The following is a 57110-nucleotide window of genomic DNA, read 5'->3' as shown; positions in this document are numbered from 1 at the left end:
CCAATGACTGGCTCACCCAGGGCCGGAAATTCAATGCGGTTTTGGCCAACAACGATGAAATGGCTATTGGTGCCTCGCTCGCGCTCAAGCAGGCCGGTGTCGCGAAAGGCACGGTATTTGTTGCCGGTGTCGACGGTACGCCAGACGGGCTCAACGCCGTTACCAAGGGCGACCTCGCTGTCTCCGTTTTTCAGGACGCCAAGGGCCAGGCCGACGGGGCGATTGATGCTGCCGTGAAAATGGCGAAAAAGGAAAAGGTCGAGCCCCAGGCGATCATCATCCCTTATCGCCTGATCACGCCTGAAAACGTCGCCACCTTCAAATAACAACGATCGCCAGGCCCGGGAGGGCACGCAAATGCCCTCCCGCAGCCTGCCGCTTGAGGAGTTGTGATCATGTTCGGTTCAGCTACTGCCAACCCGCCCGCACAACGCGATCTGCCGTCCAGTGACAGCGGTAGTCCAACGCCGGATGCCCAGCCGCCTTATCTGCTGGAAATCAGCCATATCAGCAAGGGCTTCCCCGGTGTCATCGCGCTCAACGACGTCCAACTGCGTGTGCGCCCTGGCTGCGTGCTGGCGTTGATGGGCGAGAACGGTGCCGGAAAGTCGACGCTGATGAAAATCATCGCTGGCATCTACCAGCCGGACTCGGGCGAAATCCGCTTGCGTGGCAAGCCGATTCGCTTCGAGACGCCACTTTCGGCCTTGCAGGCCGGCATTGCGATGATCCATCAGGAGCTGAACCTGATGCCGTTCATGAGCATCGCCGAGAACATCTGGATCGGTCGCGAACAGCTCAACGGTCTGCACATGGTCGATCACCGGGAAATGCACCGCTGCACTGCCGAACTGCTGGAGCGTCTGCGCATCAGGCTCGATCCCGAGGAACTGGTCGGCAGCCTGAGTATCGCCGAGCGGCAGATGGTGGAGATCGCCAAAGCTGTGTCATACAACTCGGACGTGCTGATCATGGACGAGCCGACTTCAGCCATCACCGAAACCGAAGTCGCTCATCTGTTTTCGATCATCAACGACCTGCGCGCCCAGGGTAAAGGCATCATCTACATCACCCACAAGATGAACGAAGTCTTCGAAATTGCCGACGAAGTAGCGGTTTTTCGCGACGGCGCCTATATCGGCCTGCAGCGCGCTGAAAGTATGGACGGCGACAGCCTGATCACCATGATGGTGGGGCGTGAGTTGACTCAACTGTTTCCCGAGCGGGAAAAGCCGCCAGGCGAAGTGCTGCTTTCAGTCAGCAACCTGTGCCTGAACGGCATTTTCAAGGACGTGAGTTTCGATTTGCGTGCCGGAGAGATTCTCGGTATCGCCGGGCTGATGGGGTCGGGTCGCACCAATGTGGCCGAGACCCTGTTCGGCATAACCCCCAGCGACAGCGGCGAGGTGCGCTTTGATGGCGCTACGGTACACATTGGCGATCCGCATCAGGCCATTGAGCTGGGTTTTGCACTATTGACGGAAGACCGCAAGTTGACTGGGCTGTTTCCATGCCTGTCGGTGATGGAAAACATGGAAATGGCCGTGCTCGCCAACTACGCCGGTAATGGTTTCGTGCAACAGAAGGCACTGCGTGCGCTGTGCGAGGATATGTGCAAAAAACTTCGGGTCAAGACCCCGTCACTGGAGCAGTGCATCGACACCTTGTCGGGCGGTAACCAGCAGAAAGCGTTGCTGGCACGCTGGCTGATGACCAACCCCAGGGTACTGATTCTGGATGAGCCCACCCGCGGCATCGACGTGGGGGCCAAGGCGGAAATCTATCGCCTGATCTCCCTGCTGGCCAGTGAAGGTATGGCCGTCATCATGATCTCTTCAGAGCTGCCGGAAGTTCTCGGTATGAGCGACCGGGTCATGGTCATGCACGAAGGCGAAATGATGGGCATCCTCGATCGGGGCGAAGCGACCCAGGAAAAAGTTATGCATCTGGCCTCCGGCCACAAGGTTCATTGAGTTCGCACTAAAGGGCTCGGTAGAAGAAGAACAAAAGGGGAACGAACATGAGCAACGCGATTTCGCAAAACAAACCGGCCCTGGCGCCGACCAGGAACAAACGGCGGCTGCCAACCGAGCTGAGTATTTTTCTGGTGCTGATCGGCATCGGTCTGACCTTTGAGCTGTTTGGCTGGATCGTCCGTGATCAGAGCTTTCTGCTCAACTCCCAGCGTCTGGTACTGATGATCCTTCAGGTATCGATCATCGGCTTGCTGGCCATCGGCGTGACTCAGGTGATCATTACCACAGGCATCGACCTGTCATCCGGTTCGGTGCTGGCACTGTCGGCGATGATTGCCGCGAGTCTGGCGCAAACCTCGGACTTTTCCCGGGCGGTATTCCCTTCCCTGACCGACCTGCCCGTGTGGATTCCGATCGTGGTCGGGCTCGGAGTCGGGCTGCTGGCGGGTGCCATCAACGGCAGCATCATTGCCATAACCGGTATTCCGCCGTTCATTGCCACGCTTGGCATGATGGTCTCCGCGCGTGGCCTGGCGCGTTTCTACACCGAAGGTCAGCCGGTGAGCATGCTCTCGGACTCCTACACGGCTATCGGGCAGGGCGCGATGCCGGTGATCATCTTTCTGGTGGTGGCGGTGATCTTCCACATCGCTTTGCGTTACACCAAGTACGGCAAATACACCTACGCCATCGGCGGCAACATGCAGGCTGCGCGTACTTCCGGGATCAACGTCAAGCGCCACCTGGTTATCGTCTACAGCATCGCCGGGCTGCTGGCCGGGCTGGCAGGAGTGGTTGCCTCGGCACGTGCCGCAACCGGGCAGGCCGGGATGGGCATGTCTTATGAACTGGACGCTATCGCTGCCGCAGTCATCGGCGGCACCAGCCTGTCCGGTGGGGTAGGACGAATTACCGGCACTGTGATCGGTGCGCTGATTCTCGGCGTAATGGCCAGTGGTTTTACCTTTGTTGGCGTAGATGCTTATGTTCAGGACATTATCAAAGGCCTGATCATTGTAGTGGCGGTGGTAATCGATCAATATCGCAACAAGCGCAAGACCAAGCGCTGATTTCAATCATCTGCATCAAAGGGCCTTTTCAGGCCCTTTTGTGCGTTGGATGTTGCAGGAACCGATTGGCTGTCAGCAGGTCAGAGCCTCATCAAGTAGCATGCTGGCCGGGTCTTTCGCCCGCATTTCAAGGGTTTTACGGCAATTGTTGTACAAAAACCCTTCAATTGTGTTGCCGAGCCCGCTAGCCGGCCTTAGACTGCCGCCCCTCGTAAATTGAGTGCCAGGTGGCGCTTGGAGATTATTGGTTTGCACGGCAACGTCAAGCCGCTCCTCAATGCACGTTTTTTTATAGAGAAATAAATGACAAAGGAAAAGTTGCTGGCCATGCCGGCCGATGACTACATGAACGCCGAGCAGCACGCTTTCTTCGTCGAGCTGTTGCAGGGCATGAAGGTCGAGATCCACGAGCGAATCGAGCAGAGCCGTATTGCGATCGAGAGCCTGGACACGCCTGCCGACCCTGCAGACGCCGCTTCGGTTGAAGAGGAGCGTCACTGGCTGGTCAATGTGATCGACCGCGACCAGCGCATGCTGCCCCAGTTGGAAATGGCCCTCTCGCGTATTGCCGATGATACCTTCGGCTGGTGCGATGACAGCGGTGAGCCAATCGGCCTGAAGCGTCTGCTGATTAGCCCGACCACCAAATATTGCATCGAGGCGCAAGAGCGCCACGAGCAGATCGACAAGCACCAGCGCCAAGCCTGATACGCAGGCAGCAGCTGAGTGACCGAACCGGGAGGCAAGCGATCGCCTCCCGGTTTTGTTGTGCCCGGAATTTGTCGAAAACGTATTGCTCGCTACGACCAACGGTGCATGGCATAAGGCCGTTATCTAGCGTTTAATAAACGTAATAATGATAAATACCGATGGGGTGACGCAGCATGGCCGAGAACCTATCCATGGCAGCCGGATTACCACTGGCCGATGCTCGCGGCGCTGCGTCGAAGTGGTGGTTGCCGGCGGTGCAAAGTGTCGTGTTGTGCCTGTTGTTCGCCGCTATGAGCGTTATCGGTTTGTCTCTCTATATCGTCATTCCCGCAGCGCTGCTGGTGGCCTGGCTGCCGCTTTTGTTGCGCAGAAGGCAGCCGGGCTCGCAAGTCGAGGCAAGTGACAGTGATATCACGCTGCTGACTCGCGACCTGTCGCGCACCACCAGCCACAACGCACTGTCGGCCGCTCAGGTGGCATTTTCCGTCGGGCAACTGGCAGGCAAGGTGCAGTCGCAGCTGGGTGCTGCCGGACAGATAGTCAACAGCGCCGAGCAGATGATTGCGACCGAGCAGCAGACTGCCCAGTTGAGTCAACAGGCGTTGGTTGCAGCCAGCGAGGCGCGCCAGCGCAGCGAATCGGGAAGCAGCGTTCTGAATGAGTCCATCGAGCGCATGCACCTCTTGAGCAAGCGTGCTGTAGGCAGTCGTGAGCTGATCGAGGCGCTGAGCCAGCGCAGTGAAGAAATCCAGCGTGTGACGCTGGTCATTCAATCTATCGCCAGCCAGACCAACCTGCTGGCGCTCAATGCGGCCATCGAAGCCGCCCGGGCAGGTGAGCACGGGCGCGGTTTCGCGGTGGTCGCTGACGAAGTACGCGGGCTCGCGGGCCGTACCGCCAGCGCCACCGGGGAAGTCGGGCAGATGGTGGCCGATATCCAGCAGCGCACCGCTCAGGTGGTGGAGCAGATTCGCGAGCTGTCTTCTGACCTCGATGTGGGGGTCGAGCAGGTCGAGCTGACCGGCCAGCACCTGGGCAACATCGCCCGGCTTGCAATTGAGGTGGAAAGCCAGGTCAGCGAAATTGCTCAAGGCGCGAGGAGCAATCAGGACCAGTTGGCCAGCCTGTTCGATGCTGTCGAGCACATGCGCAGTGATCTTGCCGTCAGCGATGAACAAACCCGGCAACTGGCCAAAGCCGCCGTGCAGATGGAGGGGCAGGCCGAGACCATCAGTCAGCGGCTGGCTCAGGTCGGCCTGGATGAATATCACCAGCGTATCTACGACCTGGCTCGCGAAGGGGCGCGGCTGATCGCGGAAAAATTCGAGGCTGATATTGTGCGAGGGCACGTCAGCCTGGATGACTTGTTTGATCGCAACTACAAACCCGTTCCCAATACCTCACCCACCCGCTTTACCACGCGTTTTGATCGCTACACCGATCAGGTCTTGCCAGCATTGCAAGAACCGCTGCTCTCGCGCCATGAAGGTCTGGTATTCGCCATTGCCTGCACGCAGCAAGGTTATGTGCCGACGCACAACAACGCTTTCAGTCAGCCTTTGACAGGTGATGCGACGGTGGACAACGCGCGTAATCGAAGCAAGCGCAAGTTCGATGACCGTACCGGCATTCGCTGCGGCAGCCATCAACAGCCTGTCCTGCTGCAAACCTACACTCGCGACACCGGCGAGCTGATGCACGACCTGTCCGTGCCCATTATGGTCAACGGGCGACATTGGGGTGGTCTGCGCCTTGGGTATAAACCGCAAAGCCGCTGATTCTGCAATCAGGCGGCTCAGGTTAGATAAAGTATTAAATAACCTGCCCGGTTGGTTTTTCTGTTAAGTGAAACTGCGGGTTCTTGAACCCATCTGCACAAATGTGTAGGTGTTTGTTTATAAATAATAAATACCTGATGACAGAAGTTGTAGGAATACTCTGAATACGCGCTACATGACTTGACTGATCACCATCTTTAAGCAAGCTGTTTAAATCAACGTTATTTACGTTTTGATTTAAGTGCGGCCTTTTCTTGGCCTGCCTCTAAGGATGGAAAAGATATGAACGATAAATGGAATGTCGAACAAACAGCAGCAATCTCGGACGTGGTAACGCGGCGTGTTACCGCACGGGTCGGAATTTTCTTCGACGGTACGGGAAATAATCGTGTCAACAGTCAGATCGGGGCGGACTGTCAGGCATTGATTGAAATGAATGGTGGTCAGCACATTAAAGAGTGTGCGGGTCGTCATGTTCATTCTGGCAGTAGTTACAGTAATGATCCGAGCAATATAGCCAGGCTGGTCGATCTTTACCGTCTGCAACGTGTTGCCGAAAATGACAGTACAGGCTTGAGGGTGTACTACTCGATCTATGTAAGCGGGGCGGGTACTACCTCCGGTGGGCGTGATTCGGTATGGCCGGGGCAGAGTTTCGGCCGGGGTACCACTGGTGTGATATGCAAGGTGGAAAATGCATTCAGAAAGCTTGAATCGGTATTGAAGGCATTTCCACGAGACAACCCGGATTGTGTACTGGAAGCGCTTGAGCTGGACGTGTTCGGCTTCAGTCGAGGTGCTGCGTCGGCCAGGCACCTCGCCAATGAAGTACTGAAACAGCAGGCAGGAATGCTTGAGCCGATACTTCAAAGCCGCAAGGTCAGGCTGAGTGAGCATTTCAGCTGGCGTAACGGCAGTGTACGGCTCAAGGTTATCGGCCTGTTCGACACTGTCGCCGCTATCGGCAGTTTCAGGGATATGGGCAATACCCGGGACGCGAACAACAGGAGGGTCAATCTTTACCTGCCGCCGGGGTGTGCCCAACAGGTGCTGCATCTGGTGGCTCGTGATGAATCACGGCGCAACTTCGCGCTTAACAGCGTCCTGCCGGCATGGACGAAGGAAATCGCTTTACCCGGCGCCCATTCCGATATCGGCGGTGGTTATCCTCCACAGATGGAAGAAAGCGTGCTGCTCACGCGTCCGCAAAGCAGCCTGGTCAATCGTGACAGCCCTCGTGAGGCGGCGCCTTGCTGGAAAGACGCCCAGGCCCTGTTAAGCGCCATGAGCCGGAATGACTGGATCGACCCGCTGGACAGCCAGGCATTTATGAGGGTTCAGACCTGCGAAAGCAAATGTTACCCGTGCAGAAAAACCCTGAATGGCATGAAAACGATCGTTGCTGCAGTGGGTATGAACCGCCAGGTCTTTGGTCACTTGTCGAGGGTGTCGTTACAGGTCATGCATGCACTGGCCTGTGATGAGGGGGTGCCTTTCGACCCTGTGCCAAACAGCCTTGAATTTCAACTTCCTCCCGAACTCGAACGCATTTCAACCCGTTTGATCGATTATGCGCGAGGCGGGACTTACTTACTGGACAGTCATGAAGAGCAGCTACTGCGTTGGCGCTATATCCATCAGTCCGCGCACTGGAATGCAGTGGTCGGCAGAATGGGCACCTTTGGCGACGCCGTCTTTGTGCATGCTCCGCAACCGGGTGGCAGGACGTTGCATCCCAATGTCGGCCAGCCCGGTTATCCGCAGTAGGAATCAACGCCCGAGTGGTTCACTCGGGCTTTTTGTGAAGGCGCACATTCAGTTCGTCGACCACCATCGCCCATTCGGCATCCTCATGCAGCTGCTCCTTGAGAAAGTCAGCCTGCCGCGGCGTCCAGAAGTCGGCATCAATCAGCTTCACGTCGTCGGGCAGAGAGTGGCTAGCGACAAATTTGTCGATACTCTCATCATCCGATTCAAGTCCCAATTGGGTGAACAGGTCGTTGATGGTCGTTGTAGTCTGTTCCATGTCATCTCCTCGCCGGGGGATATCCCCGTCTTCATCAGTTCTTATGGGAGTGGCCGACGCACGCAAGAGTTCGATGCATTTGGCCGTGTGAGAAGATGGCCTTTTGTGCTCTGCCTACAAGTGATATGTTTCCAGTATCGCCGAATGCACACTGATCGCCTGGCTGGAACCCGTCCAGCCTTTGAGCCGTGATCAGGCTGGCCGCCGGTTTCAGGGCACCAGCGCTTTTGCGACATTGCAGTGTACAAAAGGTATATATCCCGTAGCTGCCATGAGCCGGTAGAATCCGCCATCCGCCTGCACAAGGTTTGCGGTGGCGCTTTCAGCGCTTCTGCGTGCAGCGTGCCGGAAAATTTCCGGTCGCTTGACGCGGTCTATGGATTAACCACTTTCTTGACTGCCCTGACATCAGGCAGCCTCATTTTCATGTTTGAGGGTTTGTACTTTGGCTGTAAGTAATCTGGATACCCATGCCTTGTTCGTGCTCGGCGATCTCCGCGCACAGTTGGTCAAGCAGTTTCAGTCCCGTTTTGTCTACATCACCGAGCAGTCAGCCGAAGGTATTTATATCGCTGAAATCGACACCGAAACCGCTCTGGTCGTCGACGACAAGCCGCGCCTTGAGCTCAAGGTCGGCGATCATTTTCGCGCGTCGGTACTGCCAAGCCGTGAAGGCGGCAAGCTCGAATTGAAATTCCGTGAAATCAAGATGACTGTGTATGGGCTGGGCGAATATGCATTCGTCGATATCCCTGAAGGCCACGGCATTGTGTTCAAGGAAGGTCAGGCCGTAGTCATGGTGTTTGCCGCAAAAGAGCAGCTGCAGACCGGCATGAGCAAGGTTCTCAAAGGCGCAGTCGGCAAGGCTGCCAAATGGCGCAAGGGCGAGCTGACGTTCAAGGCCAGCGAGTAACGCTGGCCAGGCTGGAGGATCAGCCGCCTGCCGACTCTCCATTGCCAGTGCCGCTACTGATTTCTGCTGGCACATCGTCACCGGCCATGCGCTTGCGGAACAGCGCTGTACGCGCCAGCAGCAGCGTGGTCACAGGCACGGTGATTGCCAGCAGCACCGGAATCAGCCAGGCGTGAATCACCGGCTCTGCCTTCAGAGCAGAGAAATAGATGATCGACGCCAGCGCGACGCACCAGGCACCCAGCGTCGATGCCAGGGCTGGCGGGTGCATGCGCTGGAAGAAGTCCTTGAGGCGCAGCAGCCCGAGAGCACCGGTCAAGGCGAACAGACTGCTGGCGATCAGCAGCCCGGCGGTCAGTATCTCGGCCCAGAAGGGTACGGTGTTCGGCAGTCCGGTCATTCGATCACTTCTCCGCGCAGCAGGAATTTAGCCAGAGCGAAGGAGCCGACAAAGCCGAACAGGGCAATCAGCATGGCTGCTTCGAAGTATGTGTCACTGGCGTAGCGGATGCCGAGCACCAGCATCATCAACATGGCAATGATGTACAGGTAGTCCAGCGCCAGCACCCGGTCCTGGGCAGAGGGGCCCTTGAGCAGGCGGAGCAGGGTGATCACCATCGCCAGGGCGAAGATCAGCAGGCTGATCAGGATCGCGTTGTCGAGCAATGCACTCATTGAAAGATCTCCATCAGCGGTCGCTCATAGGTGGTCTTGAAGTGTTCGATGAATTGCGCTTCATCCTCCAGATCAAAAACATGCATCAGCAGCACACTACGATCCAGCGCCAGTTCCGACCATACCGTTCCGGGTACGACCGTAGTGACCATCGCCAGCGCGGCGAGGCCGTGGGCATCGTGCAGGTCCAGCGGGATACGTACAAAAGCCGAGCGTGGCGGACGACCTTCCAGCCGCCAAACGCTCAAACCGACCTGAAGGTTGGAAACCACCACATCCCACCCGACCATGCACAGAAACTTCAGGATTGTGCCGGGTTTGCGGATGCGCACCGGCAGCGGGCGCAGCGGTGCCATCAGCAAGGGCGCGAGAAAGCCCAGCACGGCACCCAGCAGCAGGTGGCCAGGGCTGATCGACAGGTTCAGAACCAGCCATAACAGCCACAGTGCCAGAGAAAGCAGAGGAGCCGGAAACAGGCGCTTCATGGCTGCCCCTCCGAACTGATTTCCTGGCTGGTAGGGCCGGGCATCGGGCGTGTGGCAAGCACCGACTGCACATACTGTTTGGGCTCGTGCAGCGCGGCGGCGGTGTCCTGGGTATAGCGCAGCAAAGGCTCGGCCTTGAACGTCAGCGCAACGCACAGGCCCAGCAGGATGATGATCGGCAGGCATTCGTTGCGACGCAGCAACGGCGAAGGGCGCTCGTGTGGTGTCCAGAAGCGCTGGGTGCCGAGCCTGGAAAAAGCGATCAGCGACGCCAGCCCGGAAAAGATCAGCAGGCCAATCAGCAGCCATGCCTGGGTCGAGAGCGCTTCGTCCTGCGCGACGTCCAGCCCCAGCGGATTCATCAAGGCGCTGAGCAGCGTGAGTTTGCCGATGAACCCTGACAGCGGTGGCATGCCGGTAATCAGCAACGCGCAGGCGATAAAGCTCAGGCCCAGGAATGCCATGGTCATGGGTATGACCTGACCGACCACGACCTTCTGCTCGTCGTCCAGGTTGGTGCCGGGTGGCGGATGCAGCGACTCAAGGGTGCGGGGCAGTTGATCCACGTCGTACTCCAGAGGGATCTCGTTGGCCGAGCGGGAACGCTCGACCAATTCGCCCAGGAGGAACATGGCGCTCAGCGCCAGCGTCGAGCTGACCATGTAGAACAGCGCGCCCGAGGTCAGGCTCGGCTGGGCGAAACCGACCGCAGACAGCAGAATGCCCGCTGACACCAGTATGCTCAGGCTGGCGAGGCGCTCCAGGCGCTGGGCAGCGATGATCGCAATCGCAGCGGTGAAAATCGTCGCCATGCCGCCGTAGATCAACCAGTCGCCGCCGAAGAATGCCGAGGCCCCGGCCTGCCCGGAAAACAGCAGTGTCCACAGGCGTAGCAGGGTGTAAACGCCCACTTTGGTCATGATTGCAAACATTGCTGCTACCGGCGCGCTGGCTGCCGAATAGGCCGGGACCAGCCAGAAGTTCAGTGGCCACATGCCTGCCTTGGCCAGAAATGCCGTGGCCAGAATGGCTGCGCCAGCATGCAGCAGGCCCAGATCTGACTCTGCCACTTGCGGGATCTTGATCGCCAGATCGGCGAAGTTCAACGTGCCGGTTACGCCGTAGATCAGCGCAGCGCCGATCAGGAACAGCGACGAAGCCAGCAGGTTGATGGAAATGTAATGCAGGCCAGTCGACACCCGCGCCCGGCCGGAGCCATGCAGCATCAAACCGTATGACGCTGCCAGCAGGACTTCAAAGAATACGAACAGGTTGAACAGGTCGGCGGTCAGGAATGCGCCATACAGCCCCATGAGCTGGATCTGGAACAGTGCGTGGAAACTGGCGCCGGCCCGGTCCCAGCGCGCCAGCGCGAACAACAGGGCGCAAACACCGATGATGCCGGTCAGCACCAGCATCAGTGCCGACAGGTGATCCACCACCAGCACGATACCGAACGGCACACCCCAGTTGCCTGGCAGGTAGACACCGATCGAGCCACTGTTGCCGCTGTGCTGCACCCAGAGAAACAGCACCACGGAAATGCCCAGCCCGAGGATGCTGGAAAACAGATTGAGACGTCCCTTGAGCGGCCGATGTTTCTCGCCCAGCCAGAGCATCAGCCCTGCGGTCAGTAATGGCAGCAGGATCGGCGCAATGATCAGTTGATTCATCCAGCTCATGCCTTGGGCTCCCGGCCATCTACATGGTCGGTGCCGGTCAGGCCTCTGGAGGCGAGCAGTACCACCAGAAACAGCGCGGTCATGGCGAAGCTGATGACGATGGCGGTCAGTACCAGCGCCTGCGGCAGTGGGTCAGTGTAATTGAGCAGGTCCTGGGGAATGCCGTCCTTGATGATCGGTTCTCTGCCGATGAACAGGCTGCCCATGCTGAAAATGAACAGGTTGACCCCGTAAGACAGCAGGCACAGCCCCATGACCACCTGAAAGGTGCGTGGCCGCAGGATCAGCCAGACGCCCGAGGCGGCCAGCACGCCGATGGCGATTGCAATGACTTCTTCCATCAGAGGATTCCTTGCGGGTTGGCAACGGGTTTGGGCAGTTGCGTCGGACGGTGGCTGCGCACCGACTGGTGAGCCAGTGCGGTGAGGATCAGCAGCGTCGAGCCGACGACCACGGCGTACACGCCGACATCGAAGAACAGCGCACTGGCGATGTGAATATCGCCCAGAATCGGCAAATCGACGTGCGCGGTGTGCGTGGTCATGAACGGATAACCCAGCACCATGGAACCGGCTCCGGTCAGAACCGCGCACAACAGACCTGTGCCCATCCAGCGTAACGGGCGCAGGCTCATTTGCGCCTCGACCCATTGGGTGCCTGCCACCATGTATTGCAGAAGGAACGCCACCGACATCACCAGCCCGGCCACAAACCCGCCGCCTGGCTGGTTATGACCTCGAACGAACAAGTACATCGAGATGATGAAGGCAATCGGCAGCAGTAATCGCACCAGCGCTGCCGGAACCATCATGAAACCGAGTGCGGTATCGCTGGCACTGCGCGGGTTGACCAGGTCAGTCACCACGTCACGGGCCAGCAGGCGTTGCTGTGTGGGCAGCAGAATGCTTTCCTTCGGTGGGCGGAAGCGACGTAGCAGGGCAAAGACTGTCAGGGCTACCGCTGCCAGCACGGTAATTTCGCCAAACGTATCGAAGCCGCGGAAATCCACCAGCATCACGTTGACCACGTTGGTGCCACCGCCCTGAGGCAGCGCGCGGCTCAGGTAAAAGGACGAGATGGCGTTGGGTGTCTGGCGGGTCAGCATGGCGTAGGACAATATCGCCATGCCCAGACCGACAAGAACCGCCAGACCGAAGTCGCGTATCCGCCGGGTGCGAGCGCGCAGGCGTGCACTCAATGGCGCGACGTCTTCGTTGCGTCGTGGCAGCCAGCGCAGACCGAGCAGAATCAGTACGGTCGTCACCACCTCCACGACCAGTTGAGTCAACGCCAGATCAGGTGCCGAGAACCAGACGAAGGTGATGCAGGTCATCAGGCCGCAGACGCTGACCATGACCAGTGCCGCCAGACGGTGATATTTACCTTGCCAGGCTGCGCCTATAGCGCAGGCAATCGCGATCAGCCAGAGCGTGACGAATACCCCGGAACCCGGAATCTTCGGCCGGTCGCCCCAGGTCAGGCCACTGAAATACATCGGTATGAAGCCGCCCAGTACGGCTGCCAGTACCAGCAGAAACAGTTGCGGCTGCAAGCGACGAGTGCTGACCTTGCGCTCGAAACGCCGCGCCCAGTGCATCATCACCACCTGACTGCGTTCGAAAAAACGCTTGCCGTTGAGCCTGCCCACCAGCGGCGGTGCAGTAATGCGCTCGTGCTTGAGAGGTTTTCGCAGCAATAGATACAGGATGATACCGCCAGCCATCGCCACCAGGCTCATGACCATCGGCAGGTTCCAGCCGTGCCAGATCGCCAGGCTGTACTCGGGCAGCGTTCCGCCGACTACGGGGCGCGCGGCCGCCGCGAGCAGGGGAGCGACCGATTGCGCCGGGAAAATCCCCACCACCAGGCACGTCAGCACCAGCAATTCGACCGGTGCACGCATCCAGCGCGGTGGCTCATGCGGTAAGTGCGGCAGATCCTTGGCTGCCGGACCGAAAAACACATCGACCGTGAAGCGCAGCGAGTAGGCAACGCTGAATATCCCGGCGATGGTCGCGATCACCGGCAGGGCAATCTCGACCCAGGCAGTGGCGGAAATGAACACGGTTTCGGCAAAGAACATTTCCTTGGACAGAAACCCGTTGAGCAGCGGCACGCCTGCCATCGATGCACTGGCGACCATCGCCAGTGTTGCAGTGTAGGGGAGCAGCTTCACCAGCCCACTGAGACGTCGGATATCTCGCGTTCCGCTCTCGTGGTCGATAATCCCGGCGGCCATGAACAGCGAGGCCTTGAAGGTGGCGTGGTTGAGAATGTGAAAGACCGCAGCTACCGCAGCCAGCGGGCTGTTGAGGCCCAGCAACAGCGTGATCAGGCCCAGGTGACTGATGGTCGAGTAGGCCAGCAGGCCCTTCAGATCATTCTGAAAGATAGCCGCGTAGGCACCCAGAATCAGGGTACAGGCACCTGCGCCACTGACGATCCAGAACCATTGCTCAGTGCCGGACAGCGCAGGCCACATTCGCGCCATGAGAAACACCCCGGCCTTGACCATGGTCGCCGAGTGCAGATATGCCGACACGGGTGTGGGGGCTGCCATCGCGTGCGGCAGCCAGAAATGGAAGGGGAACTGGGCGCTTTTGGTCAATGCACCGATCAGAATCAGGGTCAGCAATACCGGGTAAAGGGCATGGGCGCGAATCGCATCTCCGGATGCCAGCACCCGGTCCAGGTCATAACTGCCTGCCACGTGCCCGAGGATCATCATGCCGGCCAGCAGCGCCAGCCCCCCCGCACCGGTGACCATCAGCGCCATGTAAGCGCCGCGCCGTGCATCGGCGCGGTGGTGCCAGTAGCCGATCAGCAGAAACGAGAACAGGCTGGTCAGCTCCCAGAAAAACACGATCTGAATCAGATTGCCGGACATCACCAGGCCAAGCATGGCACCCATGAAGGCCAGGAAAAAAGCGAAGAAGCGCGGCACCGGGTCATCCGGCGACATGTAGTAACGGGCGTAGAGCGAGACCAGCGCACCAATGCCCAGCACCAGCATCGAAAACAGCCAGGCGAAGCCGTCGATACGCAGAACAAAGTTCATCCCCAGGCTCGGCAGCCAGAAGTACTCTTCGCGAATAACGCCGCCGTCGGCGATCTGCGGGAACCACAATGCCATCTGGATAGCGCCGATGAGGGCGACCAGACCGGCCAGAAACGATTCTGCGTTACGCGCGTTGTGCGGCAAAAAGGCCGCCAGACAGCTGCCGATGAAAGGCAGAAGCAGTAGAACTATCAGGGACATAGGCTTCTAATCTGCAGGGGAATGTCAAGCATCATACGTGCCAGACACCCCGATACCAAAGGGACTGTTTCCAAAATTTCCTACAAAAAGTGTCTGCTGTTTTTAAGTCAGCAAAAAGTTGTCACGGGAAATATGTTTCACCGCGGAAAATAACCACCTCTCACTCGGCTTTGCGCATGCCATCTTCCTCAGCAAGGCTCTGTTCACTGAGTGCAGAACGCCGCTTCATTTCGCTGACGATCACCCCGGCCACAATCAATGCTGCGCCTAGCAGAGCGATGCCCGGCAAGCGTTCCCCAGCCACTCTTCCGACAATCCCGGCCCAGACCGGTTCACCGGCATAAATAACCGTGGCGCGCGTAGGCGAAACACTTTTCTGTGCCCAGTTCATGGCGATCTGGATAATTGCACTCATCGCGCCAAGCCCAACTGCGCTGAGCACCAGCAACCAGGAAAAGTCCGGCAAGCGTTCCTGAGTAGGCACGATCATCAGAAAGGCCAGAGCGGAGGCAGTTGCCAGTTGCACCACGGTGACCCGCCGCACATCGACCTTGCCGGCATAGGCACTGATCATGATGATCTCTGCTGCGATGGCCACCGTGCTGATCAGCGTCACGATCTCGCCGGAACTGAGTTGCAGGGACGCTCCCTGCGGCCCTGCCACCAGCATCAGCCCGGTGAAGGCGAGGATGATGCCCAGTGTCGGCATCAATCCCGGTCGACGGCCAAGCACCAGCCATTGCAACAACGGCACGCAGGGCACGTAAAGTGCCGTGATGAACGCCGACTGACTACTGGGGATGGTCTGCAGTCCGACGGTCTGCAGGCCGTAGCCGAGCATGATCGCGGTGCCGATGAAGACACCGGCCTTGAGTTCGAGAAAGGTAAGACCGCGCAGCACCTGCATTGAAAACAGCGCTACGATAAGCGCCGCTGCAGCGAAACGCAGACCGACGAAGAACATCGGGCCGCTGACGGTCAGTGCATGCTGGACCAGCAGGAAAGTACCGCCCCAGAGCATGGTGATCAGAATCAGTACGGCTTCTGCCTTGCTGATGCGGGGTAATCGGCTGATAGACTTCATGTCAGCTCCAGATTCCTGTGAATGGCTATGAATGACGATGCGCCTGATGAGAGGCGGAACACTCTGAAAGCGTCCTCGGATTGGGCAGTATAATGCGCAACGGTTTTATGTGAGCACCACCATGCACAAAGAAAATTCTCAGCGCCCACCGGTGTTGCAGCACGTCAGTCAGAACGTGCGGCGTTTGCGCAACTGCGCTGACCTCAGCCAGACCGCTCTGGCGGAAAAGTCCGGGGTCAGCCGCCGCATGCTGGTCGCTATCGAGGCGGGCGAGAAGAACGTCAGTCTGGCGACGCTGGACCGGGTAGCCGAAGCATTGGAGGTGGCGTTCAGCGACTTGATCCAGGCCCCCGAAAATCCCGATTACAGCCGTATCAACGAACTGGCCTGGGCCGGTACGATTTCTGGCAGCAAGGCCGTGCTGCTGGCCCGAGCGGTTGCCCGCCGGGAAGTCGAGCTGTGGGAGTTCTGCCTGGAGCCCGGCGATGCCTATGTCTCGGAAGCTGATCCGGATGGCTGGAGTGAGCAGGTGTATATCGTAGAAGGGCACCTTACTCTGCGCCTCTCCGATCCAGCAGCCGTGCAACAGGTCGGCCCGGGCGAGTTTTTCATGTTTCCCAGCAATCAGCCGCACCGCTATTGCAATGAGGCTGACGTGCCCTTGCGCTTTGTGCGTAACGTCGTGCTCTGACCTCCCGACTCTTTTATCGCAACTGACCGAGGTGCTGCTCGATGACCGAAGACCCTAACCAGACGGCTGACATTCTGATCATCGGCGGAGGTCTGAGCGGCACCATGCTGGCGGCGCAGTTGCTACGCAGGCCTGGCCAGCGCCGTATCCTGATCATCGAAACCCGTAGCGAGCTTGGCCGGGGCGAGGCCTACAGCGCAACAGAGCCGGGCCATACGCTCAATGGCAATGCGGCGCGCATGAGCGTCGACCCCGATGACCCGGACGACCTCACGCGCTGGCTGACGGCCTATCTGGCCGAGGGCGGCTGGCCTGAAGCGGCCGGGCAGAACGTCCCGGTCGCCGAGCTGTTCCCGCCGCGCGGCGTGTTCGGGCTTTATGTTCAGCAGCGATTGCGTGAAGCCCGTGGCGCTGGTGAGGCGTTTGGCTCTACGGCAACGCATGTGCCCGGCGAAGCGGTCGATGTACAGATCGATGAACATGGCGTGAGCGTCACGCTGGCCGACGGTCGTATATTGCGTGGCAGCCAGGCCGTGCTGGCGACCGGTATGTACGCCGCTTCACGCACACCGCAGCGTGAGTCGAACGCACTGAACGCGGCAGCGCTGGACCCCTGGAACGTACAGGCAATGCAACAGCTCGATGCGCAGTCCAGGGTATTGATCATCGGCTCGGGTCTGACCATGGTCGATGCGCTGGTCTCACTGGAAAAGGCCGGGCACCGCGGGCCGATTCAGATATATTCCCGACATGGCCTGCTGCCTCATGTGCGACGCCAGCCACCGGAATGGTCTGATTTCCTGGCGCAGGACCCGAGTATCCGCAGCACTCGCCAACTGGTACGCAAGGTGCGCGAGCAGTGTGAGCTGGCCATCGAAAGTGGCATTGACTGGCAGGCCCCGCTGGACACCGTGCGCGCCAATGTCGGCAGGCTGTGGAATCAGGCCAGCGACAGGCAGCGCCGTCAGTTTGTCCGTCATGTACGGCCATGGTGGGAGAGTCATCACCATCGCTCGCCGCCACCCAGCGCCGCACTGCTGGCGCAACTGATCAGGCAAGGTCGGCTAAGCATTGACGCGGCTTCGTTGCAGGCTGTTGCGAGCTTGCCGTCAGGCCAGGTACAGATCAGCGTACGTCGGCGCGGTGATAGCGAACCGACGCAGATCGTTGGCGATGCCTTGATCAACTCCACCGGCATCGAGTACGACTGGCGACGGGTGGATCGCCCGTTGCCTCGTCAATTGCTGCTGCGAGGTTTGATTCAGCCCGGACCGCTGGCGCTGGGCATTGCTGCCGACGCCGGTGGCGCGGTGCTAGACGCGCAAGGTCACTGCTCGTCACGCCTGTTCGCCATGGGCCCGCCACTGCGCGGCATGTGGTGGGAAAGCACCGCTGTGACCGACGTGGCGATTCAGGCCAAGGCTCTGGCAATGCGTTTGTCGTGAAGCGCCGCGTGCTCGGGAGAGGACGCAGAGCGTCCAGAAAGGCATACCCACGCGGAGCATGGGCACGATAGCGTTCTTGCGGACAGCGATCGTTCCTCACGCTCCAGCGTGGGAATGCCGTTCATGACGCTCCGCGTCATCGGTCTGGGCCTTCACACCGACAAATGCAGCATCCGGTCGCCCTGTACATTTTCACCCGGTCTGCGTTTGTTGACTGCCAGCTCACCGATCTTGATCAGACGAGTGCGCGTGACGTTGCGGGTCAGGCCCAGCAGGCTGGCGGTGTGTACCTGATTGTGATGGCAGTAGCGATATGCGGTCCTGAGCAGCGTGTCTTCGACCTTCTCGTGCAAGGCACCCGCCTGTTCTTCAAACAGCTTTTGAAACGCCCGACTGAGTAACTGTTCGGCTGATTCGTCAACCGGATTCTGCTCGTCCTGGCGCTCGATTCTCAAGTTCGACAGGCGCAGGTCATCACGCTGAATGACGCCTTCGCGGCAGACCAGCAAGGTGTGATGAATAACGTTTTCCAGCTCGCGAATATTGCCCGGCCAACTGTAGGTCTTGAGCTTGTGCTCGGCTTCGGCGCTGATGCGCACCGGGCCATGGCGCAGACGCTGGCTGTAGACCTCGATGAAATGCCGGGCCAGCGGCAGGATGTCGCCGGGCCGCTCGCGCAGCGGGCTCAATTCCAGATTGACCACGTCCAGCCGGTAGTAAAGGTCCTCGCGAAAATGCCCGGCATTGATGGCCTTCTCCAGTTGTACGTTGGTGGCTGCGAGCACCCGCACGTCAATCGGCACGCTCTTGCGCGAGCCCAGGCGGACCACTTCACGCTCCTGAAGCACGCGCAACAGCTTGACCTGCAATGTCATGGGCAGATCGCCGATTTCATCGAGAAACAGCGTGCCGCCGTTGGCCTCTTCGAACCAGCCGGCCTTGGCACTGATCGCCCCGGTAAAAGCGCCTTTCTCGTGGCCGAACAACTCGGCCTCGATCAGGTTCTCGGAGAATGCGCCGCAGTTGACCGCCACGAACGGCTTGTCGCGGCGGGCACTCAGTTCGTGGACGTGCCGTGCAACCAGTTCCTTGCCGGTGCCGGTCTCGCCAATGATCAGTACGCTGGCATCGCTTGGCGCCACCTGGCGCACGTGAGCGAGCAGATCCTTGGACTTGGGGTCCTCGAACACCTGCGCAGTGGCTCTGATCGAGGTCGCCAGCGCAGGCGAGTGCGGTAAGGTCAGCAGTTGCCCAGACATCACTTGGCCTGCGGGGGCAGATCGTTGGCGATCATTTCGCCGAACGGGCCCGTGAGGTTGGTGATGCCTCGCCCGGCGAGGCTGGCGTAAGGCTCAGGCAGCAGCGGGAAGACCAGTTCGGCAAAGCGGTACGCTTCTTCCAGGTGCGGGTAGCCCGAGAAAATGAAGCTCTCGATGCCCAGGTCCGCGTATTCCTTGATGCGTGCCGCGACTTCCTGCGGGTTGCCAACCAGTGCCGTGCCAGCACCGCCCCGAACCAGGCCCACGCCCGCCCACAGGTTAGGCGCGATTTCCAGGTTGTCGCGGCGTCCATCATGCAGCGCAGCCATACGGCGTTGCCCCTCGGAATCAAAGCGCGAGAAAGACTTCTGGGCCGCAGCGATGGTTTCGTCGCTGATGTGCTCGATCAGCGTGCTGGCGGCTTTCCAGGCCTCTTCGCTGGTTTCGCGCACGATGACGTGCAAGCGGATGCCGAACTTCACGGTACGACCCTTGCGGGCTGCCCGTTCACGTACATCGGCCAGCTTTTGGGCCACAGCTGCCGGAGGTTCGCCCCAGGTCAGGTAAACGTCTACCTGATCGGCCGCAAGGTCATGCGCGGCATCGGAAGAGCCACCAAAGTACAGCGGCGGATAGGGCTTTTGAATCGGGGGATAAAGCGCCTTGGCGTTCTGCACGCGCAGGTGCTTGCCTTCGAAATCGACTGCTTCGCCCTGTAATACGCGACGCCAGATCTTCAGGAATTCGTCGGTGACTTCATAGCGTTCGCTGTGATCGAGGAAGCTGCCATCACCACGGTTTTCGTCCGGGTCGCCACCGGTCACCACGTTGATCAGCAGTCGGCCGCCGGATAAACGATCCAGCGTGGCCGCCATGCGTGCCGAGACAGTAGGCGAGATGATTCCCGGACGGATTGCCACCAGATACTTCAGACGCTCGGTCAATGGCACCAGTGCCGAGGCGATGACCCACGAGTCTTCGCAAGAGCGACCGGTCGGAATCAATACCCCGTAGTAGCCCAGGTCATCGGCGGCCTGTGCCACCTGTTTCAGATAATTGAGGGTGACGGGACGTGCGCCCTTTGTCGTGCCCAGATAATGGCCGTCGCCGTGAGTCGGAAGAAACCAGAAAACGTTCATGACAAATCCTTGGGAATGATCAGCTGAGTGAAAGCTGACGGGACCAACTGTTGGTTTGCAGACAGTTCACCAACAGCGTTCGGGGTGGGGCCATTTATAGAACGTCTGATTTATTCCGCAAAAGAACGTTAAACCATATTTTTAGATCTTAAACGCATATGTAACTCGAAAATTCCTGTTCCTTTTTGCACGAACCCTTCTAGTACAAGGCTTTGACGGCTGCAGGCATCCCGTTAATACAGCTCGCATCAAGAGCCAAAACGTTGACAGCCAGATTGCCAGGATGAAAAACGCTTTGCGCCTGCGCGGGTTTTCCGGCGCTCGTCAGGCTGGCGAAACTTTTCTTCGACGGGTCCAGTCACTTTTTCAGGACCAACAGGAGTCAGACCATGGCAAGGGCAATCTGGAAGGGCGCAATCAGCTTCGGGCTGGTGCATATACCGGTCGCACTGGTGTCGGCGACAACGTCAACCAGTGTCGACTTCGACTGGCTCGACAAGCGCAGCATGGACCCGGTCGGCTACAAGCGAATCAACAAGGTCACCGGCAAGGAGGTCACCAGCGAAAATATCGTCAAGGGCGTGGAGTACGAAAAGGATCGTTACGTCGTACTCAGCGAAGAAGAAATTCGCTCGGCGCACCCCAAATCGACGCAGACCATCGACATATTCGCCTTTGTCGACAGCCAGCAGATTCCTTTGCAGAACATCGACACGCCTTATTTTCTGACCCCGGATAAACGCGGCGAAAAAGTCTATGCGCTGCTGCGCGAAACCCTTGTCGACACCAAAAAGGTGGCGCTGGCCAATGTCGTACTGCATACCCGCGAACACCTGGCGGCGGTCATGCCGCTGGAGTCGGCACTGGTCATGGTGATCCTGCGCTGGCCCGCCGACGTGCGTGAACTGGACACACTGGAACTGAGCGACGCAGTGACGAACGCACAGTTGAACAAAAGCGAATGCGACATGGCCAAGCGTCTGGTCAAGGACATGAGCGCCGACTGGCAGCCTGAGCAGTACCGCGACACTTTTCAGGACAAGATCATGCACTTGGTCAAAACCAAGGCAGACGAAGGCGAGATCGAGGATGTCGAGACGGATCCGGCCGAGGAAGAGCGCAAAAGTGCCGACGTCATTGACCTCACCGACTTGCTGCGACGCAGCCTGGCGGGCAAGGGTGGCGCCAGTAAAGGCAAAGCGAGCAAGCCCGCAGCAAAAGAAAAACCTGCTGACAAGGCCGCGGCCAAGCCCAAGCAGCCCGCCGCCCGCAAGAAAACCAGCAAAGCCTCTTGAGCCAGACGGAGACACCGGACATGGCCAAGCCCGCCAGTGAATACACGCGCAAGCGCAATTTCGCCATCACCTCCGAGCCTGCCGAAAGCAAGTGCAAAGGCAAGTCTTCGTCCAAGTCCAAGGCGCTGGGTTTCGTGATTCAGAAGCATGACGCACGCAACCTGCACTACGACTTTCGACTGGAACTGGATGGCACGCTCAAGAGCTGGGCGGTGCCCAAAGGCCCGAGCCTGGACCCCAGGCAAAAACGTCTGGCGGTGCATGTTGAAGACCATCCGCTGGACTACGCCGATTTTGAGGGCAGCATCCCGAAAGGGCAGTACGGCGGCGGTGATGTGATTGTCTGGGATCGTGGTGTCTGGCAGCCGCACGGTGATCCGCAAAAAACCTATGAGGAAGGCAAACTCAAATTTACCCTGGTCGGCGAGAAGCTCAGCGGCGACTGGGCGCTGGTGCGTACGCGGCTCACCGGCAGCGCCAGCAAGGAGCAATGGCTGCTGATCAAAGAGAAGGACGCCATTGCGCGACCTGCCGCCGAATATGACATCACTCGGGAGCAGCCGCAGAGTGTGATCAGTGGCGCGCACGTGGGGGCAGGGCGTGCAGCGCCTGCAAAGTCCAGGGCCAGCGCCGCAAGCGGAAAAGCCAAAGCCGCTGCGGCGAAGCCTGCGCGCAAGCCAGCGCAAAAGAAGTCGAAAGCGGTTTTTCCGGAGACCCTTTCGCCGCAACTGGCCACGCTGGTGGATACACCGCCAGCGGGTAACTGGCTGTATGAGATCAAGTTCGATGGCTATCGCATTCTGACGCGCATTCAGGGCGAGGAAGTGCGCCTGTTCACCCGTAACGGCCACGACTGGACCGAACGGCTGCCCGAACTGGTCAAGGCGCTCAAGGGCCTGAAATTGCAAAACAGTTGGTTTGACGGCGAAGTGGTGGTCCTTGACGAGCAAGGGTTGCCCGACTTTCAGGGTTTGCAGAATGCCTTTGACGCAGGAAACAGCAAAAACATCCTGTATTACCTGTTCGACATGCCGGTCCTGAGTGCGGAGGATCTGCGTGACGTGCCCCTTGAGCAGCGCCGCGATGCCTTGAAACAAGTGCTCGACGCACAGCGCAGTCGCTTGCTGCGTTATTCGGATGCATTTCAGGCCGGGCATCAGGATATTGTGGCAAGCGCTGCGGCAATGGGTCTGGAAGGGGTCATCGGCAAGCGGGCCGGCAGTGTTTATATCGGCAAGCGCAACGCCGACTGGATCAAACTCAAATGCCGTTTGCGTCAGGAACTGGTGATCGTCGGGTACACCGCCCCGCAAGGCAGCCGCTCCGCATTCGGGGCCTTATTGCTGGCGGTCAATGAGGGCGATGAAGGGCTGGTCTATGCCGGGCGGGTGGGCACCGGCTTCAGTGAGGTGACGCTTGAACAGCTTCATCAACAACTGAAACCGCTGCAGCGCAAGGATTCACCGCTGGCGAAAAAACTGACCTCGGCTCAGGCCCGTGGCGTGCAGTGGGTAGAGCCGCAGCTGGTCTGCGAAGCGGAATTCGCCCAGTGGACCCGCGAAGGCATTGTGCGACAAGCCGTATTTGTCGGATTGCGCAGTGACAAGCCTGCCATTGAGGTGGTGCGCGAAGACGCTCTGCCCGCCAAGGCTGTCAGCCAGACCCGAACGCAATCGACATCGGCAGCGCCGCGGACAGGCAAGAAAACCGCTACCGGCAAAGTGGACGTGGCGGGCACCGGCATCAGCAATCCGGAACGGGTGATCGACAGCAAGACCGGCACCAGCAAGGTCGAACTTGCGCAGTTCTACGCGTCTATTGCCGAATGGATTCTGCCGTACCTGAACAAGCGGCCTGTGGCGTTGTTGCGTTGCCCGGAAGGCATCGACGGCGAGCAGTTCTTCCAGAAGCACGCCGAGCATCTGGCGATTCCACACATTAAACAGCTGGATCGTGCTCTGGATCCCGGGCATGCCGCGCTGATGGAGATTGATTCATTGCAGGCGCTGGTCGGTGCCGCGCAAATGGGGGCCATCGAGTTGCACACCTGGGGCGCTACGCGTGACAGGATCGAAACGCCGGATCATTTTGTCCTGGACCTTGACCCCGACCCGGCGCTGCCCTGGCGCAGCATGATCGAAGCCACGCAAATGGTGCTCGCCGTGCTGGAGGAGCTTGGGCTTGAGGCTTTTCTCAAGACCAGCGGCGGCAAGGGCATGCACATCATCGTGCCATTGGCGCGGCAGGCTGACTGGGACACAGTGAAAGCCTTTACCAAGGCTATTGCGGAATTCGTCAGCCGTCAGTTGCCCGAACGCTTCACCGCGACCATGGGGCCGAAAAACCGGGTGGGGAAAATTTTCATTGATTACCTGCGCAACAGCCGTGGCGGCAGCACCGTTACTGCTTATTCGGTACGCGCCCGGCCAGGCTTGCCGGTCTCGGTGCCGATTGCTCTGGATGAACTGACAGGCCTGAAGTCCTCGGCGCAGTGGGACATCACCAACCTTGCGCAGCGTTTGAAGCAGCTCAAGGACGACCCGTGGGCAGGCTACAGCAACCGCCGCAGAATCACGCAAAAGATGTGGAAGCAGTTGGGGGCGAAACGCCCCTGACACCCCCGTTTCTTTGATTACATGGCCTTAGGCTATACGGTCAGAGTATCCGGTACAGTAATCGCTCGACCCGCACACGGCTGACGCGCTTGAGGAACTTGCGTACCCCTTCGGGATAATTGGCCAGTGTGTCGAGTTCGTCATACTGGTTGACGCGTTGGGTGTTGCGCATCAAATGAGCGATTTCCGCCTCGCGGGTTTCGCTCCACTGGCCCTTTGGGTCATCGATCAGCAAGGCGTTTTCAAGGTCCAGATTGAAGGCGCGAGGGTTCAGGTTATTGCCGGTCAGCAGCGTATAGCGCTGATCGACCCAGATGCCTTTGAGGTGGAACGTGTTATCGCCATGTTTCCACAGGTGCACGTTGAGGCGGTTCTGTGCGATTGCCTTCTGATGCTTGTGGGCAAAGCGTCGCAGGCTGATTTCATACAGATAGGGCAGGGCCGAGATCACCTTGAACGGCTCGTCCGGGTCGATGAAGAAGTCGTTGGCGGTCTTGTCACCGATGATGATATCGACCTGTACACCGCGCTTGAGCGCCCGATTGATTTCGCGGGTGACCGCCACCGGCAGGTTGAAATACGGCGTGCAGATGGTCAGCTGGATTTTGCTCGAGGCGATCAGGTCGCAGATGGCACGGTTCAGATTATTGCGCGGCCCGACACCCAACAGCGGAATCACCCGCAGCTCGCCGTTTTCCTTTTCGCCCGCTGAAGTGTCGTACGCAGCGCGTTTGAGGTCCGCACGAAAAGCGCGAATCTCGCTGCGAATGCTGCGCGAGCCAGGTGGCGATTGCAGGTCGAGGCGGTGCACAGCCGGTGAAGGGAGTATTTCGCGCTGCACCAGATTCTGGAAAGCGTCGGCCAGCGGCGCACTTTCGATCAGGTGGTAACGGTCCAGACGGTATTTGTCGAGCTTGTGCAGGTAGACGTTGTTGATGCTTGCGCCACTGTAGATCACACAATCGTCGATCACACTGCCCTTGAGGTGCAGCACGCCGAACAGCTCGCGGGTTTGCACCGGCACGCCGTAGATCGGTACTTCTTCATCGTATTCAAGGTTCTGCGCCTGATACCAGGTCGAGTTGCCCGGTTGCCGCCCGGCACCGATCAGGCCCCGCTGCGCGCGGAACCAGTCAACCAGCACCACGACATCCAGCTCAGGCCGCACAGCTTTGGCGGCGTACAGTGCGTCGAGGATCTCCTGACCGGCTTCATCCTGTTGCAGGTACAACGCGATGATATAGATGCGCCGGGTGGCCGAAGCGATCCTTTCCAGCAGACAGCGCCGATAGTCGGCGGCAGAAGGAACAATGGAGATTGCATCGCTCGGCAAGGCAAAACCACGAAGTGCTGCCAGTGTCGAGCGTCGGAAAGTGGACTGCATAGGCCTCTCGATGGGAAAACCAATAGCGCATGAGCTTACACGAGACTCGCACTCAGGTGGCTGTCCCCGACCTGTTTCAAAGCATTGCTGTGTGAGGCGTAGCGATGAGCGTTCGCTATGTAACGTCTCGCACACAAATAAATGATAAGCATTCCCAGTAACATATGGTAGCATTTCGCATCCACTGAGTCGGTCATCTCCAGGAAGGTTTCTTCCGATCTCGCTCATCTCGTCAGCAGGACCTTTTCATGCACACCCCATCGATCCCGATGCGCCTCACGTTGCTCGCATTTTGCTGTTCAATTGGTTCTCCGGCCTGGGCCGCTACCGCTGCCACCAGTCAGCAGGAAGGCCCTATGGTTCTCGGAGAGACCGATATCAGTGCCGACAAGGCCGACCCGCACGCGCTACCGCCCGTGTACGCAGGCGGGCAAGTGGCTCGTGGCGGGCAGTTGGGCGTTCTGGGCAATGCCGACGTCATGGACGTGCCGTTCACCATGACCAGCTACACCGAACAATTGATCGAGGACCAGCAGGCCGAAGACATCGGCGATGTGCTGCTCAATGATGCATCGGTTCGCCAGTCAAGCGGCTATGCCAATGCCTCGAAGATCTTCGTCATTCGTGGCCTCAAACTGACCACCGATGATATTTCCTACAACGGCCTCTACGGCGTGCTGCCGCGCCAGATCATCTCCACCGATGCGCTGGAGCGGGTTGAGGTTTTCAAAGGCCCCAATGCCTTTATCAACGGCGTAACACCGACCGGCTCCGGTATTGGCGGTGGCGTTAACCTGCAACCCAAGCGCGCGCAGGACACGCCGACACGGCGTTTTACCACCGACATCAGCAGCGACGGCCGGATCGGCGAGCACCTGGACCTCGGCCAGCGCTTTGGCGAAGACAATCGATTCGGCGCACGTATCAACCTGTCTCAGCGCGAAGGCGAAACCGGCGTTGAAGACGAAGAGCATCGCAGCAAGCTGTTCGCGCTGGGGCTTGATTATCGGGGTGACAACTTCCGTCTTTCCGGCGATTTTGCCTACCAGAAGCAGCGCATTAATCAGAGCCGCAACACGGTGTTCGTTGGCAGCGGCCTGACTCGTGTGCCGCATGCGCCGGATGCCGACACCAATTACGCGCCGAACTGGACCTGGACCGAAACAGAAGACACCTTTGGCATGAGCCGGGCCGAATACGACCTCAACGATGACTGGACGCTGTACGCCGCAGCCGGTGCCAAGCACACCCGTGAAAACGGTATCTATGGCTCGCCGACCATCAATGACGCCGCAGGCAACATCACGGCGTCACCGTCTTCCATTCCGCATGACGAAGACAACAGGACAGCCATGGCCGGCATCAACGGCAAGCTGCAGACCGGCGCGGTCAGTCACAAGGTCAACTTCGGTCTGTCCGGCATCTGGACCGAGCAGCGCAGTGCCTACCTGTTCGGCAGTCCGGCTGGCAGCAACCTGTACAACCCTGTGGAAACAACACGTCCTGCGCTGGACAGCTTCTCGGGTGGCGATCTCAGTGACCCCGGTATCATCGGCAAGAGCCGCATGCGCAGCGTAGCGTTCTCCGACACGCTGGGCTTTTTCGATGATCGCTTGCTGCTGACCGCAGGCCTGCGTCGTCAGCAACTGCGCGTCCAGGGCTACGACTATGGCAGCGGCCCGCGCAACTCGCTGTATGACGAGGCAATTACCACGCCGGTCTACGGACTGGTGTTCAAGCCTTGGCGCCATGTGTCGTTCTATGCCAACCGCATCGAAGGTCTGGCCCAGGGCCCGACGGCACCGAGCACCGTGACGATCAACCCCGGCGAGGTGTTCGCGCCGGCGCGCTCAAAACAGATTGAAGCGGGCGTGAAGCTGGACATGGGTACGTTCGGTGCAAGCCTGGGTGTATACCGTATCGAACAACCGACTGATGGCTACCAGATTCAGGATGGCAGCGGAACGCGCTACGTCCGTGATGGCGAGCAGCGCAACCGTGGCGTGGAAATGAACGTGTTCGGCGAGCCTGTCAGCGGCCTGCGTCTGCTGGCCGGTCTTACTCTGATGGACACCGAGGTGAGCGGCACGTCGGGTGGCAGCAATGATGGCAACAGAGCCATTGGTGTGCCGACCTTTCAGTTCAATGCGGGGGCCGACTGGGATGTGCCAGGCATCACGGGCGCAGCCATCAATGCGCGCATGCTGCGCACCGGTGGGCAATATGTAGACGCTGCGAACAACCTGAGCATTCCGACCTGGAACCGTTTCGATCTGGGCGCGCGCTATACCTTCAACGTTGCGCAAAAGGACGTCACGCTGCGTGCCAACGTCGAAAACCTGATGAACAAGGATTATTGGGCATCGGCCAATGGGGGCTATCTGACTCAAGGCGAGCCGCGCACCTTGAAGCTGTCCGGCACCATAGATTTCTGATCAATCGGCGCTGGCCGCATCGCAGGATGCGGCCAGCCAGTCGATCAGTAGCCGTTACGCTTGAGAATCGTGTCGATGCTCTCTTTCGCTGGCCGTCCGTAGAACTTCAACAGTTCGGCGGTGCGGTTGGTGAAGAAACCGTCAACCCCGTCATTGCTGATCCGCTTGAAGTCCTCTGCGTCGTCCACCGTGTAAGGGTGGATCACCATGCCTTTCTCGTGGGTCAGGTTGTTCATCCAGGGTTTGACCAGGTCCATGTAGCTCTGATCGCCACCCTTGGCCAATTGAGAAGAAGGGCCGGTGCCGATCGCGCCATGAGCCTTGGCCCAGTCAATCCACTTCTGGAACTCCTCGGGCGATTTGACCTCCTGCGCTGCGTAGTAGCTGGCCTTGTCCTTGGCCCCCGAGTCTTTGAACGCGACGCTGGATTTGGGCTCTATCGAGCCTTCGCCAATCCATAGCAGCATGACCTTGGGCACTTTCGGCATTTCTTTTTGCAGCAGCTCCAGGCTCTGCTTCTCAAACGTCTGCAATACCACGCGCCCCGGCATGTGCGCGACGTTCACATGACCAGCCGCTGCGGCAGGACGCTGAGCCAGCCAGCCACGTTTGGTCAGCACCTTTTTAAGGTCGGCTTCGACACCGGGAAACTTGTTCGGCACCTTGGTCTCGATGTACAGCCCAGGCTTGTTCGCCCCGCCTTCGGCGATGTCGATGACCTCATCCAGCGTCAGGATCTGCAATCCGCTGTAGCTCGCGCGCGCCCGGTCGGGGTAAGCCTTGTTGAACCATGAGCCAGCGTCCAGTTGCTTGAGCTCCGCCAGGGTGAAGGTGCTGACCGGGTCCTTGACCCGTGTCGGGAACACTTCGGCAATGTTGGTCGTACGTTCCAGTACGTCATCGTGCAGCGCTATCAGCACGCCGTCTTTAGTGCGCTGGATGTCCATCTCCAGATAGTCCGCGCCCAGGTCGCGTGCCAGGGTATAGGCCGGAATGGTCTCTTCCGGAGCGTCGAACGAAGCTCCGCGATGGGCGATAACGGCTGGCCAGGGCAGACCGTATTTTTCGCTCAGCACCTTGCCCGGTGCCTCCGCCGCCGCTGCCATACCGGATGACAGCATCAGGCCCGACATGACCGCTGCGGCCAGGAGGGTCTTTTTCAACAGGGTTGTGGTCGACAGAGTGGCGGAAAATCCTTGCATGGTCGGTTGGTTCCTTATGGATGGAAGGCGTTCGACTGCACCAGCCAATACCGTTACTGGTCACAGCGCTGCACGCAACGATAGCGCACTATCGCGTTGGCGAGGTTGCTTGTGCCTCAGTCTGTCCGGCAAATGCGTCCACTTTATGAATGCCCGGCGTTATCGCGAAAGGTTTTTTTTCAATGAGCACCATTGGCTATGCACAAGCGTACCGAGTCGCGTTACTGTCAGCGTTTTGCTGACCGAACGGGAGTGCGCATGACAACGGTATTGGTGCTGGTGGAAAACCTGGACATGTATTTGCCGATTCTGGAAAGCAGCGGTTATCAGCTGATTCGTGCGCCGACGGCCGAACTGCGCGCCGAGGCGATTGCTGCACACGGGAAGAGCATCAGCGCCGTGGTGACGCGTGGGCCACTGGGTTTTTTCGCCGAGGAAATGGATGCACTGCCAAACTTGCGCATCATTTGCGTTAGCGGTGCCGGCTACGAAAAGGTTGATTTGCCCGCCGCGCAGGCTCGCGGCATCACCGTGACCAATGGTGCAGGCGTCAACGCCGCCACAGTGGCGGACCATACTCTGGCGCTGTTGCTGTCGCTGGTACGCGACATTCCGCAGGCCGATGCGTCGGTACGCCGTAGCGAGTGGCGCAAGGTGGTTCGACCGTCGCTGGCAGGCAAGCGTCTGGGAATCGTCGGGCTGGGTGCGGTGGGGCTGGCGATTGCCAGGCGTGCAGCCGCGTTCGACATCGCTATCGGTTATCACAATCGCAAACCGCGCACCGACTGCGATTACACTTGGCACGCCACCGCACAGGCGCTGGCTGCGGCGTCGGATTTCCTGGTCATCGCCACGCCCGGTGGCAGTGGCACGCAGCACTTGATCGATTCCGGCGTGCTTGAAGCGCTGGGCCCTGACGGCTTTCTGGTCAACATTGCGCGTGCCAGTGTTGTGGATACCCATGCGCTGGTCAGTGCACTTCAGAACGAGCAGATTGCCGGGGCTGCGCTGGATGTGTTCGACGATGAGCCCGCTGTGCCGGACGTACTCAAAACGCTGGGCAATGTTGTGCTGACGCCCCATGTCGCAGGCCTGTCCCCCGAGGCCTCCAGAGACAGTGTGCAAATGGTCAACGATAACTTGCTGGCGTTCTTTTCCGGGCAGCCGGTGCTGACGCCTGTGACTGAATGAGCAACCGTGCACGCTTGCACGCGAGGCATTGCTGTAACGCCCATTCTGCTGATTTTGCTGCCTGTTTATAGTCCGCCCGGGCTGTACGAAACCAAACAGGGAGCAGGGCATGGGCATAGCAGACAACGCACGCAACGGGATACGCATCGGTCTGGTCGGGGACTTCAGTGCGGATGTCCCCGCGCATCAGGCCATTCCATTGGCTTTGCACAGGGCGGCGGACGCCGCGCAGGTAGCGGTTGATATCGAATGGCTGCCGACCCCGCAGATCGGCACGGTGCGCACCTCGCGGAGTTCGATGGCCTGTGGTGCGTCCCGGCTAGCCCTTATCGGGACATGCTGGGCGCGCTGACCGCCATCCGTTTCGCCCGCGAGCATCGGGTACCGTTTCTGGGGACTTGCGGGGGCTTTCAGCACGCGTTGCTCGAGTACGCCCGCAACCAGTTGGGTTGGGCAGACGCCGAGCATGGCGAAACTGCGCCGGACGCGGCAAACGTGATTATCGAGCCGCTCAGTTGCTCGCTGGTCGAATCGGTGGCAGCGATCCAGTTGCAACCCGACACGCTGATTGCCCAGGCCTATGGCAGGCTCGACATCGAAGAGCGCTATCACTGCCGCTACGGCCTGCGCCGCGAGCTGGAGTCGGCGCTGTTCGGCAAGCACCTGAAAGTCAGTGGGCGGGGTCCCGAGGGCGACGTGCGCTGTATGGAGTTGCAGGGGCACCCGTTCTATGTCGCCACACTGTTCCAGCCGGAGCGTGCTGCATTACAGGGTCAGACGCCTCCTGTGGTGGCCGCGTTCGTCCGCGCCTGCCTGAGCAACCCGACATGATGGCCGCCCGGTTTACCACGCCTTACTTCGCCGTGGTGTTTACCTCGCTGCGTACGCCTGACGATGAGCCGGCGTACGCAGAGGCGGCGCAGCGCATGGTCAGCCTGGCCCGGCAACAGCCCGGTTTTCTGGGTGTGGAGTCGGCGCGCGGTGACGACGGCCTGGGCGTCACCGTGTCCTACTGGAGCGATGAGGCCGCGATTCTCGGCTGGAAACAGCAGGCCGATCATGCCCAGGTCCGCGAGCAGGGACGTTCGCGCTGGTATCAGGCGTTTACCACGCGAATCTGCCGGGTCGAGCGTGACTACGCGTTCGACGTTTAGGTATCAGGGCATTACCGGCGGCACATAGGCCAACGTGGTGCCCAGTGCCCAGAGCAGAAACAGCACCAGCGGCGTGTGGACCAGCAGTTGTACGAACGAGAAGCCGATCAGGTCACGCGCCTTGAGGCCCAGTACGCCCAGCAGCGGCAGCATGTAGAACGGATTGATCAGGTTGGGCAGCGCTTCGGCTGCGTTGTAGATCTGCACCGCCCAGCCGAGGTGATACTGCAGGTCGTTGGCGACTTGCATCACGTAAGGCGCTTCAATGATCCACTTGCCGCCGCCCGACGGAATGAAGAAGCCCAGAATGGCCGAATAGACGCCCATCAGAATCGCGTAGGTATCGTGGGAGGCAATGCTGGTAAAGAATGTCGAGATGTAGTGCGCCAGGGTCTGCGCATCAGCGCCTTTGACTGTGGTCAGTAACGCAGCAATCGAACCGTACAACGGGAATTGAATCAACACGCCAGTGGTGGTGGGCACGGCCCGCGCTACGGCATCGAGAAAGCTGCGTGGTCGCCAGTGCAGCAACGCACCGAGCATGATGAACAGAAAGTTGTAGGTGTTGAGCCCGGAAATCGCGGTGATCGCCGGTTTGCTCGAAAACTCGCTGAACAGCCAGCCGACTCCCAGCAGCACCATCAGGATGATCAACAGCGGGCTGTATTCCAGCCATTCGCCGGGCCGTGTGCGAGGTGCCAGTGGCGGCAGCCTGAATGCCGGGTCGACACCGCAGGCTTTGGCGTCCCGGGCGCTGTTCGGGCCAGGGGCGGTGGCATAGGCCACGATCAACGATATGACTACCAGCGCGGCGAGCATGACCCCGGATTGCCAGAGAAAGATGGTTTCAGTGAAAGGGATCACGCCGGTTATCGCCAGGATCGAAGGCGGCAGACTCGCCGGATTGGCCTGCAACTGCGCAGCCGAAGAAGACAGCCCCAGCGCCCAGACTGCGCCCAGCCCCAGATACGCGGCAGCACCGGCCGCGCGATAATCCATGCGCAGATCGGTACGGCGGGCGAGGGCGCGCACCAGCAGGCCGCCGAACACCAGTGACAGCCCCCAGTTGAGCAGCGAAGCAAGCATGGAAATCAGCGCCACCCATGCCACCGCCGAACGACCGTTACGCGGCACCCGGGCCAGGCGGTCGATCAGGCGCACCGCGGGCGGCGAACTGGCCACGACGTAACCGCCGATGACCACGAAGGCCATTTGCATGGTGAACGGAATCAGGCTCCAGAACCCGTCACCGAACGCTTTGGCAGCCTCGGCCGGGCGTGCGCCAATGGCCAGTGTTGCCAGTGTGACGATGACCACCGCCAGCGCGGCAAATACCCATGAATCGGGAAACCAGCGTTCAGCCCATGCGGCGCAGCGCAAGGCAAATCGGGCAGAGCGGCTTTCTTCTATGTTGGCGGCCACCGGGGGCACCTCTTTTTGTAATTATTATCGGGGAGTTACTTGAACAGCCGACTATTGCGGACGCAGGGCGTCCAGAGCGACAAATCCTGTGGGAGCGACCGGTGCGGCAATCCGCATTGCTCGCGAAGAAGCCAGTACAGTCCCCGGATATCGGGTGTTTGAACCAGCGTCTTCGTGAGCAAGCTCACTCCCACAGAGATTTGTATCCATCCTGCTCGAAGATGCCTGAGTTCAGAAACTCATCTCGATCACGTCATCCGGCACGATCAGCCTGCCTGCGGTTTTGGCCACGATTTCTTCCACGCTGACCCCCGGCGCACGTTCGCGGAGGATGAAGGCTCCGTTGTCGATTTCCAGATACGCCAGGTCAGTCAGTACCTTGCGGATGCACGCCGCGCCAGTCAGCGGCAGGCTGCAGCGGGGCAGCAGTTTGGATTCGCCATCCTTCGAGGCATGGGTCATGGTCACGATGATGTTGTCGGCACCTGCCACCAGGTCCATCGCGCCGCCCATGCCCTTGACCAGCTTGCCAGGGATCATCCACGACGCGATATTGCCCTCGACATCCACCTCGAAAGCGCCGAGCACTGTCAGGTCGACATGACCGCCGCGGATCATGGCGAATGATTCGGCCGAAGAGAAAATCGACGCGCCGATACGCGCCGTAACCGTCTGTTTGCCGGCATTGATCATGTCAGCGTCTATGGTGTCTTCGGTCGGAAATGCGCCCATGCCCAGCAGGCCGTTTTCCGACTGCAACATGACGTCGATGTCGTCTGATACATAGTTGGCCACCAGGGTCGGGATGCCAATGCCCAGGTTCACGTAATAACCGTCCTTGAGCTCACGGGCGACGCGTTGAGCCATTTGTTCGCGAGAAAGTGCCATGGTCTGAAATCTCTTTGTTGTTGTATGGCCGAGCTGCGCTCTGTCAGGATTTTCTGACGGTGCGCTGTTCAATGCGCTTTTCGAACGTGCCCTGAATCACCCGGTCGACGTAAATGCCAGGCGTGTGGATCTGAGTGGGCAAGAGCACGCCGGGCTCGACGATTTCCTCGACCTCAACCACCGTGATCCGCCCTGCGGTGGCCACTACCGGGTTGAAATTCTGCGCGGTATGACGATAGATCACGTTGCCGAAGTGGTCGGCTTTCCAGCCCTTGACCAAGGCGAAGTCGCCGGTGATGGCTTCTTCCAGAATCACGTTGCGGCCATTGAACTGTCGGGTTTCCTTGCCTTCAGCCACTGGCGTGCCATAACCGGTCGCGGTGTAGAACGCAGGAATGCCCGCGCCGCCCGCGCGCAGTTTTTCCGCCAGAGTGCCTTGCGGGGTGAGTTCGACTTCCAGCTCGCCGCTGAGCAACTGCTTTTCGAACAAGGCGTTTTCGCCCACGTAGGACGAAATCATTTTCCGGATCTGCCGGTCTTCAAGCAGGATGCCCAGGCCGAAGCCGTCAACGCCACAGTTGTTGGAAACAACGGTGAGGCCCTGGATGCCCATACGCTTGATCTGCGCGATGAGGTTTTCCGGAATGCCGCACAGACCGAAGCCACCGCAGAGTACCGTCATGTCGTCGGTCAGCCCGGCAAGGGCTTCTTCGTAGGTCGTTACTCGTTTATCGAGTCCAGCCATGATGATCCGCCTTTTATAGTTGTTGACCGACAGTCGCACTGTCGGAGGATCGGGTGACTTGCATCTTCTCTCGAGGTGACTGATTTGTTAATTTTGTTTTTCTGATCAATTGATAAGAAAAACAAATATATGAACGTCAAGCAGCTTCGGGCTTTTCTGGCGGTGGCGCAGTACCTGAGCTTCGCCCAGGCCGGGGAGCGACTGAACATCTCGCAACCGGCGTTGAGCCTGACCATCAAGAGCCTTGAGGAGGACCTTGGCGGGCAATTGCTGACACGCACCACACGCAATGTCGGCCTGACACCCGAAGGCGAAACTCTGCTGCCGCTGGCGCGCCAGTTGCTGGCTGACTGGGACAACACCGAAGAGCTGCTGCGACAGCGGTTTACCTTGCAGACGGGCCGGGTTTCGGTCGCCGCAATGCCGTCGTTTGCTGGCAATCGATTGCCGGCAGCGCTGAAGGTGTTTCGCGGTCGCTATCCACGGGTCAATGTCGCGGTGCATGACGTGATCAATGAGCAGGTGCTGGAGATGGTGCGTCACCGCCGTGTCGAGCTGGGTATCGGCTTTGAGCCCGAGTCGAACAGCGCGTTGTTGTTCACTCCGTTTTACATGGACCGCTTCGTGGCTGTGGTCTCGAAGGATTCGCCGCTGGCCGGGCTTGGCGAAGTGTCCTGGGCCGAGCTGTTGGGCGAAGACTTCATTGCCCTTCAACGGCCTTCGGCCGTGCGCTTGCTGCTGGAGCAGGCCATCGAGCCCATGCACGGCAAACTGGCAGTGGCGTTTGAAAGCCATCAGTTGTCCACCATCGGGCGCATGGTTGCCAATGGCCTGGGTGTCAGCGCGGTGCCGTCGCTGTGCATCGGGCAGATGCAGGAACTGGGTGCTTGCTGCATTGCGCTTATAGAACCGCGTATCGAGCGTCGTATCGGCCTGATGACGCTGGCCGATCACAAGCTTTCCGCTGCGGCTCAGGCGTTGCGCGAGGTATTGATCGAGGATGCTCGCAACAGTCGATAGCGACTATCACGGCGGATGATTTTTGCTGTGTCGGGGGCGGGCGTAACCTTGCGTCATTCCTGAAATGAAGCCTGCCCCGGAGGCCCCAGATGAACCGTATGCTTGCCCTTGCGCTTGTCCTCACATTCACCGTTGCATTGCTCTCCGGTTGCTCCACCCACCATGCTGTCGAGCAGCGTGCTTTCAGCGCCGAAGAAAGCCATCAGCTGGCGCTTGAAGACCTTAATCGGCGCGGCCTGTCGTTTGATGAATATCAGGCACGCAAGGCGCAATTGATGGCTGATCCGCAGGCACAGCAGGCGCGCGAATTCGATAATAAAGGTGAAGCAAGCGTTAACCTGAGTGTGACTGGCCAGCAACCACAAGGTTAACAGTCCGCTTGAAAAGGGCTTTTCATAAAACTGTACGGTAAGAATTACCGGTCAACTGTCCGTGTGTTTCCTGCAGCGCTTTCTATAGGGTAAGTGCCTGACCCACTGATCCGGACAAGCTGTATGGTGCTCTCTTTCGATTTGCTTCTTGCCTTCACACTCTTCGCGTTCGTCACCTCGATTACCCCCGGCCCGAACAACATGATGCTGCTGGCGTCGGGCGTCAATTTTGGTTTCAGCCGCACGCTGCCGCACATGCTGGGCATCAGCATCGGTTTTTTTGTCCTGGTGTTGGCCGTGGGCTTCGGGCTGGGCAGTGTGTTCAAGGCATGGCCGCTTCTCTACACCATTCTGCGCTACGTAGGCGCCGCTTATCTTTTGTACCTGGCGTGGAAAATCGCCACGTCAGGTCCTGCCTCCGATAACGTCGACAGTCAGGGCAAGCCGCTGAGTTTCATGAGTGCCGCACTGTTTCAATGGGTTAACCCCAAGGCCTGGATCATGGCGATCGGTGCCATTAGCACCTACACGCCGATGCAGGGCTATTTCTACAATGTGGTAGTGATCTCGGCGGTGTTTGCGCTGATCAACCTGCCCAGTGTCGGTATCTGGGCAGGCTTTGGCAGCCTGTTGCGCAATGTTCTGCGTGACCCGCTTGGGTTGCGCATTTTCAACGGCGTGATGGCCGTGCTGTTGGTGGCCTCGTTGTATCCGCTGTTTGTCGAGCATTGATGCCTGGCTATAAAGCCAGCTGCAAATGCCCGCCAGCCTGCTTGTGGCGTGCCTGCAAACGGCGTTGCAGGCCGTGATGGAAGTGCTCCAGCCCCTCATGCAGGCGCTCGATGAGGATTTCGTCCAGAGTGCCGCCTTCCTCGTTGTCGTCGTAGCTGATCTGGGTATCGATGGCGAAGATGCCGTGCAGCACCTCCTGTGACTTGAGGGCCGACAGTACCGGTTTGAGCGCGTAATCCACGGCCAGCATGTGCGCGATACTGCCACCGGTGGCCAGCGGCAAGACTACTTTGCCATGCAGTGCGCGCTCGGGCAGCAAGTCGAGCAGGGTTTTCAGTGCGCCTGAAAATGACGCCTTGTAAACCGGCGTGCCAATCAGCAGGCCATCGGCTTGCCTGACCGCTTCGATAAATTCCAGCACTTGCGGACTGTCGAAGCGGGCAAAAAGCAGGTCCTCGGCATTGAAGTCGCGTATGCGCAGCGTGGTGACCTCCACCCCGTGGCTTTGCAACCAGCGGCTGGCATGAGCCAGCACTACGCCGGAACGGGATTTGGGCGAAGGGCTGCCGGAAAGTGAAACAACGAGCATATGGGATTTCCTTGCGATAAGCGTGTGTCTGTAAAGCAGCTTGTGTGCCAGCCTTCGCAAGGTTCGGTGATGGCCCGCAGGCATTGGGCTTGCGCGCTTTTCATACAGATGGTGCGGTGTTGCGATGCTGACGAAAAGCCAGCCAACTGTTGAACGACTGTTGCTCAGGCAACAGTTTCGCGTTATTCGGCTGGCCAAAAAAATTCCCGCAAAACTGCTTGCAGGAAGATTTTCAAAGCGACGTCAGAGTCAGTTGCGGAACGCTGCGCCGGTCTGCACCACACTGGCCGAACCGAGCAACTGGCTGATGAATCGGCTCCAGCGGGTGATATCGGCCGGCCCGACAAATACCACGTCCTGCGCCTTGAGCTCGAACTGCCCCGCCAGCAGATAGGCGGTGGGCTTCTTGGCATTGAGGTGGTAAACGGTGGAGGTCGCTTCGGCAAAGTTTTCCGCACCGCGTATCACATACACCGCATCGCCATCTGCGCTGTCCGGGCTGAGGCCGCCGGAGTTGCCCAGTGCCTCCAGCAATGTCAGGCGGGTGGTGCCGAAGGAGATCACTTGCGGGTTACGTACTTCGCCCAGCACGTAGATCTTGTTTCGCGAATTACTGTTCAGGTGGAGGTAATCGCCATCCTTCAGGAAGATTCTGCTCAGTTGCGAGTCTCTACGGTTTAGCGAGTCGATGTCGATCAGGTAATCGCGGCCATCGCGGCGCAGGGTCAGACCGGCCAGATTGGCATCGGTCAGGTCGACGCCCGCGACGCTCACGGCCTGCACCAAGCTCAACGGAATGTTGGTAATGGGTTGCGGGCCGGGCACTTTGAAGGAACCGGACAGGAGTATTCGCTGACTGTTGTAGCGCAGCACTTTGACATCGACCTTGACCTCGGTGTATTGCGGCGCCAGCCCCATGCGCAACTGCTCGCGCACCTCGCTCACCGTTCTGCCGCTCGCGCGAATTCGTCCGACGTAGGGGAAGTAGAGCGTGCCATCGTTCAGCACCTCCCGGGTGTTGGCATCCAGTTGGTCCTGCGAGCCGGGCGCGGTCAGTTCCGGGTGTTCGAACACGGTGACCAGCAAGGTATCGCCAGCGCCGATCACGTATTCCGGAGTCTTGTAGTCAAGCAGCGCCTGCGGCAGTGCCTTGGCATCTGCGCTGGCGCGTTGTTGCTGTTGCTGAAGACTTTTCGGTGTGACCTCGACCAGTTGCGCCCTGGGTTCGTCTGGTTTAACGGTGGTAACGTCGTCCGGGGTCATGTGCTGCCCCGGGGCGAATGCGCAGCCTTGCAGCGCCAGGCTGGTGAGCAGTAAAGCAACTAACCTTGGATTCATCGTGTTTTTCCTTTCATGGCATTGCTCCTTTCTTTCGGCGTACCGACGAATTTCGGCGCGTTCGTTCACTCCGCGGAAACGTCAGAAGGCGTTCTTGTTGACGAAGCCTTTGAGCAGCGTCAGCAGAATAATTTTGAGGTCCAGCCAGATCGACCAGTGCTCGATGTATTCCAGGTCGAACTCCACGCGCATGCGCATCTTGTCGAGTGTGTCGGTTTCACCGCGCCAGCCATTGATCTGCGCCCAGCCGGTGATGCCGGGTTTGACCTTGTGACGCAACATGTAGCCGCTGACCTGTTTGCGGTACTGCTCGTTATGGGCGATGGCGTGAGGACGCGGGCCGACGATGGACATATCGCCGTGCAGCACATTGAAGAACTGCGGCAGTTCATCCAGCGAAGTGCGCCGCAAAAATGCCCCCAGCGGCGTTACGCGTGCGTCATTGCGCGTTGCCTGAAGCACCACATCGGCGTTTTCCTGAACGTTCATGCTGCGAAACTTCCAGACCATGATCGAACGGCCGTCCAGTCCGTAGCGGCGCTGGCGAAACAGCACCGGGCCCGCAGAGGTGAGCTTGATGGCCGCAGCGATAGCCAGCAGCGGCAGGGCGATCAGCAGTAGAATCAGGCTGGACAGGATGATGTCTTCGGCGCGCTTGACCAGGCTCCAGGCACCGTCCATGGGCGAATCGAAAATGCTGATGCTGGCCAGGCCATTGATGCTTTCACTGCGGGCATGCAGCAGGTCGAACATGAACACGTCGGGAATCAGGTACACCGAGGCGGTGGTGTCGCTCAAGCCGGTAATCAGCTCGCGCAATTGCGGCTCGGCGCTGAACGCGAGGGTGATGTACACCTTGTCTACCCGGCCTGCGCGGGCATCTTCGATCAACTGGTCCAGATCACCCAGCACTGGCAGGCGACGTTTTTCGTCCTGCAGATTCATCTGCTGCGGGTGCGAGTCGTAGAACCCCAGCAGGTTCAGCCCCATCCACGGCGCAAGGGAGATGGAACGCGCCAGTCGCTCACCGACCTGGCCGGTCCCGACAATTGCCACCCTGCGCGTATTGAAGCCGTGCCGACGCAGCGTGTGCAGGGCCAGGCGGATCAGCAGTCGATAGCCGCACAGCACCGCAAGCGCCAGGGCGAACCAGCTCATCTGGCCGTTATCGGGCAATTGTGTCTGGTTGAGCAGCAGGCTGTTCAGTGACAGCAGGGTGATGAAGGTCATCGCCCAGTAACTGAAAACCTTGGTCAATTCGCGCAGGATGCGCTCGCCACGCCATGAACCATATAGCTGGTGATATTCGCTGACCCAGTGAAATACCAGTACCGCAAGAATGATGTGCGACCAGGCCTGGGTGTTGTCGCTGACCTGCAGCCCGGTTTGCCAGTAACCGATCAACACGATGATGATCAGGTCCAGCAGACGATGGGCGAGCGACAGCGCTGACTGATGGGCATGCAGAATGCCGCGGACGGAAGTGCGCATTGGAGGGGCTCGCTCAGACGGTTTTTATGGGGACGACACGGCCTGGCAGTTCGCTGCCCGAGACCGGCGCTTGTTGAGCAACGCGGTGCGGGTGCGGCAGGCGGGCCAGATGCACAAGATGCGAGGTGGCCAGACGATTCTCGACGAAGGCTTTGATCTCCTGCTCGAAACGCGCCACCGAAAACCGTTCGGCGTTGGCTCGGCAGGCCTGCGGCGTGATGCGTGATTGCGCAGCTTCAAACTCGTCGATGGCGGCGCTTAGTGCTGCCACGGTTTGCTGCCGATAGAGCACGCCGGTCGGTTGCGGGTGATCCAGACCATGCACGGTCTCGATGATGCCGCCCTTGCCGAACGCAATCACCGGCGTGCCGCAGGCTTGGGCTTCAACCGGGCTGATGCCGAAATCCTCTTCGGCGGCGAAGACAAACGCTTTGGCGCTGCGCATATGTTCCAGCAGTACCGCGCCAGGCTGGAAACCCAGCAGCGTTACGTTGGGCGCCTGCCTGGCAATGGCCTGCGCCTTGGCCAGGTCCGGTCCGTCACCGATCATGATCAGGCGTTTTTCCGGCATGGCGGCAAAGGCTTCGACGATCATTGGCATGCGCTTGTAGGGCACCATCCGCGAGGCACACAGGTAGAAGTCCGCGCGCGCGCCGTGGGGCGTGAAACCGAGGGTGTCCACCGGCGGATAGATGACGGTGGAGTCACGCCGATACGCCTTGGAGATGCGTGCACCGATAAAGCCCGAATTGGCAATGAATGCGTCCACACCGGTCGACGTGCGTTGGTCCCATAGGCGCATGTAATGCAGAATCAGGCGCGCCAGGGTGCCCTTGATTCCCTTGCCCAGCCCTGATTCCTGCAGGTACTGGTGCTGTAAGTCCCAGGCGTAGCGGATCGGCGAATGCACGTAGCTGATATGCAGTTGGTCCGGGCCGCAAAGCACGCCCTTGGCGACTGCGTGACTGCTGCTGATGATCAGGTCATAGCCGGAGAGGTCCAGTTGCTCGATTGCCAGCGGCATCAGCGGCAGGTAGCGTGAATAATGTTTGCGCGCGCCGGGCAGCTTCTGGATGAACGTTGTTCTGGCTACCTTGCCGCGCAGCTGCGCGCGGTCCTGATCGCTGAGAAAGTCGATGACTGCAAACAGGTCCGCATCGGGCCAGACGTTGATCATTGAAGCAAGCACGCGCTCGGCACCGGCGTAACTCACCAGCCAGTCGTGGACGATAGCAATTCTCATGGGCGTTCCTTGCTGTAATGGTCCGCGCTACTGCGGATGCGACGGGGCGCATCCTGGCGTTACTGTTGTGGGTTCAGGGTTTGCCGGCGGACGACTCGGGGACGACATGGCGCTTGCTCTGCGATGCAGGAGCAGACTCCAGCAGCGCATCGATACGCTGGGAAAGGCGCTGCGCGGAAAGGTCCCAGGAAAAACGCTGCACGTTATGCAATCCCTGAGCACGCAGCGCATTGCGCAGCGGCGCATCCACCAGCACGCGCTGCATTGCTGCGGCCATGTGGCTGACATCCAGCGGGTCGAAATACAGTGCGCTGCCTTGCAGGACTTCGGGGATCGAAGCGGCATTGGCGGCCAGCACCGGGCAACCGCAGGCCTGGGCTTCAAGCGGCGGAATGCCGAACCCCTCGTAAAGCGAAGGAAATACGAACGCTGTGGCACCCTGATATTGGCTGATCAGTTCGGCATCGCTGAGTCGCCCCAGAAAACGGATGCGCGGGTCACGGCAGGCGAGGTGTTGCAGATCAGGGTCGGCGAACAGTGCGCTGGCTGCGCCGACAATATGCAGTTGCAGGTCGGTGTGGCCACGCAAACTCAGAAATGCCTGAATCATCCGGTTGAAATTCTTGTGTACGGCGGGTGAGGAAACTGCAAGCAGGTATCTTGGCTGATCGACAGTTGTCGGCCCCGGCGTGAATTCGTCACTGACCGCAGCGGGTACGACCAGCACCTTGTCCTCGGCGTAGTCATAGAACGAGGTTATTTCCCTTCGCGAGAAGCTGCTGCCGGTGATCAGCGTTCTGGCGCGTGACAGCAGAATCGGGGTGATAGTCCGATAGGCCAGGCGGAACAGCCGGGTGTAGCTTTGCGGATAGCGTACATAGGTGATGTCGTGGTGAGTGGCTATCTGATTGCTATAGAACATTGGCCCTGTGTTGCTGACCGAAATCAGCAGCGGGCTGCCTTGACGTTTCAGGTGAAGCGGCAGGTCGATCTGTTCCCACATATGCCCGGTGGAATGACCGATGCATTGGGCCTCCAGTGCGCTGGCACAGTCATGCAGCCTGATAGTGCGCGGAGCGACGAATACCAGATCGTCGCGCAGCCGCTTCAGGGCTCTGCACATCTGCTCTGCGTAACGCTGTACACCACTGACATCCTGGGTGAGGAACCGTGAATTGATGACAATCATCTCGAGCATCCTGCTGATGAGGGTGATCTGGCTGGTGCCAGGTTCTGTCCTTGAACGGGCTTGATGGGGCAGATTGCGCCCCGTTACTGTGTGACGTATGTGCGGCGGTCCTGCAGGGTCTGGGCAAAGATGCTTTCGTACTGGTCCAGCATCAGGTCCAGGTTCATCAACGACGCGACACTGTTGCGTGCCTGGCTGCCGAGGCGTGCCAGCAGTTCCGGTTGCTGGTGCAGCTTGAGCATTGCCAGCCCCAACGAGTCCGGGTCATCGGGGCTGCACAGCAGACCGTTGAGCGGTTCCTGAATGATTTCCGTCAACCCGCCCATGCGGCTGGCGATGACTGGCAGGGCATGTGCGCAGGCCTCGACGGCCACCATGCCGAATGGCTCATTCCACATGGAGGGGACGATTGCCACGTCGATCTGGCGGTAGAAGTCTTCGGGCTTCTGGACGCCGACAAAGCTGATGTCCGGTGATGTGGCCATGGCCCTGAAATGCTTTTCATCGGCCGCCTGTCCACGCCCGGCAATCTGCAGGGTGGCTTTGAACGGCAGATGCTGGAACTGATCAATCAACCATCCCAGCCCCTTGTTTGTGGACAGCGTGCCCAAGTAACCGAAGCGCAACGGTGCGTCATCGATGGGTGCCTTGGGCTGCCCGGAAATCGGCGGGGTGAACGGGCTCGCGTTATGCACCACGTAACCCCGCGCGCCTTTGAAATAGCCCTGCGCCTGCAAGGTATCGAGCATGAAGCGGCTGACACCAACGACCGTGTCGACCTGTTCTGACAGCTGTGCATGATTGCTGCGCAACTGCGAGCACATCGTGCATTGGCGCTGACAGCTGTGACCCTTCTTGAACATGGTGCTGGCCGGACAGAGCAAGTAAAAGTCATGCAGGACCTGCACGATCGGCCGATTGGCCCCGGTTATTTCGTCCCATGCCGACACCGACCAGCCGGTCAGGTTATGGCACACCACCAGCTCCGGCTGCTCCAGCTCCACCACTCGCCTCAGGTACTCGCGCATGCCGGCGTTGTAGCGATCGCGCCAGTGCCAGGCAAGCCGCGCCAGACGGCCCGGACGCTGGGCGATGAAGTGCCAGTACCAGTTGAGCAGGCCGGCGCGATAGACCTTGACCCGATTGACCTCTGCCAACTGCAGGCCGGGCCGGTCGGTGGTGGCCAGCACGGCGACGCTGTGTCCACGTTGCTGCAAGCCCTCGACAGTACGTTGCAGAATGATCTCTGCGCCGCCGCCGATATCGGGCGCATAAAGGCTGCTGATAAACAGTATCTTCATAGCGGGTAGGCCTTGTTCAGGCCCAGCACACTGGCTTCCCCATCGTGAATGGCGTCGTTGATCAGGTTCAGACGCGCGTCGGCGTCATAGCGCCATGCATACAGGTTCAACAGACAGAGAAACACCTGGCGATTGAGTCGGTAGAGCAGGGGGGAGGACGCCCAGATATGCCTGTCGAACCACGCCTGGTTACGCGCGGCGTAATAGGCGCGCAGGTCCGATCCGCCCGACAGGTAGCTTTCATAGACGTTGCGGGTGCGCGCCTTGATGTTCCATGAGTCCTCGAGATCCTCCAGCAGCGCTTCTGGTACCAGAAATACCTTCCCGCCACCGTCGGTAATGCGCCAGGTGTATTCGGTGTCATCGCTGTACAGCTTGAGTGCGTCCAGTGGCAGGCCGATTTTCTTGTACAGGCTGCGATGGGCCAGTAACCCCCCGTAGGTAGCGAAAGGAAGCTGTACCCGTTCCGGCATGGCCACGCTGGCCCCCGGCTTTCCCCAAGGCAGGCGTCGCCAGATCTTGTATGGCAACTGGTCGATGTGAAAGCCGAAGAAGCTCGAGCGCCGCTGAATGGCGTAACGCAGCGGTACACCCGCAGCGATGTCCGCTTGATGCGTGGGGCGAAAACCGAGCACTGCGCAATTGTCCTGGCCGTCGATCGTTTCACGTTCTTGCAAAGACCGGTGCAGCACCTCAATGGCATGGGTGGTCGGCGCGTTATCGTCGTCCATCAGCCAGATGTAATCGTCGCCGTTTTCCAGCGCGGCCTTGATGCCTGTCGAATAGCCGTTGGCCGAGCCGGTGTTGTCAGGCAGCGAGATCACCTGAACCCGCTCGGGCCACTCGTCGCACAGCGCCTGCAATGGTGCGACGGAAGCGTTGCTGACAATGATCACACGTCCAATCAGCGGGCTCTTCAGCGAGCGGCTGATCAATGTGTGCAGATAGCTGAAACGGTCACCATAGGTGAGCGTCACCAGGGTGGTCTGGTGGGGCATGGTGTGGTTCCGGGGGCAGTGGAAGCAGGCTGACGACGCATGTTTTCAGGCACACGCCTTGGGCAGTTTTCTGCAGGTACGGCAGGCCTTAGGCGCGGGCTTCGACCCTTGACAGGCTGCTGATGGGCAACACCACTTTTTGCTGGCGTTGCAGCATGTTGAGCAGAATCACCGCACGCTCGGTGCCGTCTTCGCTCAGAAAGATGGCTTCCACATCATTCCAGCTGCCCGTCGTGATCATTACCGGATCACCCTGAATAAATCGTGCTTTGGGCGCAGGTGTGGAGAGTCGCTGGCGGATCTGCTCGATCAGATGATCGCGAACCGGTACCGGGTGCCCGCCGAACGTCACAATGCGCGAGACGCCGCGGGTGGAGCGAATCGGGTACCAGTTGTCCTGTACCTGATCCATATGAATGAACAGGTAGCCGGCAAACAGAGGCTCGTCGGCCTGAACCCTGGCAGTGGTTTTTTTCGCATCGACCTGTAGCGGTCGGTAGCACTGGAAATGCTGGCGTTGCAAATGCTCTTCGGCGCGGGCTTCCTGACGCGGTTTGGTCTGGATCAGATACCAGCGAGCGTCCTGGGCGGAGAGGGTCATGATTAATTCCTTTTAAATGAACAGCTCAGTGAACGGCAGGCGTCAATACGGGTTATCGGGGCGCAGCGTGGTAGTTGTAGCCATAGGCCGCGTAGTCGTAATCAGACGTCGTGGCCTTGCGCACCACCGCGTTGAAAATGGCACCCTTGATCAGAATTCCGTTTTGGCCCAGGCGGCGTTTGCAGGCCTCGATTTCCTGGACGGTGGTCATGCCGAAACGGGCAACCAGCAGGCAGGTGCCTGCCTGGCGACCCACCAGTGTCGCGTCGGTCACGGCGAGGATGGGTGGCGTGTCGATCAGGATCAGGTCATACAGCGGCGATAATTCGGCCAGCATCCTGTTGAAGTTGTCATGCATCAGCAGTTCCGAGGGGTTGGGTGCCGCGAAACCACAGGAGATGAAATCCAGATGCCGGACCCGCGTCTGATGGATGACTTCGGTACACCGCAAGCGGGCGGCCAGCGTGTCGGACAGACCGTGTTTGGGCTGCAGGCCAAAGAGCCGATGCAGGTAGCCTTTGCGCATATCGGCATCAATCAACAGGACTCGTCTGCCGGTCTGGGCAATGATGGTTGCCAGATTGCTCGATACAAACGATTTGCCGGCGCCTGGTGTCGGGCTCGATATCATCAGCACGTTGTTACGCGCCTCCAGCATGGCGAAGTGCAAGCTGGTACGCAGGCTGCGCAGCGATTCGATGGCCAGCTCACCGGGTGCGGCAATGCTTAGCAGTCTTGAGTCCTTGCTGTCCTGATCGCGCTTTTCCAGGCGTTCCTGCTGCCGCGAGTGAGGCAATGATGCGTAGACCGGCATGCCCAGACTTTCGATGACTTCGGCGCTCTCGATGCCCCGATAGAACGCCTGGCGCACGAATACGATGGTCATCGCGACCAGTGCACCGATCAGCGTGGCGATCAGCACAATCAGCGTCTTCATGGGTTTGACGGGTCTTTCTACGTTGGTGTCGGCGTTGTCGATGACCCGCACATTGCCGATGCTGCCAGCGCGCAGAATGTCCTGTTCCTGGCTCTTGTTGAGCATCAATGTGTAGGTCTGGCTGATGACCTGCATATCGCGGGTCAGACGCAGCAACTCCTGCTGGGTCATGGGCAGCGCGTCGATTTTCTTCAACAGGCCTTGTTTCTGTTGTTCCAGCTGGTTCATCTGGCTCATCAGGCTGCGATAGGTCGGATGCTCACGGGTGTACAGCCGCTCCAGCTCTACGCGCCTGAGTTTCAGTTCGGAAAGCATCGAGTCGAGGCTGACCACCTGATCAAGCACGCCTTTGGTTTCGATGCTCAGGTCCACTGACCTGGCGCTGGTCTGGAAGGTGTTCAGCGCGGTTTCCGCTTCCTCCAGTTGCTTGCGCACGGTAGGCAACTGCGAGCGTAGAAACTGCAGCCGCTGGGCGGCCTCGGCCGAACTGCGCTCCACGTTCTGGCGTACATACAGATGGCTGACCTCGTCAAGAATCCGGTTGGCCCGCTGTGCGTCCTGGTCCTCGATGGACAGGTAGATGATGCCCGAGTCCCGGCCCGCCTCGGCGATCTTCAGACGGTTCTGATAAACCAGCGCGGTACTGAGCGTGCGCTGTCTGGAGACGCTGAAATCGGTACCGGGACGCGCGCGCAGCGTAGCGACCTGAATCTTTATTCCGTTGCCTTCGACAATGCGGTTGATGGTGCCGCCAAGCAACAGATTGTGCTCGTTATCGTAGAGCGAGAACTGGCCAGGCTTGCCTGCGGTGAGGGTGAGTTTTTCTCCCAACAGGTGCTCCGGCACTTCCAGCTGGAACACCTCGATTTTCTCGCCACCCCACGCGTACTGCGTCAGGCCGAACAAAGGCTGAGCCAATTCACCATCGCGCACCGGCTTGAAGGTGCGATATAGATAGGGGCCGATCACCGGAAAGACGTCGGGTGTCTGGAGCGTATTGAGCTTCAGATCGTCGACGACCTTGCCCAACAATGCGCGCGACTTGATCAGCTCTATCTCGGTGGTCGCCTGCGACACTGACAATGGCTTGGCGCTGACCTCCGGGGTGCCCTCGATGCCGATTTTTCGGGGCTCTATCTGAATCATGGCGGTGGCCTGATACACCGGCGTGGCGAGGACGGCATAGCCCAGGCCGATCAGAAAAAACAGGCTGACGGTCCACAGGATCAGGGCTTTGTGATCGAACAGCATGCGCAGGACCGCTGCCAGATCAATCCGGGAGTCCTGTTGGAAATCCAGCGAAGGACGGTTCATGACGGTCATTTATCCTGTTGCTCCTGACTGAAAATGAGGAAGCCAGTCGTCAATGCAGCGTGAGAGCTGCGCGTAGGTCTGTTCAAAGGCTGATGCGGGACGTCGGTAAGGGTCGGCGATGTCGAGCGGGTGTTGCCATTTACCGATCAGAAAGGCTTTGCCGCGTACTTCGGGTGCGAGTTTGAGGACATCGGCAAAGTGTGCCTGCTCCATCAGCAGGATCAGATCGGCCTGGCGCAGTAGCTCACGGCTCATCTGCCGAGCTGCATGACGCCGAGGCTGCACCCTGTGCGATTGCAGAACCTGCCGAGCCGCCGGGTCGATGGACGAACCCGACAGCGCGGCGATGCCTGCCGATTGAATGCGCACCTGCGTAGCTTCAAGGCGTTGATGCAGCATCGCGACGGCCATCGGGCTGCGGCAGATGTTGCCGACGCATAACACCAGCACATTACTGAACATGTGCTTTGCCAGTAGTCGGCAACAGGCGTCTGCTCAGGTTGACGACAACGTTGCCGGCCACCTTCCACAAGGTCTGCAGCTTGTGGCGGGGGGCGAGCGCCGCCAGCGAGAGGCACACCGTCTGCATCAGGAAGTGTTCGTACAAAGGCTGATTGCCCAGACGGTTGTAATAGTTGGCCAGGCTTGAACAGGTCTGCAGGTTCATGTGCAACTTGCGTTTGTCGCTGCGCATGGAAAACACGCCGCCGGGGTGCAGCCGATAGGCCGCCGGCTTGATCTGCGCCATGAACTTGCCTTTGCCGTAAGCCCCCAGCAACGACCACCAGCACATATCGTTCAACGGTGCTCCGCACATGCTCAATTCGGGCGGCATTGTGCTGAAGACATTGCGAAAGCAGACGGTCAGGGTCGACAAGCGTCTGGCCTGTTGCAGCTCCAGCGCCGTAGCGTCGCTGCGCAGCAGGCCTTGCAGCTGCACGCCGTACTGGTCGTGTTCGTCGAAGGCGAACGCATCGTGATAGGTGATGACGTAATCGGCATGGCTCTCGAGAAAGTCCACTTGCAACTGCAGCTTTCGCGGATCAGTCCAGTAATCGTCGGCTTCGCAGTAGGCGATGTAACGGCCGCGGGCTTCAGCGAACAGGCCCGGAACGCAAGGCGCGCCCTGACTGTACTGATTGACCTGCTGATAGAAGGGCCGAATGATCGTCGGATGCCGCTCGGCGTAGTGCGCAATGATGCGTGCAGTGCCGTCAGTGGATGCATCGTCGTTGATCAGGATTTCGAACCTGAAATCGGTCTGCTGTGACAGAAACCCGTCCAGTGCCTGAGCAATGAATGCCTCCTGGTTGTAGGCGGGGCATATGATGCTCAGCAACGGCGGTGCCATGCAGGCCTCGTCGGTATTTTTTGCAGTGTCGTCCATGGCTCAGGTACTCGGTTTGCTGAACAAAACATAGATTTTCGACGCCAGCGGTCTATGGCTTGCCGCCACCAGTGTCAGAGTGACAAGACCACTGGCGGCGAGCGCCAGCAGCAGGCTGCCACGGCTTTCATCGGCAATCAGATGGAACACCGGCGCGCTGATCGCCAGGCCCGCAGTGGTCATCGCACTGATCCGCAGAATGTCGCTCAACCATTGGCGATGAAGGCCAGGTGCCAGGTGCCGATGGACGATGACGGGCCATATGGCGAAGGACGTCGCACGCAGGAAAAACCACGCCAGCGCTGCGCCGTAAACGCCTTGATAATGGATAGCCATGAACATTACAGGCACGCTGATCAGTGTCGAAATCACGCTGTACCACAGGTGCAGCTGCATTCGGCCATAGGCGTATTGCAGGTAGAACTGGAAAGCACTGGCGGCCATGATTGCGCTGCCCAGCGCGTACCAGCCCAGCACCGGTCCACTCCAGCGCGCGGCGGCGCCATCACCCGTCCAGGCGATAATCAGCGGCTCGGCATACAGGGCAATGACCGCTGCCAGCGGGAACAGAAAGGTACAGGCAAGGCGATTGGCTGCCAGAAACAACGTGTGCATGTCGTCGCGTCTGCCTTCGGCCATCAACACGGTCAGGCGCGGCAAGAGCGTCTGAACCAGCGGGTTGCTCAGCATCACGATGCCAGTGGCGATCAACGCAACCAGTGAAAAGTAGCCGTATTGATCCAGTGGCAGCAGATTCGACAGCAGCACCTTGTCCACCTGAGTCAGCACAATCCACAGCACTGCGCTCAACGACAGGCTGGCAGCGAAGGGCAGCAGCGGCTTGACCAGTTGCCAGTCCAGGCCGGTCAGCCAGTGCGGCGCAGGCATCTGTCTGCGGGCTTTGCTGGCAAAGAGCAGGGTTTCCATCAGCCCGACCACTAGCTGAAATACAAAAAAGTCCTGTGGGTCCCGGGAAAACTGACTGACCAGCAGCAAGCCGCCGAAGTAGCGCAGCGTTGCAATCGACACGTTGGCAACGTTCAGCCAGGCGTGCTGCTCAAGGCCCTGAATGGCGCTTTTATAGAGTGTCGAATACAGGCGCAAGGCGATGACGATGCCCATCAGGGTGATGCACTGTGCCAGTGTGTCGGGTTGCAGCGTATTGGCGTTCAACCACTGTGCTGCGATCCAGGGGCTGGCGACATGGATAAGCAGGCCGCAGAGCATCACGATGGGCAGAAATATCAATTCAAATGAGCGCAGCAGACGACCCAGGCTTTGTTGGCTCACGGGAGTGCCTTGCTGATGTGCCACCGCGCGCACCAGGCTGGGGGACAACCCTGCGTCCAGCAGTTGCAGCCAGGCTTGCAGCAGGGTGAAGAAACCGATCAGGCCGTAGGCCTCGGCACCTAGATGGCCGAGATAAAACGGCATGATCAGAATCCCGACCAGCATTACATAGGCCTGTCCGCTGTAGTTCAGGACGGTGTTGCGAATGATCGAACGGCTGCGAATGACCGGGCTTGTGCCACGCATGATAGTCAGCAGACCCTGGCAGCGGAGCAAGCCGGGTAGTCCGTATCAGTCACACCACAGGTTTCGATCAGCGTGCGGATGACCAGGTCCTGCTCGCTTCTCAGCAGGCCGGGATAGATCGGCAGGCACAGCACTCGTTCGCTCAATGCTCTGGACACAGGCTGGCCGGGCTGTGGCTGCAGGTATTCAAGGGTGTCGAGTGAGGGGTAAAAGTACCGGCGTGGGTTGATCTTGCGCAGGTTGAGTGCCGTGCGCACCGTCAACAGCTGTTGCTCGTTATGCAGCGCCACCGGGTAATAGCTGTTATTGAGTTCGCTGTCGGCCTGGGGTTGCTGCAGGTCCAGGTAACTTTCCAGCGCTGATGTATAGCGGTGAGCGATTTGCGCGCGCTCCTCAAGGATGTTGCCGATGTTGTCGAGAATGCACAGCCCCATGGCTGCGGAGAATTCATTGAGCTTGGCATTGATGCCGATGCCGTCGATTCGGTCTACTCCCGATATGCCAAAGTTGCACATCAGGTGGGCGCTTCTGGCCAGTTCGTCATCGTTGGTGATGATCGCGCCGCCTTCGATTGTGTGAAACAGTTTTGTGGCGTGAAAGCTCAGGGTGCTGATATCGCCATAGTTGAGCACCGACTGGCCTGCATGGCGCACGGCAAATGCATGTGCACCGTCATAGATCACCTTGAGCTTATGTTCACGGGCAATTTGCTGAATGGCTTCTACGTCGCAAGGATTGCCAAACACGTGGGTGCCCACGATTGCTGTGGTGTCTTCGGCGATGCTGCGTTTGATGTGCTGCGGCGAGATATTCCAGGTGTCCGGATCGATATCGGCAAAGACCGGGCGAATACCTTCCCATTGCAGCGAGCTGCTGGTGGCGACGAAACTGAATGGCGTTGTAACAGCGCTGCCGCTCAACCTCAGAGCCCGATAGGCAACCTGCAGGGCCAAGGTGCCATTGTTGGTCAGAATAATGTGTTTGACGCCCAGATAGTCCTTGAGCCGGTCTGTCAGTTCCTTGGCCAGCGGGCCGTGATTGGTCAGCCAGCCACGGGCGTAGATACCTTCGACGTAGCGTTTGAACTGGTCGATATCACCCAGATACGTCTTGGTCACATTAATCATCGAAGCCTCCATGTTTCTCTGAATCGGGGTGTTGCCGAGTGGGTGACCGGACATCTTTTTTTGCGTGCAGGCGCTGCATTGCTTCAGGCAACGCTACCGCCACACCGAACGTGTTCAGCACTTTAAAAATAGAATGGGGAGTCAACAGACATCCGCCAGCGCCTGATGAGCACCGTGGAAATAACTGACAGCATGGGACGGAACAGCGGTCGACTTCGGCTTGATTATTCCGACGCTATGCTCTGCGGCATGTGCGTGACAACGGAATGCGCCTGACGGTCCTATATATCAGTGGCGGCAGGGTATCTGTCAAATTATTTCGTCAGCTTTCTGTTAGATTTTTGATTAATGGTAGAGCAGATTTTATAACTATATGATTTATAAGGGTGTCAAAAAAATATCATCCTTCAGGTGTATTTAAATGACACGCTGAACGTGCCCTGCAAGACGACAATAAGTCATCTGATTTTACAATCTCGGTCTCCTTATATTTCTAATTGTTCTATATAAATACCAATTGATAATTTTTGGTTCTATGTGGTTTGTTGCATGATTGTGCTCATGGACTGCAAGCAGGAGAGCGAACATGAAAGAGCCGGTGCTGTATTTTGATTACGCCGCCACTACACCTGTGGACGAGCGTGTTATCAGGGTCATGGTCGATTGTCTGGGTGTGGCAGGCAATTTCGGTAACCCTGCATCCAGCGCTCATTCATTCGGACAAAAGGCCCGCGTTGCGGTAGAGATTGCCCGTGAGCAGGTTGCCCATCTGGTAGGTGCTCAGGCCTCGCAGATCATCTGGACCTCCGGTGCTACCGAATCCAGCAATCTGGCAATCAAGGGCGTGGCTCAAGAGCGCGCGAAGAGGCAGGCAGCATCAGCCGGAGGCAGGTTCGGCCATATCATCACCAGTCAGATCGAACACAAGGCAACCCTTGATACTGCCCGGCAACTTGAGGAAGAGGGCGTCGAGGTTACCTGGCTGGCACCGGACAGCGATGGCCTGATCAGTGCCAATGCGGTCAGCGCCGCTTTGCGCGATGATACGTTTCTGGTCTCGCTGATGCTGGTCAACAACGAACTGGGTACGGTCAACGACATCGCGGAAATCGGCAGGCGGGTACGGGCCCACGGCGCGTTGTTGCATGTCGACGCTGCGCAGGGCGCTGGCAAGTTGCCGATTGACTTGAGCCAGCTTGAAGTAGACCTGATGTCGCTTTCTGCACACAAAATCTATGGGCCCAAAGGGATTGGCGCGCTGTATGTCGGTCCGCGCGCGCAGCAACGGGTTCTCGCCCAGATTCATGGGGGCGGGCACGAGTGTGGTCTGCGCTCCGGCACCCTGGCGACGCATCAGATTGCCGGGATGGGCGCGGCCTTTGCCCTGGCGGCCGAAGTGCTTGAAGAAGAGGTTGTTGAAATACGGCGGCTCAATCGTCTTCTCTGTGAGCGACTGGCCGATATTGCGGGTGTGTGTATTAACGGCAGTCCCACCCAGCGGATTGCCCACACCCTCAGTTTTACGTTCACCCATAACGATCTCGACGTAGCAGCGCTGGGCGACAGACTTGCCTTCTCTTCCACCTCGGCCTGTAATTCGGCGAAGAACCTGCCTTCACACGTCCTGCTGGCTCTGGGGCTGAGCCCGCAGGCTGCCGGTCAGACCATACGTCTGAGCTTGGGACGCTTCACTCGTGATCAGGATATCGAGCGTGCGACTGAGTCGATTCATGCCTGTCTGATTCAGCCAGCGTTTTGGGCGGTTGCTCAGTCTCGATGAGTGCTCCATTATCTGAACGGGTGAACGCAGTCAATTTCCGGGTCAGCAGGAGAGTCAATGAGCACGCAATCCAATGCCAGTTCAGAAGTGGCAGAACGTTTGGCGCAAACCCGCGCCTTGATGAGCAGGGAGCGCATCGATGCCTATCTGGTGCCGTCAGCGGATCCGCACCTCTCCGAATACCTGCCCGGCTATTGGCAGGGGCGCCAGTGGCTGTCCGGTTTTCACGGCTCGGTCGGTACACTGATCATTACCCAGGACTTTGCAGGCATATGGGCTGACAGTCGCTATTGGGAGCAGGCAACCAAGGAACTGGCAGGTAGCGGTATCGAGCTGGTAAAACTGGTGCCGGGCCAGCAGGGTCCGCTTGAATGGCTGGCAGACGAAGCCAAAGCCGAAAGTGTGGTTGCCGTTGACGGGGCGGTCCTGGCCGTTGCCTCTTCGCGTACTCTTGCAAGCAGGCTTTACGCGCGCGGTGCCCGCCTGCGTACGGATATCGATCTGCTCACCGAGCTGTGGCAGGACCGTCCCGCCTTGCCGTCTCACCCAATCTACGAACACTTGCCCCCTCAGGCATCTCTGGACCGTGGTGAAAAACTGGCTCGTGTTCGCCAGATCGTTGCCGAGCGAAACGCTGACTGGCACTTCATCGCAACACTGGATGACGTAGCCTGGCTGTTCAATCTGCGTGGCGCTGACGTCTCCTATAATCCGGTTTTCATCGCCTTCGCCCTGATCGGCCCGCATAGCGTCACGCTGTTCGTGGACTCGAAGAAGGTGCCGGACTCGGTGCGTTCGCGTCTGGAGCGCGACGGTATCAATCTCATGGAGTACACGCAGATTGGCGCAGCCTTGCGCGAGCTGCCGAAAGACGCACGACTGCTGGTTGACCCGGCGCGTGTTACCTGCGGCTTGCTCGATTATCTGGACAGTGAAGTCACGCTGGTCGAAGGGCTTAATCCGAGTACGCTGTTGAAGTCGCAAAAAACCGAGACCGATGCAGGTCATATCCGTCAGGCAATGGAACAGGATGGTGCGGCACTCTGTGAGTTCTTCGCCTGGCTGGACAGTGCGCTGGGACGTGAGCCCATCAGCGAAGTGACCATTGATGAAAAGCTTACTCAGGCACGGGAGCGACGTCCGGGATATGTTTCACCCAGCTTTGCAACCATTGCAGGTTTCAATGCCAACGGTGCGATGCCGCATTACCGTGCGACTGAAGCGGAGCATGCGCAGATCGAAGGTGATGGCTTGCTGTTGATCGACTCGGGCGGTCAATACCTTGGCGGCACCACCGATATCACGCGCATGGTTGCTATCGGCGCGCCGAGTGCTGAGCAGAAGCAGGACTGTACGCGGGTTCTCAAAGGCGTTATTGCGTTATCGCGCACTCGTTTCCCCACGGGCATTCTGTCGCCATTGCTGGATGCCATTGCCCGAGCGCCAATCTGGAGTGAAGGCGTCAACTATGGTCATGGCACCGGGCATGGTGTCGGGTATTTTCTGAATGTCCACGAGGGGCCACATGTCATTGCCTATCAGGCACCTGCAACGCCGCAGACGGCAATGCTGCCAGGCATGATCACATCCATTGAGCCCGGTACTTACCGGCCCGGACGCTGGGGTGTGCGCATCGAAAACCTGGTGATTAACCAGGAAGCGGGCACTACCGAGTTCGGCGAGTTCCTGCGCTTTGAAACCCTGACGCTGTGCCCGATCGATACGCGTTGCATCGAGGTCTCGATGTTGAACGAGGAAGAGCGCACTTGGCTGAATGATTACCACGCTCAGGTTCTTGTGCGGTTGAGCCCTCTACTGCAGGGTACTGCATTGCTATGGTTGCAGGCGCGCACGGTCGCTGTCTGATCTCGGATGGATCGAAGCCAGTTACCGCAGTCTAGTCCTGCGGTGACGGGTTTGTCAGCGGCGTGCTTTTTCTGCAGACAATGATCATGCTGCGGCTGGTATAACCAGCGGGGTTGAGGCCGAACGGATAGTCTTCCGGCTCTTCGGTGGCATCGCCCGATTTTGCGATGACCTTGAACGTCCTTGACGCACAGGCGTTGGTCGCAAGCTCATAGCATTTGGCCCAGGAAGACGTCAGGCCGGAGCAGTTGATGTGAATGCCGCGCTTGCTTTGCTTGACGGGCTTGGATGTAGCTGCACAACCTGCCACAGCCAACATGGCCAATACGATAAAAATGTATTTCATTCCTTTCCTTAGCGGGCCATTGCTGATCGCGATCCATCCGGTTGACTGGATCATGAGTCGGTAAAACTGTGACGCAGAACTCTCGAACATCAGTAGGTCAGGTGTAAACATGGCGCATGCGCTTAACAAATGCTAGTGCTATGTCGCTTCTTGACCTTATGACCGCGTGGTCAGTTCAGTCGGCCGGGACCAATTGAGGTTTGGTGCTTGCAGAACCAAGGGTTGCGCCGATGGATGCGAAGATGATTGCGCCAATTGCCAGCCATTGGGTCAGTGAAAGGCTCTCGTGAAGAAACACCAGGCCTGACAGCGCTGCGAAGACAGGTTCCAGACTTGCCAGCGTGCCGAATGTGCGCGCCGACATTCGCGTCAGGGCGATCATTTCCAGGCTGTAGGGCAGGGCGGTCGACAGAATGGCGACACCCAGTGCTGCCGGCACCAGTGAAATGTCCAGTAATGCAGAGCCTGCGTGTAGCACGCCGACAGGTCCGATGAAGAGTGCGGCGATCATCACGCCAAGTGCGGCGGTCTGCACGCCGTTGTCTGCACCTGCCTTATGCCCGAACACTATATAAGCGGCCCAGCACACCCCGGCCCCGAGAGCATAAGCAGCGCCGACCAGATCAATCGCTTCGTTCGAGGCCCCCAGGGGGATCAACAGCAATAAACCGATGACTGCCAGAGAAACCCATAGAAAATCTATGGGCTTGCGCGAAGATAGCAGAGCTACAGCCAGTGGACCGGTGAACTCCAGCGCGACCGCGATTCCCAGAGGTACAGTCTGCAACGACATATAGAAGAGGAGGTTCATGCTGCCCAGCGCAATGCCGTAGATCACCACGGTGCGTAGCGATTTTGCGGTCAGATTCGCTCGCCACGGGCGCAGGATGGCGATAAGGATAAGGCTCGCAAATACCAGCCTCAAGGTCGTGGTGCCTTGTGCGCCCACTACGGGGAAAAGACTCTTTGCCAGTGACGCGCCGCTTTGAATGGAGATCATGGCGATCATCAGCAGCCCCAAAGGGAAAAGGGCGGCCGCTATAGTGTGGGGTTTCTCAGACATTTCGGTTGTATATCCTGGGGGTGATCCGGGTACTGGTAATCGGACATGATGCGCAACAATCGATGCATGGGCAATATATTGCGCAATCTTTGCTTTCCCTTCTATATAGGTAATCACGAAACGGGCAATTTCGGCGATTTTGAAATTAACGGTTGACGCCCTCTGTGATCTGTCTATAATTCGCCCCACTTCCGGCGCAGACGGAAACGAAAAAACCTTGTAGATCAATAGTTTGCAAGGGTTTTGAGTGAAGAGTCAGCGAGGAAGCAGGTCGAGTCAGCAGTGATCGACAGTGGTGAGAAAAAAGAGTTTGACACGCGGTTGTAACGCTGTAGAATTCGCCTCCCGCTGATGAGC

Annotated in this window: 49 protein-coding genes and 1 pseudogene (1 of these 50 running past the window's edge); 20 read left to right on the top strand and 30 right to left on the bottom strand. The window is 59.0% G+C overall.

The window, feature by feature from the left end; all coding sequences use genetic code 11:
• The 6 genes from RGM3321_RS19295 to RGM3321_RS19270 form a co-directional block, all read left to right on the top strand.
• Positions 1 to 326, top strand: the 3' end of a protein-coding gene (locus tag RGM3321_RS19295) for a sugar ABC transporter substrate-binding protein (RefSeq protein WP_244394429.1). Its footprint begins 604 nt before the window's first position; the window shows 326 of its 930 coding nt (coding positions 605–930); its start codon lies off the left edge, out of view; it ends in the stop codon at positions 324 to 326.
• Positions 327 to 395: 69 nt separating this feature from the next.
• A complete protein-coding gene (locus RGM3321_RS19290) occupies positions 396 to 1973 on the top strand; it encodes a sugar ABC transporter ATP-binding protein (protein WP_244394428.1) in 1578 nt (525 codons plus the stop codon).
• 47 nt (positions 1974 to 2020) lie between these two features.
• Positions 2021 to 3046 (top strand): ABC transporter permease, encoded by a 1026-nt coding sequence (locus tag RGM3321_RS19285; protein WP_244394427.1) that lies wholly within the window; start codon positions 2021 to 2023, stop codon positions 3044 to 3046.
• 303 nt (positions 3047 to 3349) lie between these two features.
• Positions 3350 to 3754: a TraR/DksA C4-type zinc finger protein gene (locus RGM3321_RS19280; RefSeq protein WP_002554078.1), complete on the top strand. Its 405-nt coding sequence runs from the start codon at positions 3350 to 3352 to the stop codon at positions 3752 to 3754.
• 176 nt (positions 3755 to 3930) lie between these two features.
• Positions 3931 to 5535: a methyl-accepting chemotaxis protein gene (locus tag RGM3321_RS19275; protein WP_244394426.1), complete on the top strand. Its 1605-nt coding sequence runs from the start codon at positions 3931 to 3933 to the stop codon at positions 5533 to 5535.
• 282 nt (positions 5536 to 5817) lie between these two features.
• The gene (locus RGM3321_RS19270) at positions 5818 to 7302 is read left to right on the top strand and encodes a DUF2235 domain-containing protein (protein WP_244394425.1); all 1485 of its coding nucleotides are present in this window, start codon (positions 5818 to 5820) and stop codon (positions 7300 to 7302) included.
• Positions 7303 to 7321: 19 nt separating this feature from the next.
• On the opposite strand, the gene RGM3321_RS19265 is transcribed toward RGM3321_RS19270, so the two are convergent.
• Positions 7322 to 7561, bottom strand: a complete 240-nt coding sequence (locus RGM3321_RS19265) for a DUF2789 domain-containing protein (protein ID WP_244394424.1) — start codon at positions 7559 to 7561, stop codon at positions 7322 to 7324.
• Positions 7562 to 8006: 445 nt separating this feature from the next.
• Here RGM3321_RS19265 and RGM3321_RS19260 point away from each other — a divergent pair, with 445 nt between their 5' ends.
• On the top strand, positions 8007 to 8474 hold the full coding sequence (locus RGM3321_RS19260) for a hypothetical protein (RefSeq protein ID WP_002554073.1): 468 nt from the start codon (positions 8007 to 8009) through the stop codon (positions 8472 to 8474).
• Positions 8475 to 8493: 19 nt separating this feature from the next.
• Here RGM3321_RS19260 and RGM3321_RS19255 read toward each other — a convergent pair whose 3' ends face one another.
• The 7 genes from RGM3321_RS19255 to RGM3321_RS19225 all read right to left on the bottom strand — a co-directional run bounded on the left by RGM3321_RS19255 (position 8494) and on the right by RGM3321_RS19225 (position 15659).
• Positions 8494 to 8874 (bottom strand): Na+/H+ antiporter subunit G, encoded by a 381-nt coding sequence (locus tag RGM3321_RS19255; RefSeq protein ID WP_244394423.1) that lies wholly within the window; start codon positions 8872 to 8874, stop codon positions 8494 to 8496.
• Positions 8871 to 9149, bottom strand: a complete 279-nt coding sequence (locus RGM3321_RS19250; RefSeq protein ID WP_002554071.1) for a K+/H+ antiporter subunit F — start codon at positions 9147 to 9149, stop codon at positions 8871 to 8873. The genes RGM3321_RS19255 and RGM3321_RS19250 overlap by 4 nt, the downstream gene beginning before the upstream one ends.
• Positions 9146 to 9634: a Na+/H+ antiporter subunit E gene (locus tag RGM3321_RS19245; RefSeq protein ID WP_058409041.1), complete on the bottom strand. Its 489-nt coding sequence runs from the start codon at positions 9632 to 9634 to the stop codon at positions 9146 to 9148. The genes RGM3321_RS19250 and RGM3321_RS19245 overlap by 4 nt, the downstream gene beginning before the upstream one ends.
• A complete protein-coding gene (locus RGM3321_RS19240) occupies positions 9631 to 11316 on the bottom strand; it encodes a monovalent cation/H+ antiporter subunit D (protein WP_244394422.1) in 1686 nt (561 codons plus the stop codon). Before RGM3321_RS19240 ends, RGM3321_RS19245 begins: the two co-directional genes overlap by 4 nt.
• The gene (locus tag RGM3321_RS19235; protein WP_002554068.1) at positions 11313 to 11657 is read right to left on the bottom strand and encodes a Na+/H+ antiporter subunit C; all 345 of its coding nucleotides are present in this window, start codon (positions 11655 to 11657) and stop codon (positions 11313 to 11315) included. The genes RGM3321_RS19240 and RGM3321_RS19235 overlap by 4 nt, the downstream gene beginning before the upstream one ends.
• On the bottom strand, positions 11657 to 14575 hold the full coding sequence (locus tag RGM3321_RS19230) for a monovalent cation/H+ antiporter subunit A (RefSeq protein ID WP_244394421.1): 2919 nt from the start codon (positions 14573 to 14575) through the stop codon (positions 11657 to 11659). The genes RGM3321_RS19235 and RGM3321_RS19230 overlap by 1 nt, the downstream gene beginning before the upstream one ends.
• Before the next feature lie 160 nt (positions 14576 to 14735).
• On the bottom strand, positions 14736 to 15659 hold the full coding sequence (locus RGM3321_RS19225) for a DMT family transporter (RefSeq protein ID WP_244394420.1): 924 nt from the start codon (positions 15657 to 15659) through the stop codon (positions 14736 to 14738).
• A 121-nt stretch (positions 15660 to 15780) separates the two neighbouring features.
• Here RGM3321_RS19225 and RGM3321_RS19220 point away from each other — a divergent pair, with 121 nt between their 5' ends.
• On the top strand, positions 15781 to 16350 hold the full coding sequence (locus RGM3321_RS19220) for a helix-turn-helix domain-containing protein (protein WP_244394419.1): 570 nt from the start codon (positions 15781 to 15783) through the stop codon (positions 16348 to 16350).
• A gap of 41 nt (positions 16351 to 16391) precedes the next feature.
• Positions 16392 to 17795 carry an FAD/NAD(P)-binding protein gene (locus RGM3321_RS19215; protein WP_244394418.1) on the top strand — a complete coding sequence of 468 codons (1404 nt, stop codon included), beginning with the start codon at positions 16392 to 16394 and terminating at the stop codon, positions 17793 to 17795.
• A 152-nt stretch (positions 17796 to 17947) separates the two neighbouring features.
• On the opposite strand, the gene RGM3321_RS19210 is transcribed toward RGM3321_RS19215, so the two are convergent.
• Entirely contained in the window at positions 17948 to 19054 is a 1107-nt protein-coding gene (locus RGM3321_RS19210) for a sigma-54 dependent transcriptional regulator (protein ID WP_244394417.1), read from the bottom strand.
• On the bottom strand, positions 19054 to 20193 hold the full coding sequence (gene ssuD, locus RGM3321_RS19205; protein ID WP_002554062.1) for an FMNH2-dependent alkanesulfonate monooxygenase: 1140 nt from the start codon (positions 20191 to 20193) through the stop codon (positions 19054 to 19056). Before ssuD ends, RGM3321_RS19210 begins: the two co-directional genes overlap by 1 nt.
• 389 nt (positions 20194 to 20582) lie before the next feature.
• Here ssuD and RGM3321_RS19200 point away from each other — a divergent pair, with 389 nt between their 5' ends.
• The gene (locus tag RGM3321_RS19200) at positions 20583 to 21488 is read left to right on the top strand and encodes a Ku protein (RefSeq protein ID WP_244394416.1); all 906 of its coding nucleotides are present in this window, start codon (positions 20583 to 20585) and stop codon (positions 21486 to 21488) included.
• A gap of 20 nt (positions 21489 to 21508) precedes the next feature.
• A complete protein-coding gene (gene ligD, locus RGM3321_RS19195; RefSeq protein WP_244394415.1) occupies positions 21509 to 24103 on the top strand; it encodes a DNA ligase D in 2595 nt (864 codons plus the stop codon).
• A gap of 40 nt (positions 24104 to 24143) precedes the next feature.
• Here ligD and pssA read toward each other — a convergent pair whose 3' ends face one another.
• Entirely contained in the window at positions 24144 to 25487 is a 1344-nt protein-coding gene (pssA, locus tag RGM3321_RS19190; protein WP_244394414.1) for a CDP-diacylglycerol--serine O-phosphatidyltransferase, read from the bottom strand.
• A gap of 248 nt (positions 25488 to 25735) precedes the next feature.
• Between pssA and RGM3321_RS19185 the strand changes: the two genes are divergently transcribed.
• Complete coding sequence (locus RGM3321_RS19185; RefSeq protein ID WP_244394413.1) at positions 25736 to 27922, top strand: TonB-dependent siderophore receptor; 2187 nt, start codon at positions 25736 to 25738, stop codon at positions 27920 to 27922.
• 44 nt (positions 27923 to 27966) lie between these two features.
• Here RGM3321_RS19185 and RGM3321_RS19180 read toward each other — a convergent pair whose 3' ends face one another.
• The gene (locus RGM3321_RS19180; protein ID WP_244394412.1) at positions 27967 to 29124 is read right to left on the bottom strand and encodes a glycerophosphodiester phosphodiesterase; all 1158 of its coding nucleotides are present in this window, start codon (positions 29122 to 29124) and stop codon (positions 27967 to 27969) included.
• A 258-nt stretch (positions 29125 to 29382) separates the two neighbouring features.
• Between RGM3321_RS19180 and RGM3321_RS19175 the strand changes: the two genes are divergently transcribed.
• The 3 genes and pseudogenes from RGM3321_RS19175 (at position 29383) to RGM3321_RS19165 (ending at position 31469) form a co-directional block, all read left to right on the top strand.
• Entirely contained in the window at positions 29383 to 30315 is a 933-nt protein-coding gene (locus tag RGM3321_RS19175; RefSeq protein WP_244394411.1) for a 2-hydroxyacid dehydrogenase, read from the top strand.
• 109 nt (positions 30316 to 30424) lie between these two features.
• Positions 30425 to 31146: pseudogene (locus RGM3321_RS19170) on the top strand (CTP synthase).
• Positions 31143 to 31469, top strand: coding sequence for an antibiotic biosynthesis monooxygenase (locus RGM3321_RS19165; RefSeq protein WP_244394410.1), 327 nt, complete (start codon positions 31143 to 31145; stop codon positions 31467 to 31469). The pseudogene RGM3321_RS19170 and the gene RGM3321_RS19165 overlap by 4 nt, the downstream one beginning before the upstream one ends.
• Before the next feature lie 3 nt (positions 31470 to 31472).
• Here the strand turns inward: RGM3321_RS19165 and RGM3321_RS19160 are convergent, their stop codons facing one another.
• The 3 genes from RGM3321_RS19160 to RGM3321_RS19150 form a co-directional block, all read right to left on the bottom strand.
• Positions 31473 to 32891 (bottom strand): TIGR00366 family protein, encoded by a 1419-nt coding sequence (locus tag RGM3321_RS19160; RefSeq protein WP_244394409.1) that lies wholly within the window; start codon positions 32889 to 32891, stop codon positions 31473 to 31475.
• A gap of 231 nt (positions 32892 to 33122) precedes the next feature.
• The gene (locus RGM3321_RS19155) at positions 33123 to 33779 is read right to left on the bottom strand and encodes a CoA transferase subunit B (RefSeq protein ID WP_244394408.1); all 657 of its coding nucleotides are present in this window, start codon (positions 33777 to 33779) and stop codon (positions 33123 to 33125) included.
• Between the two features lie 43 nt (positions 33780 to 33822).
• Positions 33823 to 34524 (bottom strand): CoA transferase subunit A, encoded by a 702-nt coding sequence (locus RGM3321_RS19150; RefSeq protein WP_244394407.1) that lies wholly within the window; start codon positions 34522 to 34524, stop codon positions 33823 to 33825.
• Between the two features lie 129 nt (positions 34525 to 34653).
• On the opposite strand from RGM3321_RS19150, the gene RGM3321_RS19145 reads away from it, so the two are divergent.
• From RGM3321_RS19145 to RGM3321_RS19135, 3 genes are all read left to right on the top strand, one after another.
• Complete coding sequence (locus tag RGM3321_RS19145) at positions 34654 to 35544, top strand: LysR family transcriptional regulator (RefSeq protein WP_244394406.1); 891 nt, start codon at positions 34654 to 34656, stop codon at positions 35542 to 35544.
• Between the two features lie 89 nt (positions 35545 to 35633).
• Positions 35634 to 35915, top strand: a complete 282-nt coding sequence (locus tag RGM3321_RS19140; protein ID WP_244394405.1) for a hypothetical protein — start codon at positions 35634 to 35636, stop codon at positions 35913 to 35915.
• A 123-nt stretch (positions 35916 to 36038) separates the two neighbouring features.
• Positions 36039 to 36647 (top strand): LysE family translocator, encoded by a 609-nt coding sequence (locus tag RGM3321_RS19135; RefSeq protein WP_004661013.1) that lies wholly within the window; start codon positions 36039 to 36041, stop codon positions 36645 to 36647.
• 7 nt (positions 36648 to 36654) lie between these two features.
• On the opposite strand, the gene ssuE is transcribed toward RGM3321_RS19135, so the two are convergent.
• The 13 genes from ssuE to RGM3321_RS19070 form a co-directional block, all read right to left on the bottom strand.
• A complete protein-coding gene (gene ssuE / locus RGM3321_RS19130; RefSeq protein WP_244394404.1) occupies positions 36655 to 37236 on the bottom strand; it encodes an NADPH-dependent FMN reductase in 582 nt (193 codons plus the stop codon).
• Positions 37237 to 37485: 249 nt separating this feature from the next.
• The gene (locus RGM3321_RS19125) at positions 37486 to 38574 is read right to left on the bottom strand and encodes a polysaccharide biosynthesis/export family protein (RefSeq protein ID WP_244394403.1); all 1089 of its coding nucleotides are present in this window, start codon (positions 38572 to 38574) and stop codon (positions 37486 to 37488) included.
• A gap of 81 nt (positions 38575 to 38655) precedes the next feature.
• A complete protein-coding gene (locus RGM3321_RS19120) occupies positions 38656 to 40065 on the bottom strand; it encodes an undecaprenyl-phosphate glucose phosphotransferase (protein WP_244394402.1) in 1410 nt (469 codons plus the stop codon).
• A 13-nt stretch (positions 40066 to 40078) separates the two neighbouring features.
• On the bottom strand, positions 40079 to 41308 hold the full coding sequence (locus RGM3321_RS19115; protein WP_244394401.1) for a glycosyltransferase family 4 protein: 1230 nt from the start codon (positions 41306 to 41308) through the stop codon (positions 40079 to 40081).
• 73 nt (positions 41309 to 41381) lie between these two features.
• The gene (locus tag RGM3321_RS19110; RefSeq protein WP_244394400.1) at positions 41382 to 42497 is read right to left on the bottom strand and encodes a glycosyltransferase family 1 protein; all 1116 of its coding nucleotides are present in this window, start codon (positions 42495 to 42497) and stop codon (positions 41382 to 41384) included.
• 83 nt (positions 42498 to 42580) lie between these two features.
• Complete coding sequence (locus tag RGM3321_RS19105) at positions 42581 to 43798, bottom strand: glycosyltransferase family 4 protein (RefSeq protein WP_244394399.1); 1218 nt, start codon at positions 43796 to 43798, stop codon at positions 42581 to 42583.
• The gene (locus RGM3321_RS19100) at positions 43795 to 44796 is read right to left on the bottom strand and encodes a glycosyltransferase (RefSeq protein WP_244394398.1); all 1002 of its coding nucleotides are present in this window, start codon (positions 44794 to 44796) and stop codon (positions 43795 to 43797) included. Before RGM3321_RS19100 ends, RGM3321_RS19105 begins: the two co-directional genes overlap by 4 nt.
• A gap of 88 nt (positions 44797 to 44884) precedes the next feature.
• Entirely contained in the window at positions 44885 to 45397 is a 513-nt protein-coding gene (gene rfaH, locus RGM3321_RS19095; protein WP_244394397.1) for a transcription/translation regulatory transformer protein RfaH, read from the bottom strand.
• 52 nt (positions 45398 to 45449) lie between these two features.
• Positions 45450 to 47657 carry a polysaccharide biosynthesis tyrosine autokinase gene (locus RGM3321_RS19090; RefSeq protein ID WP_244394396.1) on the bottom strand — a complete coding sequence of 736 codons (2208 nt, stop codon included), beginning with the start codon at positions 47655 to 47657 and terminating at the stop codon, positions 45450 to 45452.
• Entirely contained in the window at positions 47658 to 48110 is a 453-nt protein-coding gene (locus RGM3321_RS19085; RefSeq protein WP_244394395.1) for a low molecular weight protein-tyrosine-phosphatase, read from the bottom strand.
• The gene (locus RGM3321_RS19080; protein ID WP_244394394.1) at positions 48100 to 49035 is read right to left on the bottom strand and encodes a glycosyltransferase family A protein; all 936 of its coding nucleotides are present in this window, start codon (positions 49033 to 49035) and stop codon (positions 48100 to 48102) included. The genes RGM3321_RS19085 and RGM3321_RS19080 overlap by 11 nt, the downstream gene beginning before the upstream one ends.
• 3 nt (positions 49036 to 49038) lie before the next feature.
• Positions 49039 to 50571 (bottom strand): oligosaccharide flippase family protein, encoded by a 1533-nt coding sequence (locus RGM3321_RS19075; RefSeq protein WP_244394393.1) that lies wholly within the window; start codon positions 50569 to 50571, stop codon positions 49039 to 49041.
• A gap of 5 nt (positions 50572 to 50576) precedes the next feature.
• Positions 50577 to 51698, bottom strand: a complete 1122-nt coding sequence (locus RGM3321_RS19070) for a DegT/DnrJ/EryC1/StrS family aminotransferase (protein ID WP_244394392.1) — start codon at positions 51696 to 51698, stop codon at positions 50577 to 50579.
• Positions 51699 to 52284: 586 nt separating this feature from the next.
• Here RGM3321_RS19070 and RGM3321_RS19065 point away from each other — a divergent pair.
• Together RGM3321_RS19065 and RGM3321_RS19060 are read left to right on the top strand one after the other, a co-directional pair.
• Positions 52285 to 53478 (top strand): aminotransferase class V-fold PLP-dependent enzyme, encoded by a 1194-nt coding sequence (locus tag RGM3321_RS19065; RefSeq protein ID WP_244394391.1) that lies wholly within the window; start codon positions 52285 to 52287, stop codon positions 53476 to 53478.
• Between the two features lie 57 nt (positions 53479 to 53535).
• Positions 53536 to 55344, top strand: coding sequence for an aminopeptidase P family protein (locus tag RGM3321_RS19060; protein ID WP_244394390.1), 1809 nt, complete (start codon positions 53536 to 53538; stop codon positions 55342 to 55344).
• A gap of 31 nt (positions 55345 to 55375) precedes the next feature.
• Here RGM3321_RS19060 and RGM3321_RS19055 read toward each other — a convergent pair whose 3' ends face one another.
• Together RGM3321_RS19055 and rhtA are read right to left on the bottom strand one after the other, a co-directional pair.
• A complete protein-coding gene (locus RGM3321_RS19055; protein ID WP_244394569.1) occupies positions 55376 to 55690 on the bottom strand; it encodes a hypothetical protein in 315 nt (104 codons plus the stop codon).
• Between the two features lie 175 nt (positions 55691 to 55865).
• Positions 55866 to 56753 carry a threonine/homoserine exporter RhtA gene (rhtA, locus tag RGM3321_RS19050; RefSeq protein WP_244394389.1) on the bottom strand — a complete coding sequence of 296 codons (888 nt, stop codon included), beginning with the start codon at positions 56751 to 56753 and terminating at the stop codon, positions 55866 to 55868.
• Positions 56754 to 57110 lie beyond the last annotated feature (357 nt).

The sequence above is a fragment of the Pseudomonas sp. RGM 3321 genome, from assembly GCF_022836805.1.
Classification (GTDB): Bacteria; Pseudomonadota; Gammaproteobacteria; order Pseudomonadales; family Pseudomonadaceae; genus Aquipseudomonas.
This window is presented reverse-complemented; position numbering and strand designations above follow the sequence as displayed.

What these genes read in the sequence shown, in the direction of transcription:
- RGM3321_RS19100 (WP_244394398.1), bottom strand. Translation starts at nt 44,796, where the DNA reads ATGCCCCACCAGACCACCCTGGTGACGCTCACCTATGGTGACCGTTTC.
- RGM3321_RS19270 (WP_244394425.1), top strand. Translation starts at nt 5,818, where the DNA reads ATGAACGATAAATGGAATGTCGAACAAACAGCAGCAATCTCGGACGTG.
- RGM3321_RS19135 (WP_004661013.1), top strand. Translation starts at nt 36,039, where the DNA reads ATGGTGCTCTCTTTCGATTTGCTTCTTGCCTTCACACTCTTCGCGTTC.
- RGM3321_RS19240 (WP_244394422.1), bottom strand. Translation starts at nt 11,316, where the DNA reads ATGAGCTGGATGAATCAACTGATCATTGCGCCGATCCTGCTGCCATTA.
- pssA (WP_244394414.1), bottom strand. Translation starts at nt 25,487, where the DNA reads ATGCAGTCCACTTTCCGACGCTCGACACTGGCAGCACTTCGTGGTTTT.
- RGM3321_RS19185 (WP_244394413.1), top strand. Translation starts at nt 25,736, where the DNA reads ATGCACACCCCATCGATCCCGATGCGCCTCACGTTGCTCGCATTTTGC.
- RGM3321_RS19280 (WP_002554078.1), top strand. Translation starts at nt 3,350, where the DNA reads ATGACAAAGGAAAAGTTGCTGGCCATGCCGGCCGATGACTACATGAAC.
- ssuE (WP_244394404.1), bottom strand. Translation starts at nt 37,236, where the DNA reads ATGCTCGTTGTTTCACTTTCCGGCAGCCCTTCGCCCAAATCCCGTTCC.
- RGM3321_RS19230 (WP_244394421.1), bottom strand. Translation starts at nt 14,575, where the DNA reads ATGTCCCTGATAGTTCTACTGCTTCTGCCTTTCATCGGCAGCTGTCTG.
- rhtA (WP_244394389.1), bottom strand. Translation starts at nt 56,753, where the DNA reads ATGTCTGAGAAACCCCACACTATAGCGGCCGCCCTTTTCCCTTTGGGG.
- RGM3321_RS19110 (WP_244394400.1), bottom strand. Translation starts at nt 42,497, where the DNA reads ATGATTGTCATCAATTCACGGTTCCTCACCCAGGATGTCAGTGGTGTA.
- RGM3321_RS19115 (WP_244394401.1), bottom strand. Translation starts at nt 41,308, where the DNA reads ATGAGAATTGCTATCGTCCACGACTGGCTGGTGAGTTACGCCGGTGCC.
- ligD (WP_244394415.1), top strand. Translation starts at nt 21,509, where the DNA reads ATGGCCAAGCCCGCCAGTGAATACACGCGCAAGCGCAATTTCGCCATC.
- RGM3321_RS19085 (WP_244394395.1), bottom strand. Translation starts at nt 48,110, where the DNA reads ATGTTCAGTAATGTGCTGGTGTTATGCGTCGGCAACATCTGCCGCAGC.
- RGM3321_RS19165 (WP_244394410.1), top strand. Translation starts at nt 31,143, where the DNA reads ATGATGGCCGCCCGGTTTACCACGCCTTACTTCGCCGTGGTGTTTACC.
- RGM3321_RS19075 (WP_244394393.1), bottom strand. Translation starts at nt 50,571, where the DNA reads ATGCGTGGCACAAGCCCGGTCATTCGCAGCCGTTCGATCATTCGCAAC.
- RGM3321_RS19060 (WP_244394390.1), top strand. Translation starts at nt 53,536, where the DNA reads ATGAGCACGCAATCCAATGCCAGTTCAGAAGTGGCAGAACGTTTGGCG.
- RGM3321_RS19180 (WP_244394412.1), bottom strand. Translation starts at nt 29,124, where the DNA reads ATGCAAGGATTTTCCGCCACTCTGTCGACCACAACCCTGTTGAAAAAG.
- RGM3321_RS19080 (WP_244394394.1), bottom strand. Translation starts at nt 49,035, where the DNA reads ATGGACGACACTGCAAAAAATACCGACGAGGCCTGCATGGCACCGCCG.
- RGM3321_RS19105 (WP_244394399.1), bottom strand. Translation starts at nt 43,798, where the DNA reads ATGAAGATACTGTTTATCAGCAGCCTTTATGCGCCCGATATCGGCGGC.
- RGM3321_RS19155 (WP_244394408.1), bottom strand. Translation starts at nt 33,779, where the DNA reads ATGGCACTTTCTCGCGAACAAATGGCTCAACGCGTCGCCCGTGAGCTC.
- rfaH (WP_244394397.1), bottom strand. Translation starts at nt 45,397, where the DNA reads ATGACCCTCTCCGCCCAGGACGCTCGCTGGTATCTGATCCAGACCAAA.
- RGM3321_RS19210 (WP_244394417.1), bottom strand. Translation starts at nt 19,054, where the DNA reads ATGTCTGGGCAACTGCTGACCTTACCGCACTCGCCTGCGCTGGCGACC.
- RGM3321_RS19250 (WP_002554071.1), bottom strand. Translation starts at nt 9,149, where the DNA reads ATGAGTGCATTGCTCGACAACGCGATCCTGATCAGCCTGCTGATCTTC.
- RGM3321_RS19285 (WP_244394427.1), top strand. Translation starts at nt 2,021, where the DNA reads ATGAGCAACGCGATTTCGCAAAACAAACCGGCCCTGGCGCCGACCAGG.
- RGM3321_RS19220 (WP_244394419.1), top strand. Translation starts at nt 15,781, where the DNA reads ATGCACAAAGAAAATTCTCAGCGCCCACCGGTGTTGCAGCACGTCAGT.
- RGM3321_RS19215 (WP_244394418.1), top strand. Translation starts at nt 16,392, where the DNA reads ATGACCGAAGACCCTAACCAGACGGCTGACATTCTGATCATCGGCGGA.
- RGM3321_RS19200 (WP_244394416.1), top strand. Translation starts at nt 20,583, where the DNA reads ATGGCAAGGGCAATCTGGAAGGGCGCAATCAGCTTCGGGCTGGTGCAT.
- RGM3321_RS19070 (WP_244394392.1), bottom strand. Translation starts at nt 51,698, where the DNA reads ATGATTAATGTGACCAAGACGTATCTGGGTGATATCGACCAGTTCAAA.
- RGM3321_RS19255 (WP_244394423.1), bottom strand. Translation starts at nt 8,874, where the DNA reads ATGACCGGACTGCCGAACACCGTACCCTTCTGGGCCGAGATACTGACC.
- RGM3321_RS19275 (WP_244394426.1), top strand. Translation starts at nt 3,931, where the DNA reads ATGGCCGAGAACCTATCCATGGCAGCCGGATTACCACTGGCCGATGCT.
- RGM3321_RS19150 (WP_244394407.1), bottom strand. Translation starts at nt 34,524, where the DNA reads ATGGCTGGACTCGATAAACGAGTAACGACCTACGAAGAAGCCCTTGCC.
- RGM3321_RS19055 (WP_244394569.1), bottom strand. Translation starts at nt 55,690, where the DNA reads ATGAAATACATTTTTATCGTATTGGCCATGTTGGCTGTGGCAGGTTGT.
- RGM3321_RS19265 (WP_244394424.1), bottom strand. Translation starts at nt 7,561, where the DNA reads ATGGAACAGACTACAACGACCATCAACGACCTGTTCACCCAATTGGGA.
- RGM3321_RS19090 (WP_244394396.1), bottom strand. Translation starts at nt 47,657, where the DNA reads ATGACCGTCATGAACCGTCCTTCGCTGGATTTCCAACAGGACTCCCGG.
- RGM3321_RS19290 (WP_244394428.1), top strand. Translation starts at nt 396, where the DNA reads ATGTTCGGTTCAGCTACTGCCAACCCGCCCGCACAACGCGATCTGCCG.
- RGM3321_RS19125 (WP_244394403.1), bottom strand. Translation starts at nt 38,574, where the DNA reads ATGAATCCAAGGTTAGTTGCTTTACTGCTCACCAGCCTGGCGCTGCAA.
- RGM3321_RS19225 (WP_244394420.1), bottom strand. Translation starts at nt 15,659, where the DNA reads ATGAAGTCTATCAGCCGATTACCCCGCATCAGCAAGGCAGAAGCCGTA.
- RGM3321_RS19145 (WP_244394406.1), top strand. Translation starts at nt 34,654, where the DNA reads ATGAACGTCAAGCAGCTTCGGGCTTTTCTGGCGGTGGCGCAGTACCTG.
- RGM3321_RS19065 (WP_244394391.1), top strand. Translation starts at nt 52,285, where the DNA reads ATGAAAGAGCCGGTGCTGTATTTTGATTACGCCGCCACTACACCTGTG.
- RGM3321_RS19120 (WP_244394402.1), bottom strand. Translation starts at nt 40,065, where the DNA reads ATGCGCACTTCCGTCCGCGGCATTCTGCATGCCCATCAGTCAGCGCTG.
- RGM3321_RS19175 (WP_244394411.1), top strand. Translation starts at nt 29,383, where the DNA reads ATGACAACGGTATTGGTGCTGGTGGAAAACCTGGACATGTATTTGCCG.
- RGM3321_RS19140 (WP_244394405.1), top strand. Translation starts at nt 35,634, where the DNA reads ATGAACCGTATGCTTGCCCTTGCGCTTGTCCTCACATTCACCGTTGCA.
- ssuD (WP_002554062.1), bottom strand. Translation starts at nt 20,193, where the DNA reads ATGAACGTTTTCTGGTTTCTTCCGACTCACGGCGACGGCCATTATCTG.
- RGM3321_RS19245 (WP_058409041.1), bottom strand. Translation starts at nt 9,634, where the DNA reads ATGAAGCGCCTGTTTCCGGCTCCTCTGCTTTCTCTGGCACTGTGGCTG.
- RGM3321_RS19235 (WP_002554068.1), bottom strand. Translation starts at nt 11,657, where the DNA reads ATGGAAGAAGTCATTGCAATCGCCATCGGCGTGCTGGCCGCCTCGGGC.